This is a genomic window from Rhizobium sp. SYY.PMSO, from assembly GCF_046840415.1.
Classification (GTDB): Bacteria; Pseudomonadota; Alphaproteobacteria; order Rhizobiales; family Rhizobiaceae; genus Rhizobium.
The window spans coordinates 1-57,671 of sequence record NZ_CP177350.1 but is presented as its reverse complement, the minus strand read 5'-3'; the positions used below and the strand labels follow the sequence as shown (position 1 = coordinate 57,671).

Below are 57,671 nucleotides of genomic sequence, written 5' to 3'. Positions count from 1 at the left end.
TGCCGCCCGGATCGAGAAAGGCTCGATCCGCTTCGACGGCACGGATATTACCACGCTCTCGGATGCGGAAATGCAGGAACTGCGCGGCGGCGATATATCGATCATCTTCCAGGACCCGATGACCAGCCTCAATCCGGTGCTGACGATCGGCGAGCAATTGTCCGAAGCGATCATGCGGACCAACGAGAAGGCGGACCGTGCGGCCGTGCGCCGGAAAGCGGCGGCGCTCCTTGACATGGTCGGCATCGCCGGCGGCGAGGCGATGCTGCGCGCCTATCCGCACCAGATCAGCGGCGGGATGCGCCAAAGAGTGATGATCGCCATGGCGCTGGCGCTGAAGCCGCGCCTGCTGATTGCCGACGAGCCGACGACCGGCCTCGACGTTACCGTCGAGGCGCAGATCCTCGACCTGATGATGGGTCTCGTCAGCGACATGAAGACCTCGATGCTGCTGATCACCCACGATCTCGGCGTCGTCGCCGGCACGGCGTAGCGGGTCATCGTCATGTATTCCGGCATGATCGTCGAGACGGCCACGACGGACGATTTGTTCGCCGCCCCGTCCCATCCCTATACGATCGGCCTGTTGCGCGCCTCTCCGCGGATCGACGGAGAACAGGAAAACGCGCTCGTGCCGATCGACGGCGTGCCGCCGAACCAACTGCTGCCACTGCAGGGCTGTCCCTTCGCGCCACGCTGCCGCTGGCGGCGACCGATCTGTTGGCGCGAGGTGCCGACATCAGCCGCCTGGACGTCCGAGACGGGGACCATGCATGTCGCCGCCTGCCACAATCGTCCGACCCCGGCGGAAGCCGCAGCCGGCATGCCGCTCGAGCCTTCCTTTGCGGCCGCACTGCCCCCCGACGGCCTATCGTCGCCGGACATCGTCCTCTTCGAGCGCCGGGAGGTTACATGATGGCAGTGACGGCGAATTCCGCTGCACCTCTTCTCGACGTCAAGGGCCTGAAGGTCCATTACCCGCTCGTCAAGGGCATCGTGTTTTCGCGCCAGGTCGGCGTGCTGCGGGCCGTCGACGATGTCAGCTTCCAGCTGGCGAAGGGCTCGATCCTCGCGCTCGTCGGCGAATCGGGCTGCGGCAAGAGCACGACCGGCAAGGCCGTTCTCGACCTCGTCAGGCCGACGGCAGGCTCGGTGGAATTCGACGGCACGGAACTGTCGAAGATGAAGGGGGAGCCCCTGCGCCGCATGCGCCGGCGGATGCAGATGGTCTTTCAGGATCCCTATTCGAGCCTCAGTCCCCGCGTCAGCATCGGCGCGACCCTGATGGAATCGCTGACGGTTCACGATATCGGCGCGGCATCGGACCGCGGCGCGCGGGTCGGCGACCTGTTGCAACGCGTCGGTCTCCGCCTCGATGTCCGCGATCGCTATCCGCACGAGCTCTCCGGCGGCCAGCGGCAGCGGGTTGGCATCGCCCGGGCGCTCGCCGTTTCGCCGGATCTCATCGTCGCCGATGAACCGACCAGCGCGCTCGACGTGTCGATCCAGGCGCAGATTATCAACCTCATCCAGCGTCTGCAGGATGAAATGTCGTTGAGCTATCTGTTCATCAGTCACAACATTTCGATCGTGCGGCACATCAGCGATCGGATCGTCGTGATGTATCTCGGGCGCATCGTCGAAAGCGGGCCGACCCGCGAGGTGATCGACACTCCGGCCCATCCCTATACAAAGGCACTCGTCTCGGCCGTGCGCAATCCGGATCCGGCGACCGAGCGTCGCCGACAGCGGATCGTGCTGACGGGCGATGTGCCCTCGGCGGTGTCGCCGCCCAGCGGCTGCCGCTTCCACAATCGATGCTGGCTGCGCAAGGCAAAGGGCAACCCTGATATCTGCACCCAGATCGAACCCCAAACCCGTTCGCTCGCTGCTGAGCGTAGCGTTGCCTGTCACTTCGCGGAAGATTGCCAATGACCCAGACGACCAAACGCGTCATCCTCTTCGACATTCCCAAGACCGATGGCTATGCCGAGGCCGAGGCCGTATTGCGCGCCAAGGAGCTGATCCAGGGCGACGCGCTGGAAGGCGGCCGCGTGCCGCATCTGCCTGAAATCATCACCTCCATCGACGGCGAGCGACATATGGCCCGTCGTCGGCTGGTCGCAGCCCTGTTCCGCCCGGCCAGGCTCGCCTTCTACGAGCACGATATTCTCGTCAAGGAATTGCGCGCCCGTCTCGACGCAGCCATAGCGCTGAACCCGGACGGCCAGGCTGCGCGCGTGGAAAACCTGCCGCGCATCATCCGTGCGGCCATCGTCAAGGTCTCGGCATCGCTGATCGGCCTCGACTTGCCGACGGAAGAGGCCGTGGACGAACTCGTCCAGCATTCCACCAACATCGCCAATGGCCGCGACCAGGTCTGGGCCATGGAACCGAACGAGGCCGCCATCGCCCAGGCCCACCGAACATGGAAAGACTTTTGCGACAATTTCTATTTCCCCTCCCGGCAGCGTCGCATCGATCTGCTGGCGAAGGTGGCTGACGGAACGCTCGGCGACAAGGACCTGCCGGACGATCTCATCACGCTCATGCTGAAGGCGACGGATCAGGACGCCGCCCTTGACGATCTGATGGTCTACGAGGTCGGCCTGTTCCTGACGGCCTCGGTCAACACTACGGCGGCGGCAACGCCGAAAGCCGCCGAAGCGCTGGCGCGATGGATCGAGAATCACCCCGAGGACAGGAGCAAGCTCACCGACGAGGAATTCCTGCGGATCGCCGCCCAGGAAGCGCTGCGGCTCTATCCGACCGTACCCTTTCTGGTCAGGGAAGCGACGAGCGACATGGAGCTTCCCTCCGGCCGCAAGATGAAGGCCGGCGACCTCATTCGTGCCGACATCTCCGGCGCCAACCGCGATGCGAGCGCCTTCGGAGAAGAGCCGGACAGCTTCAATCCCTATCGGACGATCACTGCCCCGCGCCTCTATGGCCTAAGCTTCGGCGCCGGCCCGCATCTGTGCATGGGCCGGGAGATGACGACCGGCAGACCGGGCACGGATGGCGCGATCGGTCTGCTCGTGCATGTGCTGAAGGAACTCTATCGCCGCGGGATGGAGCTCGACCCCGACGACCCGCCGCGTCTCGTCGGCGGCACGTCGCAGCACAAATATCTCTCCTTCTGCGCGATCTTCAAGAACCCGAAAGGTGATCAACATGTCTGACGAGGCCGCCCATCTGGAACCCTGGCAGTGGCCCGAAGACCATTGGCGCAAGATCGTCGGCCAGGTACGTGCCGGACGGCCGCTGAAGCCGAAATCATGGCCGAACGGCGCGCGCTGTGCCGTGGCGCTCTCCTTCGATTCCGATCACGAGACCAACGAGCTGCGCGACGGCGGAAAATCGATCGGCCGGCTCGCCTGGGGCGAATTCGGCGCGCGGGTCGGCGTTCCGCGCATTCTCGAGATGTTGAGGCGCCATACGGTGCCGGCCACTTTCTTCGTTCCCGCCGTCTCGGCCATACTGCACCCGGAAGAGCAGGTGCGCGTCATTGCCGAGGGCCACGAGATCGGCATCCATGGCTGGATCCACGAACTGAATTCCGTTCTGCCCTATGAGGCGGAACGCGACCTGATGTTCCGCGCCGCCGACATGCTGGAAAAGATCACCGGGAAACGGGCTGTCGGCATGCGCACGCCGTCCTGGGATTTCAGCCCGAACACGCTGAAGATCCAGCAGGAACTCGGCCTGCTCTACGATTCCTCCCTGATGTCGGATGACGAATGCTATGAGCTGCTGATCTATGGAACGCCCTCGGGAATCATCGAGGTGCCGGTCGAATGGATCCGCGACGACGGCGCCTATCTCACCATGCACCGCATGGGATCGCTGCGCCCCTACATCACGCCCAAGGATGTCCTGGAGATCTTCATCCAGGAGTTCGACGCGGCATTCAACGAGGGCGGCATGTTCCAACTCACCTGCCATCCGCATATCATCGGCTATCGGTCGCGTATCTGGCTGCTGGAGGAGCTGATAAGGCACATCAAGGCGCGGGGCGATGTCTGGTTTGCCACACATGCGCAGGTGGCCGAATATGTTAAACAGTGATGGCGCTACCGGCAATCCAATCCGCAATGAGGTCTTCGAGGGTTTGCCGCTGTTACGAACTAACTGATGTTGAACTGCATTTCGCCAAAATTGGCCTTGAAGGGATTCAAACCGTCGGCACGCGCTTGGCATCCTTATCATCCTGCTCCTGCACGGTTTTCCCCCAGCCAGTCACATGTTCCTTGACCTGATCCCGCGACTGGCCGATCGCTACCGGCTCATCGCGCCCGATCTGCCCGGTTTCGGCCAGACCAAGGCGCCACCACGCGGGGAGTTCGACTATAGTTTCGATCGCCTTGCCGATGTGGTTGAAGGTTCACGGAAGCCCTCGCGCTCAATCGCTACGCTCTATACATCTTTGACTGTGGCGCTCCGGTCGGTTTGCGTCTAGCGACTCGTCAACCCAAGCGGGTGTCGGCAATCATCAGCCAGAACGGCAACGCCTATGTCGACGGCTTCAGCGATCAGTGGGGCCGTGGGAGGACTATTGGCGCGATGGGAGCGACGCCAACCGCGAAGCCTGCCGACCATCGCTGTCCCCGGACACTATCAGGAACTGGCAATATGGCACCGGAGCCGATCCAGAACTCCTTTCTCCGGATGGCTACGAGCTCGACATCGCCTATATGGCTCGGCCGGGCGCGGAGGAGATCCAGCTCGACCTGATCCGCGACTATCGCAACAACGTGGCGCTCTACCCGGATTTCCAGTCGTACTTCCGCGAGCATCGCCCGCCGTTCTGGCCACCTGGGGTCGTCATGATCTGGCGTCATTCCTCCCGGCGCTGAAGCTTAGAAGCGCGACCTCCCGGATGCGGAAGTGCACCTGCTCGACGCCGGACATTTCGCGCTGGAGACCCATGCCGACGAGATCGCGAGTCTTATCCGTGGCTTCCTCAGTTGCGTTCTGCCCAATGGGAAGTAATGCCGCCGATATGCTCTCGATGGCGGAGAGCTAAATGCCCTCATGGCGGCTCAGCGAGGCGGATGGATTGGGAGAGACTTGCAATGAAAGAACGTAAAAAAACAATTGTTTTACAGGGCGTCCGCTTGGACGAACGCATAATACCCGTCCCCGCCTCAATAAGCACCGAAGCGCATGCGATGTTGCATACCGCCGTACGCGATGGAACACCGCTCAACGCGCTTTTTCCAACACCATCACCACAAGATCATGAGGCATGGCGGCAGATGCAGATCGCTGCCGACAGGTATTATGCCGAAACTCTTCCGGAGGCGGTGAAGGAAACGAAAGGAAATCTCGAAACGCTACATTTCGGCACAACCACGGTCCATGTAGCGACACCGGAAAATATCAGACTTGGGGACTGCGTTTTTATCGATCTGCATGGCGGCGCGCTTGTTTTTGGCGGTGGCCATTCCTGTCGGGAAAGTGCGCGAATACACGCAGAGCGGAACGGCATGATCTGCTACGGTATCGACTATCGCATGCCACCAGATCACCCCTATCCCGCCACTCTCGATGACTGCATCGTGACCTACAGGCACCTGATCCAGCGCTATGGCGCAAACCGTGTCGTGTTTAGCGGTCGCTCGGCCGGCGGTAACTTGGCGATGGCTGCTATTATGAGGGCACGGGACGAGGGCCGGCGCCGTGCTCCTTTCCCCGGAAGTGGATCTCACTGAATCGGGTGACAGCTTTCAGACCAACCGGACGATCGACGTCACCCTACCGAATTCGCTGATGTCGAATAACCTGCTCTATGCAAACGGAGCGGATTTGTCTCATCCCTATCTGTCTCCACTTTTCGGGGAAATATCGGCCGATTTTCCCCGAAAAGTGGAACCCGCGATCTGTTCCTTTCCAATGCGGTGAGACTTCATCGCAAGCTGAGACGTGCGGGAGCTCCGGCAGAGCTGCATGTTTTCGAGGCAATGCCGCATGGCGGCTTTGGAGGCGCTCCGGAGGATCAGGAGCTCACGGAGGAAGTCGTTCGTTTTGTCACTGGCTGCCTGGCGTAGTCGTCACCCAGCTCTGCGTCGAAGGTCCCGAATGCATGTCAAACCGGGGCACGACAAGGAAACTGAGACGTATCGGTATTGGGGCATTACAGCTCGGTGCCAAGAGGTTCCACTGCACTCATTCAGGGACGCCTTCCCGCGTTGCAGGAGCGCCATCATGAGGATACTTCTCATTGAAGACGAAGCCGAGTTCGTCAAAGCCTTGCGTAGCGCGCTTGAACGCGACCGTTTCGTCGTTGATTGGGTAACGAGCCTGTCGCTCGCCAGTGAAGCATCGCGGTCGCGAGTGCACGAACTCGTTCTGCTCGATCGCACGCTGCCCGATGGCGATGGCGATGGCCTGGGCCTCATTCCGCAACTGCGGGTCGACACCCCAGGCGTCCCGATCATCGTGTGAAGCGCCCGCGGCGAACTGACCGACCGGTTGACCGGGCTTGATGACGGCGCCGACGACTATCTGGTCAAGCCTTCGATCTGGAGGAAATGCTTGTGCCGCCGGAACGCGATGACAATCGCCTCCTCTTCTTCACTGAGAATGGTTGGACGCGGCTCCTTCGGTCCGGTTTTGAGATCCTCGACCGTCGTCCGCTTGCGCCGCTTCAGAACCGTCTTCGGATTGATCCCGTAGCTCCGGCTCAACTCCGCGGCCGAAGCTTGCGATCGCTGTATTGCAGCTCGGACTGCGTGCGTGGTCGTGGCGCTCCCGTGACGAATTTGGCTCATAGTGCTTCCTTCCATTCGGTGGAAAAGATTGCACCATCAAATGCCGGGATCAAACACCTAGTCCTGCCGGGCTCGCTAGATTATCATCAGGACAACCGGGATATCATCGACGCGCCTTCCGTGAGGCTCGTGCCGCGCGGCTCGTAAGCGCGCTGGTCACCCAGGATCTGGAAGGCGATCGTCAAAAGCTTGCGCGCGATGGTAACACGCGCCTTGTTTACTCCTCTGAACTTCAGATGTTCGTATTGGGCTCGAAGCTGGATATGCTGGCAATGGCCGGGGTGACGGCTTCGACAAAGGCCCAGCGCAGCCACTTGTTGCCCCGCCTGATGATCTTGCCATGGAAGGTACGCTGCTGGCGCTGGATGATTGCCTCTATGCTCTTCAGCCGACAATCCCGCATCTGACGCGATCGTCATTGCATCGATGCCTGCAACGACATGGAATTTCGAGACTGCCGGACATCCCCAAGAACCGCAACGGACCAACCGCCCGGTTCCGCGGCCATCCGTTCGACCGGGCATGCTGGCGACACGGCATCGAGCATCGGCTGACCAAACCCAAGCATCCCTGGACAAATGGCCAGGTCGAACGGAGGAACCGGACGATCAAAGAGGCGACCGTCAAACGCTATCACTACGACAGCCACGATCAGCTCCGCCGGCATATCGCCGATTTCGTCGCGGCATACAATTTCGCCCGCCGACTCAAGACCCTTCGAGGCCTTACACCCTATGAATATATCTGCACCGTCTGGACAAAGGAGCCCGAAAGATTCAGGCTCGATCCAACCCATCACATGCCGGGACTTCTCTATTCGGCGGATTGAGGTCAAGCACTTTCAAGCTTCTCTTCTGCCAGGATGTCCGATGTCTTCGCGAGGCCATGCTTCTCTTCGGGATTGGCGCAGTGGCCCTCCCGGCATGGGATCAGTTGGAATGAAGGGGGCAACCTAAACAACGTCCTCATTTGTGTTGCCACAATGGATACGAGTCCCGGCACGCCCTCTCTTCATCCTCCGTCCCGCGAAGGACATTCATCCACCCGTGGCGGATCTTGTTATCGGTCGTTTCGCCCGCAACGGGCTTGTATCTTACATGACGGAGCAAGCCTCCTCCCGCATCCAGCGGAACTCACTGCCGTCAGACCATATTCTATGCATGACCACTGCCAACCTGCGGCCAAGGACAACGGTTGCTCTCTGTCGGCCCCGGCGTCTGGCGACATTCTTCGCCCAGGCCTTCAACCAGGACCACCTCTTCACTACGGTCAGCAAAACTTGCGCCGCTTCATAAAGCAATGTTCGCATCATCCGAGTACGCGTCGTCTTTCTCAACGCCATACTTGCGATAAAGCAAGCGCATCGCTTCGAAGGCGCTTCCACCACATGTTTCAAGCCTCGGACATTGAAGATTTCGCGATGGGCGATCTTTCAGAATAACATCAGATGCCGACAATCAGCCCCTTGGCTTTTAAAACAGCCTCCAGCTTGCTGACTTCGATGACAGATTTGCCTTGCTTATAGGCTTCGATATAGCCCGCCTCGGCATCGTCGCGAGCCTGCGATAGCTGCGCCACCTCCTGCGCCTCTTCCTGACGGACAATAACCAGCCCGTCTGCGTCACCGATGACGATATCGCCGGGATTGATGATTTCGCCGCCAACGATGACCGGATCGTTGACCGATGCGATCGTCTCCTTGACCGTACCTTTGATGCATACGCTGAGCGAGAAAACCGGAAATCCGAGCTCCCTCAGTTGCAGCGTGTCACGTACACCGCTGTCGGTCACCAGACCGCCGATGCCCTTGGCAAGGCAGGCATTGGCGAGCACATCGCCGAAGGAGCCGGCTTCCTCATATTCGCCCGCGGAGACGACGATGATGTCGCCCGGCTTGGCGTAGTTGATCGCAAGCTGCAGCATGATGTTGTCGCGCGGCGCGCATTTCACCGTAAAAGCCGGACCGCAAAGCTTCATGCGATAATCCACCGGCTTCAGGCGCGAGGAGAGTGCACCCCGGCGGCCCTGGGCCTCATGGATCGTTGCGGGCGAGAATCTGGCGAGCGCGTCGATGTCGACCTTGCTCGGGCGCTTGGCAATATCTTTGATGTGGGTCACGGAAACCTCCCATGATTAAGCCGACGGCGGGCACGCCCACCGCCTGCAATCGGTGACAATTTTCAGATGGATAACTGACCGGGCTCGGCAGCCCTTCGTCAGGGAATCGGATCGAACTTCAATTCGGTGATCGGGACGACCTTTTCGGTACGGGTCATTTTGTACTCGGTATTCGGACCAAGCCATTTCTCCCAGATCTTGTTGATCTCGCCGGCATCGTCGAGCTTATGGAGGATTTCGTTGATCTTTGCGGTGAGCGCCGGCTGATCCTTTTGCATGCCGATCCCGACCGGCTCCAGCAGCATGGGGTCGTCGATCATGCGCATCGGCTTGCCCTTCGTCTTGGATTCGTTGACAAGCAGCGTCGTCGTCATGGTGTTGGCCACGAGCCCGCGTGCTTTTCCTTGCTGGACGGCAAGATAGGCAGATCCGGTATCCTGGAAGGTCAGCGGATCGGACTTGTTGAGTTTGATTGCCAATTCCGAAGTCGAACCCTTGGTCGAAGCAAGACGCTTGCCTTCGAAATCGGCTTTGGTTTTGCCCGCGTCATCCGCCGGAACAATCAACATCTCCTTGGCAATATAATAGGGGTCGCTGAACTGGATCTGCTCTGCACGGCTGAGCGTATAAGCAAGGTTGGCAACCGTGATATCGACGCGGCCCAGCTTCACTTCAGGAACACGCGCCTCGACCGAGATCGGCTTGATCTCGGCCTTTACGCCAAGTTCGTTTGCGATCGCCTTGCACAGATCGACGTCGAAGCCAACCATTTCACGAGTTTTCGGATCGGGCGAGGCAAACGGCGGCACGTCTGCATAAGTCGCGCAGCGGAGCGTCTTTGCCGACATGATGGCATCGAGCTGATCCGCCTCGGCCGGCAAGGCGAAGGCGACACCGGAAAGCACCAATGTCACGGTGAAATATTTCCAATCCATAGCTGTTCTCCTTGTTATTGACTTGGGATGTTTAGTGGCGCAGATCCGAAAGAAAGCGCTGAGCTCTGGGATGACGGGGGCTCTTGAAAAACTCCTCTGGAGGCGCAGTTTCCAGGATCTCGCCGGCATCGATAAACCAAATCCGGTCAGCCACGTCGCGAGCAAAGCCCATTTCATGGGTGACGCAGAGCATGGTCATTCCTTCAGCCGCCAGATTCTTCATAACGCTGAGAACTTCGCCGACCATTTCCGGATCAAGCGCACTCGTAGGCTCATCGAAGAGCATGACGGGTGGCTCCATCGCCAGCGCGCGGGCAATGGCGACACGCTGCTGCTGGCCGCCTGAAAGCTGACCTGGATAGGCATTCGCCTTGTCGGCCAGACCGACGCGATCAAGCAATGCAAGCGCCTTCTCGCGCGCCACCTTTGCCGGTACACCCTTGACCCGGATTGGCGACATGGAAACGTTGTCGACCACCGATAAATGCGGAAACAGGTTGAAATTCTGAAAGACGAAGCCGATCCGGCTGCGTAGCCGGTTAAGTTCAGCGGCACCCATCGGGGCATGAATATTCTTTCCCTCGAAGTCTATCGAACCGCTATTGACCTCTTCCAGCCGATTGACCGTACGGATCAGGGTCGACTTGCCGGAACCTGAAGGACCACAAATGACGACCACTTCGCCGCGGCTGACGTCGGCATTGATGTTGTTCAATACCTGGTAATGACCGTAGCTCTTGCAGACCTCGCGAAGACGTATCTCCTGAGCGCCGTCCTGCGGCCCGGAAACTGGGATGCTCATAGCTGCTCCGTGAATGTTTTTAGGGGAACGACGTCGCTGCGCAAGCGGATCTTCCTTGGCCCGGCTCGCCGCCGTGCAATCCGCCTTTCGACACTGTTTGCGACATGGGTCAGGCTCCAGCAGAGCACATAGTAGGCAGCGGCGAGGATGAAGAAGACCTGGAAGGGCTGCGACAGGAGTTGGTTGTTGACCTGGCTTGCCGCGAAAGTCAGATCCGGCACATTGATGATATAGCCGAGCGTCGTGTCCTTGATCGTCGAGACGAAAGTGGAGATCATGCTCGGGATCATGTTGTAGAGCGCCTGCGGCAGGATTACGAAGCGCATTGCGCCGCTGTAACTATGGCCAAGCGCCCTTGCAGCGTCCATCTGCCCCTGGCCGAGCGAGACAATGCCGGCCCGCACAACCTCGCTCAGGAATGCACCCTCATAGATGACAAGCGTTACCAGCATGATCAGGAAGCTCGGGACATCCGCCCCCGTCCATAGCGGAACGATGAAATAGCACCACAGGATCAGCATCAGCAGGGGAACGCCACGCGTGATGTAGACGAGGCCGGTTGCGGGCCATCTGAGCACCGCCCATTTGGAAAGCCGGGCCATGGCAAGCAGAATGCTGACGGGGAATGCGAGCCCGATGGCAAGCGCCGAAAGGATCAGCGTATTGGCAAGCCCGCCCAACGGGCCATTGGGATACTGGCCGATCAGCAGCAGAAGCCAATAATCATGGATGATCTTGATGATATCCTGGATCACGCGCGCGCCCTCCGCACCGGATCACTGCGCAGGGCGATATACGCGCCGAGGGCCATGATGATCAGGGAGAAGAACAGATAGATGACCGTACCGATCAGATAGATCTCGAAAGTACGGAAACTGACATTGTCGATTTCCTTGACGGCATGCGTAAGTTCAGACGCACCTACGACGATCGCGAGACTGCTGTTCTTGAAAAGGGATACGCTGTGATTGATGAGCGGCGGCAGGGCATTGCGCACGCCCTGGGGCATGATGACGAAACGCATGGCCGAAATATAGCCATGCCCGAGTGCCTTGGCCGCTTCCATCTGCCCTGGGCTGACGGACCGCAGCCCGGAGCGCAAATCCTCACTGAAATAAGCGGCCTGGCACAGCCCCAGACCTATGATGGCGAAGATCGCCTCGGCATTGTGGTCGGCAAGCCAGTCGGTGACGCCTTGCGGCATCAGTGTATAGATCCCGAAATACCAGAACATCAGCTGCACCAGCGTCGGCACGTTGCGATGGTAGGAGACGTAGGCTTTCACGACCGGCTCGCCGATGCGAAGCGGCGAGACCCGCAGGGCAAAAAGCAGGATGGCCAGCGTCATCGCAAGGAGCCAGGAGCCGATATAGATGACGAAGGTCATCTCGATGCCCTGCAAGAGCATCGCGACGTAATCCGGATTCCTCAGGATGGCCGACAGATCGAACCCGCTCACCGCTTCGCACCTTCCGCGTCATAGGTGGTGGCGGATGTCTCGGGCTTTGCCGTCTGCAGGCCACCCATCACCTGCAATGTCGGGGTGATCTCCATATGACCGATATTGACTGCGACCGGCGCTGAAATCGCAAAGGCGATCGCATCCGCGATATCGGCCGCCTGCGGCAGCTCAAACCCGTCGATGAAGCGTTCGCGCACGCTCGGGTCATCACCATGGACGTGGTTGAAGATATCGGTCGCAACACGACCAGGGCAGATCTCGGTGACGCGGACCCGCTTGCCGAATGCATCGATGCGCAGCTGGTTCGACAGCATGGCGACGCCAGCCTTGACGGCATGATAAGTTGAATTGCCGCCGAAATTGTAGTTTCCGGCAATCGAGGAGATGTTGATGACGTGTCCGCGGTCGCGAGCAACCATCCCCGGCACGACCAGACGGCAGATGTGCAGCACGGCGCGAAGATTGACATCGATGAGGAGATCGATGTCTTCCTCATCCGCCTGAAGGAATTTCTTCGGCCGGTCGACGCCAGCGTTGTTGACCAGAATGTCGAACTGAACCCGGTTGGCAAGATCGGCCATTGCGGCGCGATCCGTCACATCGACGACGTGGGCGATGCATCCCGTGCGCTCGGCCAGTTCCCTCAGGGCACCGGCACTGCGGGCAATCGCATGCACCTCTATGCCCTCGCAGCAAAGCCGCTCCACCACTGCGGCGCCGATACCGGAGGAAGCGCCGGTGACCAGCGCGGTCTTGTAATCGGAGAATGGCATTCTGATCCCCTTTTTGTTGGTTTGGACATTAGCGGAGCTTCAACTCCTTGCCTAAGACCGATTACTTTTGGAGTAATAAGCAACTTTTATGGAGATGTGCCGGCCGCAAGCGGATTGGCCGTCGCTGCGGGCGATTGCATTTTTCTGCAAGAGCCGGCATGGCGTTCCGACATCGGCCTGCGTTGCAAAACAGATGCGCGTCTGCAAACATGCCCCGCCAAGACAGAACAGTAATCGATGCCATGGATATCAGACGCTTCAAATCCTTCATTGCCATCGTCGATAGCGGCAGCATTACGCGGGCCGCCGATATCCTGCATCTCGCCCAGCCGGCTCTGAGCCAGCAATTGGCGGCGCTCGAGGAACATTTCGGCCAGAAACTCCTGATCCGAAGCCAGCAGGGCGTCAGCATGACCGATGCCGGGCACGCGGTTTATCGGCACGCGCAGATCATTCTGCGTCAGATGGAACAGGCGCAAGCCGATGCCGCCGCCGCCGGCAATTCACTTGCCGGACGCGTCTCGGTCGGCCTCGTGCCCTTCAGCAGCGCCGCCACGCTTTCCGTCGATCTTCTGGCGGAGACACGGAAGAGACATCCTGGCATTCTGCTTCATCTGACGGAGAGCGTCGGTCAGACCTATAGCCAGATGATTATGACCGGCCGGCTGGAAATGGCTTTGATCCACGGCATAGGGCCGATCAAGGGCGTGCGCTTCGAGCCGATCCTCCGGGAAGAATTCTACCTCGTTGCCCATCGCAATTTCGCGATCGATTCAGACCAGAAACCCGTGCCCGTCAGCGCACTCGATGGGATGCCGATGCTGTTGCCGCCAGCTTATAATTTCGTGCGTCGGGCCGTGGATGCCGCCTTCACGCGCAGCCGCATCAATCTCAAGGTCGTGGCCGAAGTCGAAATCGTGCGAACGCTGGCGCGCGCCGTCGGCAGCGGACTAGGCGCGACCATCATGCCGAAGGCGATCGCCGACCGTATCGTGTCGGAATCGAGCGAGCCTTTGGTCTGCCGGCTGATCTCGCCGCGGATCGAGGAAACACTGTCGCTTTGCACCTCCGATCAGAATTCACTGTCGGAGCCGGCATTCGCCGTCAAGGACATCCTCGTCGAGCTGACCGAGCAGTTGAAAGTCTAAAGCTTAGAGGCAGGCGCCAACGGCCTGCGATCCGGAAACCGGGCCGCAGGCGCGCGGAATGACCGCTCAGCGCATATCGCGGCAGAACTGAGCAATACGGGCGCAGCCCTCGCCAAGCTTTTCCATACTTGTCGCATAAGAGATGCGGAAATAAGGGCTCATGCCGTAAGCAGAACCCTGCACCGTCGCGACATGGTGCTCATCGACCAGCGCCATGACGAAATCGACGTCCGTCTCGATCTTGCGTCCGCCCTTGGTGGTCTTGCCGATCAGGCCGGACATATTGGGATAGATGTAGAAGGCGCCTTCCGGCTTGTGGCAGCGCAGCCCCTCGACCTTCGACAGTTGATCGAGCACGAAGTCGCGTCTTTTCCTGTAGATCGCCGCCCGCTCCTTCAAAAGATCCTGGGGACCTTCCAGCGCCGCGATCGCCGCCGCCTGCGTGACGGTTGCAATGCCGCCGCTGTTCTGACCGTTGACGTTGCTGATCGCGGCAATTAATTCCCTCGATCCGCTGGCGCAATATCCCAGGCGCCAACCCGTCATGGCATAGGCCTTCGAGACACCGTTCATCGTCAGGACCCGGTCGTAGAGCCTGGGTTCGGCGTCGGCGATCGTGCAGAATTCGAACCCGTCATAGACGAGGTGCTCGTAGATATCGTCGGTGAGTATCCAGACATCCGGATGGCGCAGCATGACCTCGGCGATCGCGGCCATGTCCGCGCGCGAACAGGCTGCACCCGTCGGATTGTTCGGAAAATTCAGGAGAAGCCATTTGGTGCGCGGCGTGATCGCCGCCTCGAGGTCCTCCGGACGCAGCTTGAACCCGGCCTGCTCGAAGCAGGGGACAGCGACCGGGACGCCGCCGGCAAACTTGACGATGTCCGCGTAGCTTACCCAGGACGGCGTGGGAATGACGACCTCGTCGCCCGGATTGCAGGTGGCCAGCATCGCATTGAAGATCACCTGCTTGCCACCGCCGGAAACGACGATCTGGCTTGCATCGTAATCGAGATTGTTGTCGCGCTTGAATTTTCGGCTGATCGCGGCCTTCAGCATCGGTGTGCCATCCATCGGCGGATATTTGGTATCGCCGCTTAGTGCGGCGGCATGCGCTGCCTCGATCGCATGAGCGGGTGTCGGAAAATCCGGCTCGCCGGATGAGAGGCTGACGACCTTAATGCCCTTGGCAGCCAGCTCGCGGGCTCGTTGGGTCATGGCGGCGGAGGCGGAGATGGAAACATTCTTCAGGCGATCGGCTGTGGAAGGCATCGGTGTGATCTTTCGCTGAAAATAAAGAACTGAATGAAGGGATCAGACCGCAAGCTCGGCCGCAGGCGCCAGCATGGCGCCGGAAGCCTCGATTTCGCTGCGGATGATGCGGGCAAGCTCCAGCGAGCCGGGTGTGTCGCTATGCACGAGGATCGACCTGGCCGGCATCTGAAGTACGGAGCCGTCGATCGCCTCGATGGTTCGATCGATCAGGAAACGGCGCACCCGCGCCCGGACCGAAGTCTCATCCTTGACCAGCGCGCCCGGCAGGCCTCGGGCGACAAGCTTGCCGTGGGCATCATAGGCGCGGTCGGCCAGAAACAGCGCCATAGTCTTGAGTTTCGCGCGTTTCGCCGCCTTTTCGATTTCGCTGTCAGGGGTAACAAACACAACGAGGCGCGGATCGACAGTGGCAATGGCGTTCATCATCAGATCGGCAAGCGCTGGATCGCGATTGACCATATTGCCCATGGCCGCATGAAAGCTGAAGTGCCCGACAATCATGCCTTCGCTCCTGGCGATCGCGATCAATGCGCCGAGCTGGTAGAGCATCTGCTGGCGAAGCTCGTCCGGCTGGAACGGCATCTCACGCCGGCCGAAGCCAGAGCGATCCGGCAAACCTGGATGCGCGCCGATACCTACACCGTTTTCCTTGGCGAGACGAACCATGCGCGCCATGGTGTCTGGATCACCACCATGAAAGCCACAGGCAATATTAGCCGATGAGACGATCTTCATCATCGCTTCGTCATCGCACAGCCGGTAGGGACCGAAACCCTCCCCCATGTCGGAATTCAGATCGATCTTCACCGCTTCCTCCCCTCTATCTTTGATAATTGCCGTCAGGCCATTGCCTTCACAGCAAGCTTGACCATCTGCGACGTCCGTCTGACATCCTCGACATAGCGAGCAACAGCTTGTTCCACCGCACGCGCCTCGGCATGCGTCGAACGGGCGAAGCGCAACCGGCTTCCGATGCGGGCCTGGCCGAGCCGCCAAAGATCGCATTCGATGACACCGGCAATCTTGGGATAACCGCCCGCCGTATTCGCATCGCTCATCTGAATGATCGGCTCGCCGCCGGGCGGAACCTGAACAACGCCGGGCACCACGCCATGGGAACGCATTTCGACCGCCACCATCGGCCTTATGGGCTCACCGGACAGGCGATAACCGGTGCGATCGCTGCTTGACGATATGCGCCAGACCTGGCTCCAGAAGGCTTCGCCATCGGAGGCAAACAGCTCATGTTCACCGGCAACGATCGCACGGACGGATAGCACGCCATCGATCGCAGCTGGAAAGATATCACATAACGCCACGGCCGGTTCGACGACGGCAAGACCGTTTGCAGGCAAGGGAAGAGCATTGGATGGCGTGCCGAATTCAAATCGGTCGCCCTTGATGAGCGGCCGGCCGGCGTTGCCGCCAAATCCGCCGCGCAACGCGGTGCTCCGCGACCCCATCACGACCGGAACATCCAGTCCTCCGCCAAATACGATGTAGGCACGAGCCAATTTCTGTGGCTGCTGCAGTTTCAAGATCTGACCCGCCTCGGCGACGTGAGTACACCAGGAAAGCAGCTCCCGACCGTCCAGTGTAGGATTGCCGTCCGCACCCGTGACGGCAAAGGTGGCGCGGGCCTCGAACCGCAATTCGAACGGGAAGGTTTGAACCTCTATTGCAGCTGCATCATCGTCATTGCCAATAAGGATATTGCCGATCTTCACGGCAAGAGGATCCATTGCGCCGCCGGACGAAACTCCGATGTCGCGATAGCCGGGACGGCCGAGATCCTGAACCGTGTTGAATGGCCCGGTTTCGATGATCTCGATCATAGCTCGATCCTTTCCGGCAGAAAGCGCACGATATCGCCGGGCGCCATCAAGGCCGGCGTCGCGGAGGTTGGATCGAACATCTGCAGTTCCGCATAGCCAAGGGAATTCCATCCATTCGGACCTGTCAGCATCGCAACGCCTGTCTGCATTCCGCCGATCGTCACGCTGCCCTTCTCCATCCGCAACGACGGGACGGTCTTGCGGGGCATGTATATGCGCGGATCCAGCCCGTACAGGTAGCCAAAACCGGGCGCGCTTCCCAAGGCAAAGACACGGTAACTCGCCTCATGGTGGATGCGTACGACCTCTCGGTCACTCAAGCCGCAAAAGTCGCAGATGGCAGGAAGGTCAATCGCATAGGCGCCGCCGTAGTGAACGGGGATTTCGATGATCTTTCCTGCCAGATCGAGGCTCTCGGCGTTGTTCCATGCCTCAAGAAGCCGGCCCGTCACCAGTTCGGGATCCTCGGGGATTTCCTTGAGGATCGCCAGAAGATTGGTCATTCCGGGGATAACTTCCGCTATATCAGCCCAGCCCTTGATCGTTTGCGCCAGAGCCCAGATGCGCCGCTGCGCAGGCAGATCGAATTCGCCCGGTGCATCGAGCAGAAAAGATCGGGTGCCGATAGAGGAAATTCTGACCCGGCCATTGACGACGGGAACGATCTCTCGCCGCGACGTGACGGTGTTCGACCTGGCAATCATGACAGCGACTCGATTTCGAACAGAGGATCACCGAAGCCGACCAGGGTTTCGGACTCCGCCGATTGCCTGGCCAACAAACCGGACCTGCCGGCGGGTATGGGAAGCAGAACGGAACCGATGCGGATAAAACCGATCACATCCTGGCTTGAGACGGTGCGAGGCAGACGCTCGGCTTCGTCGTAATCCGAAAGATGCATAGGATAGAAGTGACCCGCCATCGGCGCTTTGATCACCACCACCGGTATCACCGGCTCGGGCCGCGCATTTCCTGTCAGGTTGATTTGGGCGCCAGCAGCCTTCGAGACGACGATGCGCAGATGGCCGCCCGGTCGCGAAATTTCCACGCCATCAACGCCTGCTGCCGTCAGCGCATCAGCCAGAGCCGCGATGATCGAGGGATCGTTAAGGTCGATCGCGCTCATGCCGCCCGCCTTTTTCGAAGCCATTGTTCCAGATAGTGGATATCCGTCTCGCCGCGGGCAAACCCTTCATCCTCGAACAACATGCGCAGTAACGGCAGATTGGTGGAAATCCCTTCTATCCGTGTGGCGGCAAGCGCCTCGCGCATTTTGGCCATGGCTTCTGCCCGGGTAGGTGCATGAACGATCAACTTGGCGATCAGCGAGTCATAGTAAGGCGAGACGCGATAGCCGGCATGAATATGGGTGTCGATCCGGATACTTGGCCCTTCCGGCAGTGCCAGATCGGAGATCGTGCCTGCCGAAGGCAGGAAGCTTTCATGGTCCTCAGCATTGATACGGCATTCGAAGGAATGGCCAACACATGCCACATCATCCTGACGCATTTCGAGAGGAAAGCCCTGAGCGACCATTATCTGTGCCTGAACGATATCGATCCCGCTGGTCATCTCGGTAACGGGATGTTCGACCTGCAGGCGCGTGTTCATTTCAATGAAATAAAAGGCACCGTTCTCATAGAGGAACTCGAAGGTTCCGACGCCGCGGTAGCCGATCTGCCGGCAGGCTTCCATGCAGGCAGAGGCGACAGGTTCGATCGTTTCCGAGAAAATCCCGGGCGCCGGGGCTTCTTCGACCACTTTTTGATGCCGACGCTGCATCGAGCAATCGCGATGCCCGAGCCAAATGCCATTGCCATTGTTATCGCAAAGCACCTGAATCTCGACGTGACGCGGATGCTGGAGGAATTTCTCCATGTAGAGCGCCGGGGAACCGAAAGCCTGACGAGCTTCCTCTCTTGTCAACGCAATAGCCTCGTGCAACTTGCCCGCATGGGGAACCACCCGCATTCCTCTGCCGCCTCCACCTCCTGCGGCCTTGATAATTACGGGATAGCCGATCTCCTCAGCGATCTGCTCGACCGAGGCCGGATCATCCGGAAGGGACGTGTCAGGACCTGGCACGCAAGGCACACCGGCAAGGATCATTGCCCGTTTTGCCGATATCTTGTCGCCCATAGCAGCGATCGAGGACGCTTCAGGTCCTATGAATGCGAGGCCGGCTCTCTCGACGGCTTCGGAAAAAACTGCGTTCTCGGACAGAAACCCGTAGCCGGGGTGGATCGCGCCAGCCCCGGTCAGATGCGCGGCAAGGAGGATCGCATTCTGGTTGAGATAACTGCCGGCTGCGTTCGCGGGACCGATGCACATAAAGGTATCGGCGGCCTTGCCATAAGGCGCCTGCCTATCAGCTTCGGAGCAGATTGCGACAGTCTTTAAACCAAGTTCGCGACAAGCCCGCTGAATTCGCGCGGCAACTTCGCCCCGATTGGCAATCAGGACCGTGTCGAAGCGTTGGCCTTTCAGGCCTGCCTTGCCAAAAGGTTCCGCCATTATGCGATCTCCGCGAGCACTTCGCCCGTCTCGACTTCACCGCCATCCACGTCAATGAGATGTTTGATGCAACCGGCCTGCGGGGCTGCGATCTTGTTGAAGACCTTCATCGCCTCGATGATGAAAAGCGTCTGCCCTGCCTCCACCATGTCGCCGATCTTAACGAAAGGCTCTTGCCCGGGTGCCGGCGCCCGGTGCAAGACGCCATAGATCGGCGCCTTCACGGTAATGGCAGTGATTTCCGATTTTGCGGACACACCGCAACCTTCTTGGGCATGAGCAGCTTTTACGCTGGCAGGCACCTGAGTTGAAGGTAACGAATCCGTCGAACCAGACGTTCGGAAGATCCGAACTGTAACATCCTTTTCCGTTACCGTAAGTTCGGTAACGTTGGATCGTCCAACAAAATCGATCAGCGTTTTTATCTTCGACAGATCCATGCGAAAACTCGGTATTTCGGAACACCTCTCGCAATCCAACCAGTCATGGCAGCGTTTGGCTGCTCCATTCCCTACACGATAGCTCTCACGATGGGGTCAGAAGAAGTTTTGATGACGATGGCGACTAGCCAACCCGCAAGGCCAGACTCGTCACGACCAATTTCGCGCGTCAGTCATGCCAGACACGCACATGCTCCGGCCTGAAGCCGATCCCGATCAGTCGTCCCGTCAGATGCGCAAGCAGTGGCCATCGCCCGATGGCACGCATGAAAGCCGGAGGAGCGGACCGCCCCGGCTTTGCAGCGTCGGCGCTCCGACGCTTGCGGCGCATCATCAGTTGGATTTTCTGCGTCGCTTTCGTCGGAAATGTCCGGCGCCGTTCGACGGCTTCCAGGTGCCGGTCGAGAACATCGCCCTGCAGCAATGGCTGCGCGAGGATATTCGCCGCAGCGACCGCATCCTGGATCGCCAGATTGACACCAACGCCGCCAATGGGCGACATCGCGTGGGCCGCGTCGCCGATGCAAAGAACGCCTGGCTTCCACCAGCGCTTCAGCCGATCGATGCGGATACTCAGGAGATGCACGTCGTCCCACGACCGAATCTCGGCCATGCGGTCAGACGGCAATGGCGACACAGCCGCGACCGCCTTTCTGAACTCGTCGAGCCCCTTTTCCCTCATATCGGCAAAGCTGTCCTTGCGCATGACGTAGCCGCATTGCCAATAACTGCCACGGTCGACCATCACAAAACCCTGCCGCGGCCCACCATGGCCCATGGTGTATGGCGGATCGTCCGAACGATGCGACAGTTTCATCCAAACCACTTCGCTCGGGTTGCCGAAACGCTCGACCTCGAGCCCGGCCTTTTCTCGCACGATCGAATTGCGACCATCGGCCCCGACGACGAGCTTGGCGCGAACCATAAACAAACCGCCGGGGCCCCTTGCCCGAAGGGTCACTCCGCTACGATCGACTGGGAGGAGATCGGTGACCTCGGTCTGCATCATCAGATGGAAGTTCGTCAGTTTCCCCGCCTCCCGCGCAAGGCAGTCGAGAAAGTCCCATTGCGGCATGAAAGCGATGAAGCGGCACCTCGTCGGCAGCCGCGAGAAGTCGGCGATCGTGATGTCGCAGCCACCGATTTCAGCGTGCAGACGCGGTGCCCGCGTGTGCGGTAGCTTCAGCAGATCCTCGAGCAGGCCGATTTCATGCACCACCTCCAGCGTCGAGGGATGAATGGTGTCGCCGCGGAAATCCCGCAGAAAGTCGCCGTGCTTCTCCAGCACAGTAACCTCCACTCCCGCATGCGCCAGCAGCAGGCCAAGCATCAATCCGGCTGGGCCGGCGCCGACGATAATGCAGCCGGTCTCGACGACCTGCTCCATCGTCTCCTCGGCCCCCGTCTTTCCGGCCACATCGTCGGTGACCTCCATGTTCATGCTCTCGGCGTCTCCAGTCTGACGAAGCATTCGCGGGATGAGTCGCAGCATTACACGCTCCCTCCGCCGGCTGATCGCCTCTTGATCGAAATCGGCCGCCAGCATGCCTTTGCGCAACGCTGACGGCTATTATCAATCCGACACTTTCTTATCTTGAGAAATAATGTCAAGATTTAGAGCGCAACGACTGGCCTCAAGGAGAGGCGGAATGCTCTCGAACTCGATAAATCCCGGAACGACCGATTGCCACAACCTCGATGCGGCCGTTCGGCTGCATTCTCATTGAAAGATCGAATGCGGCACGAGACCCTCTTCGACCCGATCTGCCAGGCTGCCCCCGACAAGACTTTCCGGATTGTCGGAGCATCCGTGCATTCCCGCCATTTCACCCCTCGCGCCGCGGTCGGCATCTGCGTCTCACTGCTCGCCCATGCCGTCGCTTGCGTTGCCGCGATGCTGGCGCAGCTACCGGTCGCCCCTCCTCCTCCCGAACCGCAGCCGATGGCGATCAGAGTGGAATTCGTTCCTGACCCGACGATCAAGAAGGAGGAACGTCAGGAGGTGCAGAAAGGCGACCCCCAATCACAGGCTGACCATGACGCCGAGCCTGAGGAGAACCATCAAAAGCCGGTCGAAACAGCCAAGGCCGACCCCTTCATCCCTCCTGACGACACCCGGAATCGGAAGAAAGTCCCGATCCCGGTGCGGCGGCCGAAGCTCGAACCGCGCAAGGCGCAAAAGAATGCGCCCGATAAGACGAAGGTCGCGATTGCCAAGGGTCTGGCCGACGATCCGCTACCCGATATAGACATGGGCGACACGCTCCAGGCGCCTGGCCGGATGGAGGCGACGATCGGCGAGGAAATCACGCGTGGTGTCGTCAAAGACATGAAGGCGCAGGAGCGCTGGCAGATGCTGCTCACCGCCCATCTCGAGCGCAGGAAGCGCTATCCCTTCTCGGCGCTATCGCGTCGGCAGGAAGGAAAGGTTTTTGTGCGCTTCTACGTGGAACCCGACGGTACGGTGGTCGATGCGGAAGTGGTACAGTCCTCGAATGTGCCGGCCCTTGATGAGGAAGTACTTAATCTCATGCATCGCGCCTCGCCCGTTCCAAAACCGCCCCCTGGCGTCGTACCCTTCGTCATCGTGCCCCTCAATTTTACGATGCGCCACTGAACCGCTCGCCATATGGCTTTCCTGCCGTGATCAATGCCGTTGGATATTCTCAACTTTGCTTTCTAAAAGTCTGACGAGTACAAGCCGAGCTGTGAGTAAGCAGGAATGCAAACCATACAAAATGTCGGTGCGCGACGGACTTCATGACCTAACCCGGCTGGGATTGAAGGTATTTAGGCGACGATTGATTGCCTCAACACGCATCTTCTTGTTGCCCCCGGTTTTCAATTTAAGCAATCGATATCTGCGATCTAAGGAATGAGATCGACTGATAAGATTAGTTGCCATTCTGCCACATCTACGAAGGAATCGAGGCGCGCCCGGTGGTGTCGCGAGAGATCAAGAAAGAGGGCCGCGCCAATTCTCTAATCTCCGGGGGAGTCAATAAAATCAGCAGGTAAACATGAGCGAAGATCACCAGATTTGTAGTCGCCTGTGAGGCGTGATCCGATTAATCTGGATTCATTCTAAATCACTGTCATTGCAGGAAAAATTCATTCGCTTTAACCAGAGGCTCATAGGCCTTTGCGCTCGAAATTCCTCATGTGAGCGCCAGGATGCAGGATTTACGCCACGATGCGAGTTGGAGCGGATAACAACATAAGGATTATCGGGCGGGATTGCCGAACGGTTTCGTGCTGCATTACCGGGAGTTACGTGTCATGAAGGAAGGCGAGTTCCGGCACGGCATTTATCTGACGCACCGCGCGGCATTGGTCGATTATGCAACGCCGATCCTTGGATCTCGCGAAGCTGCCGAAGACATCGTTCAGGATGCCTTCATCCGATTCGTCCCCGAGAAGCTGCGCGCGGTGAGCGGTGAGCAGGCGCTGGGCTATCTCTATCGGATCGTCCGCAATCTTGCTTTTGATGTTCTGAAGCATCGCAAGGTTGAGGCTCGCGAAGAAAAGCGCGATTTGCCATACTGGGTCGCCCCTCGCGCCGAGCAGACTCCCGAACAACATGCGCTGTTCTGCGACGCGATACGACATGTCTCGAAGGTGTTGGCAGAGATGCCGATCGAGGCGCGCATTGCCGTCGAAATGCACCGTTTTGGTGGCTACACACTCGATGAAGTGGCAGATCATCTTGGCATTTCGACCGCCACGGCGCACAGGTATGTCCGCCAGGCAATGCTGCGTATTGCCGAAACGATCGAACCCCATCCTCTCTAACACGATCTTCGTGTTATGAAAAAAATTCCCAAGCTAATCGTCTTTAGAGCAAGACAGGCGATTCGAGCTGTCCGGCTCACGGATGCCGCGGGACGAAAGCGATAGGAAGAACTTTTGACCGACGAAAACGACAAACCGGAATCGGTGCTGGAAGAGGCGATGGATTGGTTGCTGCGCCTCAATAGCAGTTCGTCGGCCGCCGGGCTCGCCGCCGAGTTCGAACTATGGCTCCGCCAGTCGGAGGAACATCGCAAGGCTTGGGACCGAGCGCGAAAGACCTGGCAGATCATGGGCGAAGTTCCGCCGGCCTATGAACATGTGTGGCAGACAGCGCCGGGATCACAAGAACGTGCGGAAAAAGCGCCTCAATTGGCGACAAGGATGTCCAATGCCAGTCGTCCGGCGCGACGTTGGGTTCAAGGTGTCGCTGCTGCTGCGGTGGTCGTTCTCTGTCTCGTTGGTGCCTGGAATTATCCGGCGATCCGACTACGGATGGAAGCAGACTACGTCACCGAAGTTGCCGAAAGCCGAACGATCAAGCTTAGCGACGGCACAACGATCGAGCTTGCGGCCGAAAGCGCGATCAAAGCTGATGTGTCGGGTGCAACGCGACGCGTGACTCTCCTTAGGGGCGAAGCCTATTTCGACGTCTATCACGATTCCAGCCGCCCCTTTGTGGTAGATGCAGGCGGCATCGATGTGCGCGTGCTGGGCACGGCCTTCAACGTGCAGCTTTCATCCGCATCTACAAGTGTCGAGCTGGCTCGCGGCGCTGTCGGCATCTCGCTTGAACAGGCCGGCCCAAGCGACGCCATGAAGCTGGCTCCGGGTGAAATGGTCATTGTAGATCGGAAGTCCGGAAAGATGCTGAAAAGCGCAATCGCGCTGGAGGACATTGCTTCCTGGCGCGACGGCCGCTTGTTTGTGAACGACGCGACGATCGGATCGGTTGTCGAACAGCTTCAGCGCTATAATCCGGCCTGGATCGCCATTCCTGACAGCTCTCTCGCAACGCAGAGGGTGACGGGTCTCTATGACCTGCGCAACCCGGATCGGGCATTGCGTGCGCTGGTGGAACCCTACGGCGGCAACGTCCGTGAAGTGTCCCGGTTTGCTCGCGTGATCTCACGCTTCTAACGATCTCCAAAAAATTGGCACGCGTCGCAAAAAAAGCGCGATCTGTGAAAAAAAATCGCGAGCTAGTCGTCTTTGGTCTGGAAACGCATTCCGTGGGGCAATGCGTGAGTTCGGAGATCAGGGCGAATGAATGCGTCGACAGGCCATGCAGCAAGCAGAGTAACACGTAACAGGAAAGGCGCTTTCATTATGCGCCTGCTGACGACCAGCGCTCTCATCGGGCTGAGCAGCTTGTCGCAAGCGAACGCCCAGACGAGCCCGTCGCAATCCGCATCGCAGACGAGTACTAGAGCCTTCCACATCCCCGCACAGTCGCTCTCCAGCGCGCTGAACGCCTTTGGCCGCCAGTCCGGCCTTCAGGTCACGCTCGCGGCCGCGACGTCGCGCGGCGTGACCTCCCATGCCGTGGATGGCCAGTTCACCCCGCAGCAGGCGCTCGCCCGCATGCTGGAGGGGACAGGGATTCCGTTCCGCATCAACGCCGACCGGACCGCTGTGATCGGACAGGCAGCGGCCACAGCGCCTACCGGCGGAGCATCCGTCCCCGGCGCAATCGCACTCGACACTATTGATGTGCAAGGCTCCGCCGATGGAACATCCGGATATGTCGCCACCCGCAGCAGCGCCGGCACCAAGACGGATACGCCATTGATAGAAACACCGCAGTCGGTCTCAGTCGTAACCCGCAAACAGATTGAAGATCAGGCAGCACAAAGCGTGCGCGAAGCACTCCGATACACGCCAGGCGTTGTCTCAGAGTATCGGGGCGCTGGCGGGACGCGATACGACACGATTATATATCGCGGCATGGGCGGCGGGGTGAATTATGATTACTCCTATCTCGACGGACTTCGTCTCCTAGGGGTCGACTACGCCGTTCCGCAAATCGACATCTACAATCTGGACCGCGTTGAAGTTCTTCGTGGCCCATCCTCTGTTCTCTACGGACAAGGTACACCGGGCGGCTTGGTTAATCTCGTCAGCAAACTTCCGACCGAGGAGTCGCTGCATGAGGTGCAATTGCAGGCGGGCAACAGAGGCCACGTACAAACAGGCTTCGATTTCGGAGGGCCTCTCGATCCCGATGGTACTCTACTTTATCGACTGACCGGTGCGGCTCATAGGACCGATAGTCAGGTCGACAATCAAAAAGAAGAGCGTATCTCGATAGCACCGGCCTTCACCTGGAAGCCTGACGCCGACACGTCCCTCACGATCCTCGGCAAATATCAAAACGATCCCGAAGGTGGCTATTTCGGCTTTCTGCCCGCGGTAGGCACGCTTCAGAGCCTTCCAAACGGTGGCCACATCTCTCGCAGCTTCTTTGATGGCTCACCGAACTTCGACGAATTCAAACGAACGGAAGCGTCGATCGGCTATCAGTTCCAACACCGTTTTGATGACATTTGGTCGGTGGAATCCAAACTGCGGTACATGCACACGGATCTGAACTACAAGAGTGTCTATACAACCGGAATAGACACGTCAGATCCCGACAATCCGCTCCTTAAGCGCGGTGTGCTGTGGAACAATAGCCATTTCGACGCCGTCTCCGCGGACAACCATGCACAGGCTGATTTCTCGACAGGACCTCTGACACACAAGTTCCTATTCGGTTTCGATTATCAGTGGCTCGGCGTAAATGAGGTTCAGGGCCAGGGGACAGCACCATCGCTTTCCATCTATAATCCGGATTATAGCGTTGCGATCCCGACGCCGGCTACGACGCTGAGCTCGAGGCAAAGAATCAACCAATTAGGTCTTTATGCCCAAGACCAGATCAAGATCGACAAGTTGACGCTGCTTGGCGGCATTCGCGAGGACTGGGCCCAAAACAACCAGCATAATCGCCTGACAAGTACGGAAACTGATCAAGGCGATCATGCTTTTACATGGCGCGTCGGCGCTGTTTATGAGTTCGATAGTGGCGTCGCCCCATATGTGAGTTACTCAACATCGTTTCAACCAGCGATCGGTACCGATGCCAGCGGAACAGCCTTTAAGCCGACCACGGGGCAGCAATATGAAGCGGGGATCAAATATCAGCCGCCAGGGCATGATTCCTTTATCACGGCCGCTGTCTATCAGCTTACGCAACAAAACGTACTCGTGACGGATCCTGACAACACGAGCTACAGTATCCAGACTGGCGAGATCCGTTCCCGTGGGGTCGAGCTCGAAGGGCATGCGAATATCACGGATAATCTCGAGCTGATCGCATCCTATGCCTACATGGACAACATCAACACCAGGAGCACGACCGCGCAGGGTTATCATCCGACCTATGTTCCTGATCAAACGGCGGGACTTTGGGCGAACTATACGTTCCATGATGGTGCGGCGGCTGGCCTGAGCATCGGCGGAGGCATCCGCTACAACGGACGCAGCTACGCCAATGCCGACAACTCGATCGAGGTACCCGACTTTACCTTGTTCGATGCTGCCGTTCGGTATGACTTTGGCGAAAAGAACCCGCGATTGAAGGGGCTAAGCCTCGCCGTCAATGCCACAAACCTGTTCGACAAGGAATATGTATCGGCCTGCGCGACAGCCACGAAATGCTTCTACGGTCTCGGGCGGACTGTATTCGGCACCTTGACCTATCGCTGGTGAAGCCCGTGCAGGGAAGGTTCTTTAGATATTGGCGGGCCATCGTCTCATTTCTGCTTGTAGGCTCATTCGTCGGGTCTCTGGCGACCGCCGCGGCCGCGCAGGAATCGATCACGGTGACCGATCTCGCCGGACGCACGGTTGAATTGCACCAGCCGCCGGAGCGATTGGTGTTGGCTGATGGCTTCGTCATCAACGCTTTGAACGTCCTGGAACCGGACCCGGTCAAGATAATGGCTGGCTGGTCGCAAACATTCAAAGCGATTGATCCGGCCAGCTATGCGCGATATCGCAGGAAATTTCCCGCGATCGACGCCGTGCCGACGATCGGGGAAATCGGTGCGGGAGGCGTCTCGCTCGAGCAGATCGTTGCGCTGCGCCCCGACCTCATCATCCTGCCGCTCGAGCTATCGGCCAGCGATAAGCTCGTGCAGCGGCTTGAGGCCTTCAAGATCCCTGTCATCTTCGTCGACTTCTTCAATGACCCGATGAATGACACCGTTCCCAGTCTCAGAATCCTTGGGGAGATATTGCAGCGGCAGGAGAAGGCCGAAGCCTTTATCGCCTTTTATGAAGACCACATGCGAAAGCTTCGGGAGAACGATCCGAATAGGCGAACCGCTCCCAAAGTGCTGCTTCAAGCTCATGCCGGGATCTGGAAATGCTGCTGGTCACCGGGCAAGGCAAGCCTCGGCGCTTATATCACCCTCGGCGGTGGTCTGAACATCGGAGCCGACCCGCTTCCCGCTCATGGCGGCTGGCTCAGCCGCGAATATGTGATTGCCGCAAACCCGGATGTCTATATTGCCACTGGCCGCCCAGAAAATGGCGCCAACGGCGGACTTGCGATTGGTCCCGGTGTTTCGACGATGGAAGCAAAGCGATCGTTGAGGACGCTCGCAAGCGCCGACGATCTGAGAACATCGAGCGCGGTCCGAGAAAACCAAGTGTACGGCCTGTGGAATTTCTTTCTCGACACGCCTGCAAATATCGTCGCGGCCGAGGTGATCGCCAAGTGGATCGATCCAGAGGGATTTCGCGATATCGATCCCGATGCGACATTGACGGCGTTGAATGGTTTTCTGGCCGTGCCGATGGAGGGAACCTACTGGACGAGCATGGAGAATACGCCCGTTGGCAAGTGAGATCATCCCAACCACGCAGCAGACTATTCAGCTGGATCATCTTTCCAACGAAGCGCTGGCCACCCTCGAAGGCCATCAGCGTCTCGCACGGCGAAAAATCCTTGTCCTTGTCTTTCTTGTCGTCGTGGCGATCGCCGCCTTCTGCATCGATATCGCCACCGGACCTGCAGGACTGTCGGCCGGCGCGGTCATGCATGAATTATTGCTTCCCAACGCCGGCGACTCGCCGCTGGGGATGATCATCTGGGAGGTGCGAATGCCCCAGGCCATCATGGCGCTGCTGGTCGGTATGTCGCTTTCGCTGGCGGGCGCCGAACTACAGACGGTGCTCGGCAATCCGCTGGCAAGCCCTTTCACCATCGGCGCCGCTTCGGCTGCCTCATTCGGAGCATCGATCGTTATCGTCTCAGGGTTAACTGTCTTTGGCATTGCGCAGGCATGGCTCATTCCAGCCAGTTCGTTCCTCTTCGCCTTTGGAGCGGCAATGCTCGTCTGGGCTGTGTCGCGATCGCAGCGTTCAGGCGCCGACCGGGTGGTACTGTTAGGAATTGGACTGACTTTCGCCTTCCAGGCGCTGACGGCCATTATCCAGTTCTTTGCATCTGCGACAGCACTGCAACAGATTGTCTTCTGGACAATGGGCAGCCTTGCTCAATCGAGCTGGGACCAGGTTACCGTTCTCGCTTTGGCTGTTCTGGTCGTACTGCCGTTTTCGTTTGCTTCCGCCTGGCGGCTGACCGCATTGGGGCTTGGTGAAGAAAGAGCGAGAAGTTTCGGGATAGATACGACAAATGCCAGGCTGGCATCGCTGCTTCGGGCCATTTTGCTGACAGCGACAGCGATGTGCTTTGTCGGCACGATCGGATTCGTTGGACTTGTCGGTCCTCATATCACGCGCCTGCTGATCGGCGAGGATTCAAGGTTCTTGTTGCCTGGCGCGCTGTTCACCGGCGCTGCCGTCATGTCACTGGCATCTATTGCCAGTAAGATGGTGATCCCCGGCGCACTTCTTCCGATCGGCGTGGTAACGGCCATAATCGGCTTGCCGATCTTCTTCCTCCTCGTCTTTCGTCGACAGGAGGTCTCGTGACGGACGGCTGCACTCTCACCATATCCAATTTTTCCGCCTGGTATCAGTCGCGCACGGTGGTCGATGGACTATCGCTTCCGTCGATCCAGGCAGGAAAGGTCGTCGCGCTTGTCGGACCAAACGGCGCGGGAAAGTCGACATTATTGCGGGCGCTTGCGGGTCTCATTCCAGCGGGAGGGTCTGCCAGGCTCGGCCCACTGGAGTTGATCGGGTGTTCGGCCGGCGAGCGCGCGAACCGCGTAGGCTTTATGCCACAGGGCTTTCCAGCCCATAGCTCTCTCACCGTCCTGGAGAGCGTGATCGTCGCTCTTCGTGCCGTGCCACGCAGCGCAGACCTTGATCACGACCGTAGGCTCGCAGGCCTTCGGGCGCTTTCCGTGCTTGACAGGATTGGAATTGCTCACCTCGGCCTCAGGCCGCTGGATCAGCTTTCCGGTGGTCAGCGGCAGTTGGCAAGTCTTGCGCAGGCGATCGTCCGGGACCCGTTATTGCTTTTGCTCGATGAGCCAACCAGTGCGCTTGATCTTCGGCATCAGGTCGAAGTCATGGAGCTGCTGTGGTCTTTGGCTGGCGAGGGCCGGATCGTTATCGTCGTTTTGCACGACCTCACGCTCGCCGCCCGGTGGGCGGACGACATCGTATTGCTTGATCACGGTAAGGTGCACGCATCCGGTTCACCTGATAGCGCGATAACATCGGGAACGCTCGCTTCCGTCTATGGTGTCAGGGCGCGAGTAGAAGCCGATCCGCTGGCCGGACTTCGCATCACTGTCGATGGCACGACTGACGCTTCGGATACCGGGGGGTCGCATCCGGCGTCGCGAACGGGAAGGAAATGGAGAAAATGAACACATTTGTTTCCAAGGCAGTGATCCCGATGCGGCGGCCGCAACATATGCTTTCGGTCGTATGCCAGCACTTCGCGGAGGAAGAAGTGGCTGTAACATGGACGGAAACACGTGGCGATGCCCGGTTTCCCTTTGGATGTGGACTGTTCGAGGCAGAGGCGACGTATCTTCTGGTCCAGGCGGAAGCAGAAGATATTCCTGGCTTGCTTCGCCTCAAGAACATTCTGGCCATGCATCTGGAAGAGCTGGCGCCGGAGGAGCCGCCGGAGATCGTCTGGACGGGCGACGGATGCGACGTGACAGAACTGCCCAATCTGCGGATCATGCGCGTGGCGCGTACGACGGCGCTGACACCGCAGATGCGGCGAATCACCCTATCGGGTGACGATCTCGCGCGCTTCGCCTCTGGAGGCCACCATGTGAAGGTCTTGGTGCCGCCGGAAGGGGCCGCCACGCCGGAATGGCCGATAGCCGGGCGCAATGGGCGGCCACAATGGCCATCTGAAGACCGACGTCCAATTATGCGAACTTACACTATCAGACGTATCGACGTTCCTGCGGGAGAGATGGATATCGACTTCGTCCTTCACGGCGATGACGGCATCGCGTCGCGATGGGCGGCGGCTGCCGGTGAAGGAGATATAGTCGGCATCATGGGCCCTGGCGGGATGTCGGTGCGCGAAGCAGACTGGTATTTGTTGGCGGGTGACATGACGGCGCTTCCGGTTATTTCTCGTCTGCTGGAAGAGCTGCCGGCTACCACGCGTGGCGTTGCCCTGATCGAGATCCCTGCTGCCTCGGAGGAGCAGAAGATCAAATCGGCCACAAAGATCGAACTCCGCTATCTGCATTCCGCTCATCCTGAATCTGGGGATACCACCGCGCTCGAAGAGGCCGTCAGAGCCATCGTCTTTCCCGACGATATGAAATCTTTTGTGTTCGTGGGAGCCGAAACTTCAGTCGCCCGACGGCTTCGCAGCTACCTGCGCCAGGAACGCAACCTCGACCGTTCGCAACATCTTTGCGCTGCCTACTGGCGGCTTGGGCGCCGAGAGGGCGAGGGTTCTGCGGAAGAATATGACTGAAAGAGGACGGCGGTGATGGTTCAAAGGTCGCAAGGCATCATGGCCGAGACATTACGTTTGCTTCGGCCATTCACGGCTCTGGGCCTCTTCGGCGCCTGCACCGGTGTGGTGAGCGGACTAGCGACGGCATGGCTTCTCGCCGTCATCAACGACGAACTTCACCGTCCAGCAGGCTTTGGCTGGCAGTCCGCATTCGGCTTTGCCGCCTTGTGTGCCATAAGCGTGGGTGGCACCGCGATTGCCGGCTCCATCAATAGCATCGTCGGACAAAAACTCATCGCCTCGCTGCGAAAGGATATATCGGCGCGTATCCTCCAGGCTCCGATCGCTACTCTCGAGGCAAGTCGTCCCGCCCGTCTGATGGCTGTATTAACCGCAGACGTCGACACCGTCAGCGTGTTCACATTCAACATGTCCGGCTATGCGATCGCCCTGGCAATCACGATCGGCGGCTTCGCTTATTTGTGGATCCTTTCCGCCGTTGTCTTCGTCCTAGCCGTCGGGGCCCTGCTGCTCGGCGTGGTAATCAACATCGTGGCAAAACGCGGATGGATTCGCGATTACGAAAACGTGCGTAACGCCCAGGATGAATTGCACAAGCAGTACCGGGCGATCACCGATGGAGCGAAGGAACTCAAGATCAGTCGCCCACGTCGTGTTCGTATATACGGCGTTCTACTGACCGGGGCAGCAGATCGTATTGCCACGTTCAAGAGCCGAGCAATGCGCCTGTTCTGGATCGCGGATGCCGCCGGTTCCGGGATCTTCTTCATCATCATCGGAATGCTTCTCGCCTGGAAAGGCCTATTCGCCATTAATGGCAGCGCCATCAGCGGCGCTGTCATCGTTCTGCTTTATCTCAAGGGGCCTGTGGCACAGCTTGCAGCCGCTTTGCCAGCCTTCGATCAAGCCCGAATCTCTTTTCAGCGGATCGCCGAGCTTTCCGTCAATCTTGCGGAGCACGAGCCAGACCTTATCATTGGGGCTCCCGCGCTTGACCAGCGACCACATAACTCGATCGGTTCGATCGAGCTGCGCGGCGTCACCTATGCCTTTTCCGCCAAGGGCGATATCGCGCCCTTCGTGCTGGGGCCCATCGACTTCACCATCCGCGCCGGCGAATTGCTGTTCATCGTCGGCGAGAACGGCTCGGGCAAGACGACGCTGATCAAGCTGCTGCTCGGTCTGTACATGCCGCAGCAAGGCCTGCTTCTGCACGACGGCATGGTGGTGAAGCCGGAGGACCGCGACCGCTATCGCCAGCTTTTCTCGACGATCTTCTCCGACTACTACCTGTTCGACGACCTCGTCTACGGCACCCTGCCGGAAGCGGCGGGACCGCATCTGCAGCGGCTGGGCATCGCCCATAAGGTGAAGCTCGACGGCGACCGCTTCACGACGACGGACCTTTCGACCGGCCAGCGCAAGCGGCTCGCTCTCGTCCAGGCCTGGCTGGAGCAGCGGCCGGTCATCGTCACCGACGAATGGGCCGCCGACCAGGATCCGGACTTCCGCCGCGTTTTCTACGAGGAGCTGCTTCCCGAGCTGAAAGCCATGGGCCGGACGCTGATCGTGATTTCCCATGACGACCGCTACTTCCATGTCGCCGACCGCATCGTGCGCATGGCCGACGGCCGCATCGTCGAGGACCATCGCGTGCAGCAGCCGGCGCTGATCGAGGGAGGGGCGTAATGACGACGGCAAAGAGGATATCGGTATGCTGAAACTCAACCGACAAACCCGGCTGGCAATCCTGATTCTCGCCGAATGCGCCCGCCACCCACAATCGCTGATCCAGACGGCGGATGCAGCCAAAGCCGCCAGGACCTCCCTCATGCGCGCCGCCGGTATCGTCCATATGCTGATGCGCGGTGGACTGTTGCAAACGAAGCAAGGCCGGCGCGGCGGGATCCGGCTGACACGTCCGGCAAACGCCATCAGCCTGGGCGATGTGGTGCGCGTCACCGAAACAAATCTGATTGGGACGACGCCGACCGCTTTCAGTTTACCCGATCCTATCGACGCCGCCTTCGCCGGCGCAACGTCGACCTTCGTCCATGCCCTCGACGGCATGACGATCGGCGATCTCGCCCGCCACGGTTCGGTCTGCCTGGCGCATGCCCGTCAACCCGGCACCGCTTTCACATGTCCCTATGCGGCGATCGCCGCGCAACAAAGTGCCGCCGCGCTGACGCTATAGCGCGGCCAAGAACAGAAAGAGTTGAACGATGCGTATCTCCGATCGGACCGATGTCACCTTGCCGCTGGCGCTCGATGACGTTCATAACCGTGCTCGGAAAGGTGTGGCGGGCGTGATCTTGGCTTTGGCTCTGCTCGCAACCTCGGCGGCTGCACAGGAGAACGGGCAGACGTCTCTACCTGCTCCCGCCCTGAGAGCCTCTACCGATTATTCGCAGGCGGTTCTGCCGGTCGCGCAGCCATTGGCAGCCATGCCAGTCGTGACCACGAATACCCCCACTGCCGTGCCTGTGCCGGCAAGCGAAGGTCATGGCAATGCCGAACCGGTCGCTTCCGAAGGTGCTGCCGCGAACGATAAGCCTGTCGCGGCGGAGGCGGCGCCGGCATCTGTATCCGGTGCTTCTGATCAGGCGGTCGCCACATCCGCAGCCGATGCCGCGGCTGGACGGCAAGGCCAGGCTGCCACCGCCGCTTCCCTTCCTCAGGACCTGTCGCCCTGGTCGATGTTCGTGAATGCCAGCATCATCGTGAAGGTGGTGATGTCGGGGCTGGCGCTGGCCTCTCTGGTGACGTGGACGATCTGGCTGGCGAAGGGGCTTGAGCTGGCTGGCGCCAGGCGCAGGGCGAGAAGTGCCTCCCGAAAGCTGGAGCGCGCCGACACGCTCTCCGCCGCCGCCCGCGAGATTCAAGGGGCATCGACAAGGCGCGGTCCGGTCGCCGATCTGGTGGAGGCGGCGCTACGCGAGACGACGCGCTCCTCCAATCTTTCCGGCGAAGGTGTGAAGGAGCGCGTGGCCATCGCCCTGTCGCGGATCGAGGCCCGCGCCGGTCGCTCCATGGCACGCGGCACTGGGCTCCTTGCCACCATCGGTTCGACCGCCCCCTTCGTCGGCCTGTTCGGCACCGTCTGGGGCATCATGAATTCGTTCATCGGCATCAGCCAGTCGCACACCACGAACCTCGCCGTGGTCGCGCCGGGCATTGCCGAGGCGCTGCTGGCGACCGCCATCGGTCTCGTCGCCGCCATCCCGGCCGTCATCATTTACAACGTCTTCGCCCGCGCCATCGCCGGCTATCGTGCCCTGCTGGCGGACGCCTCCGGCGAGGTGCTTCAGCATCTGTCGCGCGATCTGGAGCGACAGGTGCGCGAACAAGGTATCCGGAATGATTCCGGTGCAGCCACACCGGCGCAAGCCGGTCGCATCGCTTCCGGCATGGCGGGCTGACGACTATGGCTGTTTCCCTCAAAGAACCGCAGGACGGCGATCTCGGCGAGGTCTCCGACATCAACGTCACGCCCTTCATCGACGTCATCCTGGTGCTGCTGATCATATTCATGGTGGCCGCTCCGCTCTCGACCGTCGACGTCGCCGTCGATCTGCCGGTCTCCAATGCGAAGCAGCAGCCAAGGCCGGATAAGCCGATCTTCCTGACGGTCAGGAACGACTTGTCGCTGACGCTCGGCGACGATCCTCTTGCGAGGAATGCACTGCAGGCCACGCTCGATCAGCGTACCAGCAACGACCGCGAGCAGCGCATCTTCCTTCGCGCCGACCAGGCCGTCTCCTACGGCGAGTTGATGAAGGTCATGAACCTGCTGCGCGACGCCGGCTATCTGAAGATCGCCTTGGTGGGACTGGAGGATACCGGGCAGGTAGGCACGACTGATACCAGCGCCCCGACAACCGATGGCTCCGTCGCAGTACCGGGAACTGCCCGACCATGAGGGCCGGGAGCGAGCCGCGACAGCCGGGGAAGAGCGGATCCCGCGTGCTGCCTGTCCTGCGCTGGGGGCTGGCCGCGGCCGTCGTCTTGGCCGTCCATGGCGTCGGCGCCTGGGCCGCACTCGAATGGCATCCCGCAGACGCCATGCCGAACGGATCGCCGCCCGCCGTCATGATCGACCTCGCGCCCGTCGCCGTCGCGCCGGAAGCCCCGCCGCAGGACATCGCTCCCGGCCCGCAGATGGTCGAGGCGCAACCGGTCGAGTCACCCGACACCGTCGATCCGGTCGAGCCGGATACCACTCCGGTCCAGCCGATGGCGCAAGCTGAGGAAGTCAGCCCGGAACCGGTCGAGCCCGTACCGGAGCCCGAAGTCAAGGTTCCTGCGCTTCCGGAAAAAGACAATGCCGAGGCGGTGCTGGCGCAGATGCCGACACCGGCACACAAGCCTCAAGTCAAGCAAAAGTCCTCACCAAAAAAGCACGAGGCCGAGCGCAAGAAGCCGATCAATCCCGACAAGCCGCCGCAGAAGCAGACGAGCGCGCCGCCGACTGCAAAGGCGGACCGTGCCGATACGGCCGCGGCGCCTGCCTCCGGTGCATCCAACGCTCGTTCGGTGTCGCCGGCGACCTGGAAGGGCCTGGTGTCGGCTCGTCTCAATCGCTATAAACGCTATCCCTCCAGCGCCTCCGGCCATGGCACAGCCTCAGTGGCCTTCACGATGGACCGTTCTGGCCGGGTGCTGTCGGCACGTCTCATCGTTTCGTCCGGCGATCCCGCTCTCGATGCGGAGGCCGTCACGCTGCCGAAGCGGGCAAGCCCGCTTCCTGCTCCGCCTCCTGGAATGGCTGGCGGCAATTCCATCCCGCTGACAGTACCTGTCCGGTTTGACCGCTAGTAAACATCATGAACCCGATCCTGAAACTTGTACCAAGGACCTTTTCTCCGGAGCCGCCTGCAAGCCTGTCTTCGAGCTCCCCGCTGTTCGAACTCGATGGCGTCACCTTCACCATCCCTGAACGCATGCTGCTCATGACGAGCACCGACTGGATATGATCCACGGCTCATCGAACGAATGACGGGTTTCCAACACGGATATTGCCGATACCGCGTTGGATAGTTACGCCGACCTGATCAATACCGCCTTCGTTTCCAAATAGCCTTCGATCGCCTCCTCTCCGAGATCACGGCCGTAACCGGAAGCTTTGCGCCCACCCTCGGGCAATGACGGATAAGGTAGCGGATCGGTGTTGACTGCGACCCTGCCCGATTTGATGCGTGGAATGAGACGGTGAGCGGTCCGCAGGTCATTCGTCCATATGCAAGAAGAGAGGCCGAATGCGCTGTCATTCGCGAGGTGAATCGCCTCATCAAAGTCGTCGAAGGGAACGATGGGCAGCACCGGCCCAAAGACCTCTTCCCTGACGATGCTCATCTGCTGCGACGCATTAAATACGATCGTCGGTCGAACAAAATGCCCGGCACTATCTATATCTGGATCGTCCTCGAAATCCGCCCCTTCCGACCGCGCTTGCTTAAGAAAGCCCATGACCTTTGATTTCTGACGTGCATTGATCAGGGGGCCTATTTCAGTTTCAGCAGCAAGGCTCGGGCCGACCCTGAGTGACCGAGCGTACCGCGTTAGCCCATCGATTGCCTGATCGAGCCCCTTGCGCTCGACGTACAACCTGGAACCCGCCACGCAAACCTGCCCGGAATTCAGAAAGATCGAATTCGCGATCAAAGGAAGACACCAGTCGAAATCGGCATCTCCAAACAGGATCTGCGGAGACTTCCCTCCGAGTTCCAGGCTGACTTTCTTCAAGCCCGCTGCTGCCGTGCGCGCCAGCATTACGCCAGTTGCTGTGGAACCCGTGAAGGAGATCTTCGATACATCAGGATGGCGCACCAGTGCCTCTCCTGCCTGACGTCCCGTACCGGTCACAACATTGATCACGCCGTCTGGAATGCCGGCCTCTCGAGCAAGACCTGCGAGAGCGAGCACGGAGAGACAAGCATCCTCCGATGGTTTCAACACGATCGTACATCCTGCAGCCAGTGCCGGGGCAATCTTCCAGGCAGCCAGCATCAGGGGCGCGTTCCAAGGAACGATAGCTCCGACGACGCCCACTGGCTCTTTCCGCGTGAAGCCAAAGAATTCAGAATCAGGAATAGGTAAGCCTACATCGACCGTCCTGCCCGAGATTTTACTCGGCCATCCCGCCATATAGCGAATGCACCGGGCCGTTCCGTGGACATTGAGATGACGGGCAACGCTGAGAGGCATGCCGACATCCAAGGTTTCCAGCTCCACCAAAAGGTCAGCGTTCATCTCCACGAGATCCGCAAGTAACGCCAGGCATCGCTCCCGCTCGAACGGTCCGAAACGGCCCCAGGTCGTCTCGAATGCCAGCTTTGCGGCGGCCACGGCGGTGTCGACGTCACTAGCATCGCCCGCGACAAGCGAGGAGATTTCACGTCCGGACGTCGGATCGGTCAATCTGATGGTTCCTCGACCCTGTGGTCGTGTCCATTCCCCGCCGACCAGGATTCCCGGAGGTGTTTCCAGGTAGGTTCGAGTGCCTCGAGACAGTTGCGAGAGATCATTCGATAGATCAGACATCGTTGGCTCCGGATCTTAAGGATACAGACGCGCCATGCATCGGCGCCACGATCGACTATGCTGCATCCACATGCTCCCATTGCCGTTCTACGCCACGCGAAGTGCTGACAAGAAACAGCAGAAGCGCAGCCAATGCGCCGCCAATGCCGAAAGCTATTCCGGCGTTGTCATAGGAGTGCCAAAGGTCAAAGGCCCTGCCGAGAACCAGTGGGCCAAGCAGACCACCGAAATTGAAGATCCCAAAGCAGAGACCAAAGATCTTGCCGTAGTTTCGTTGCCCGTATCGCTTCCGGAGCATGTAAGCCATCACATCGCCCTCTCCACCCAAGGCAAGACCCAGGAGGACAGTGGCCGCGAACGCCGAGCCATCAAACGACGACACCATCAGCAACATCGCGCCGGCGGAGGCTGAGAGGAAAAAGAGAAAACCGATCAGGTAGCAGGAAATACGATCGAGCAAGACTCCGCCCAATGCGCGCCCGACGATGACGGAGATGCCCATGGCGGACAGTGCAGATGCGGTTTCCAGAGGCGTCATCCCCCGGTCGCCCATGATAGGGCCAAACTGCGAGGTGGTACCCCAGTACACTGCACCGATTACAGCAAAGGCGAAGACGATCACCCAATAATCCATGCGCCGCAAGCACGCCTGAAAGTTGACACCTGTCTCTTCCGCCGGGCGGCCGACTTGTTTTGCGGTGGTGGGCTGAACCTGGGGCTTGTCGCGCACCAGCAGGACCGTGTTAAGCACGCCAACGACGCCAACCAAGGCCGCGACGACGGCAAAACCACCACGCCAGCCGAGGTGGAGATTTGCGACGCCCGCTGCCATTGGCATCAACGTTCCGCCAATGCCGATCCCGAGTGATGCTATTGAGAGGGCAAGACCGAGGTTTCGATCGAACCATCTCGGCAGCACCGAAAGCACGGCGGGAGGATTGGAAGCGCTTCCGACACCACCGATCAGGAAGGCCAGCACGACGTAGAGCATGAAAGACGAAACCAGGCTGAAAGCCGCAAGCACGATGGGTAGCGCGATTGCGGCAAACAGCATGACATGCCTATTGCCAATACGATCGACCGCCACGCCTGCAAAGAGCGAGAAGAGGCCAACCGAGAACTGGGCTACGGAGAAGCCCGCTGAGACCTGCGTTCTGCTCCAGCCAAACTCTGTTATCATCGACTTCGAAAATACGCCGAGTGTGAAGAGATAGACCGGGGCAAACGATAGCGTCAGGGCGATCGCGCACCCGACCAAAACAGTCCATTTGTTGTTCATAATATCCTCCTCCCAAAGGACAGATTCATAGTTCGATGACGAGATCCGTTCCGCCGTATAGATCACTCTGCCTCACGAAGTTTTTCTGTTGTCCGAGGCTCTTCGAGCGAACGATCACCTCGTCACCGTCCTTCAGAAACACCGGTGGTTTGCGGGACTGACCGACGCCGCTGGGGGTTCCAGTCAGCAGGACGTCTCCTGCGCGCACCGTCATTCCGAGCGAAATCTCGGCGATCAGATCGGGAATGGAGAATGCCATCTGACGGGTGCTTGCTGATTGCATGACTTGTCCATTGAGCAGCAGCTCGATCGTCTCGTCCTGGGGATCGAACTCATCGGCGGTTACCAGGAATGGACCGAGCGGCATCGTTCCATCGATGCTTTTGCCTTTCATCCACTGGCCGCCATGACGACGCTGGAGATCTCGCTGAGACACGTCATTGGCGAGAAGGTAGCCAAAGACATGGTCGAGGGCTCGAGTGCGAGAGATTGATCGGCCGTTCTTGCCGAAGACGAGCGCGACTTCAACCTCGTAGTCCCATGTCGGCGAGATCTTCTCATCGATCGCTATCGGATCGTTCGGACCGCAGACCGTGTCCGGGCTCTTGGTGAAGAAGGTTGGAGCTTTTGGGCGCTCTTGTTGTGCCCGCATTTCCTTACCTTCTTCGAAATGATCCCAGTAGTTCCACCCCGTGCAGAGGACGTCGCGCCGAAACCGGGTAATCGGGGAAGAGAAGACTGCTTCGTGGAGCGGCATACGTTGCGCCTGCTTGCTCGCGAGTATCCCGGCGACGATCTCCATCGCCCCCTTTCCTCCCTCGATGATATCGCTGAGACCCCTGAACCTTTCGGACAGTACAACGAGTTCATCGCCAGCGGCGGCGACCGGCACCTGGCCGTTCGAAGTTGTAGCGACGGCGAATTTCATCGAACCATCCTTTCTCGTGGCCACTTCTCTTCTTGGGAGACTGCAGGAACCGCTGCACTGAGATCCCGCAACATTCGTGCAAGTTCGTCCTCGGTTGTTGCGATCCCGTAGACATATTTGTCGGGACGAACGATCACTGCGATTGAGCCGTTCGCATCCATCCAGGCTGCGAGCGTTCCGGTTAGGTCAACAAACTCGTCTGGCTCGCGAGGAACGACACCGGCAGGCACGACTTCATGTACCCCGAAGTGAGGAGAGCCATTTGGCAGCGTGATCACACTGCCCTTCTTCGCGATTACCGCGAATTCCTCGCCGATGATGTCATCAAGGAGGACGCAGTCGTGGACCGCAGTCTGCACCTCCGGCTGAGGGAAAAGCGTGCCGGCAGCGACTGCTGGCTGGCCGGATGCCGATCGAGCGATAATGCCTGCCGTAAGATCAGGGATCAGCCGCTGGCGGAGCGTGATTGCTTTACCCGAGTCCAGCTCATCTCCCAGAATCTGGTCACGAACTCGTGCCTTGTCCACGTCGAGCTCGCCGATTATCTCACCGAGGTTTTTCGCGGTCGCGACGAGCTGCCGGATGTGAGGTTTCCGCTCCTCTTCGTAGGTCGAAAGCAGGGCCTCGTCATAACGCCCACGAAGGACGCCACTGAGCTTCCAGTTCAGATTGATCGCATCGCGAAATCCGGAACACAGACCTTGAGCCATGAACGGCGGCATCTGATGAGCCGCGTCGCCGGCGAGGAAGATTCGACCGACCTGCCAGTCATGCGCGACCAGCGCATGAAACCGATAGGTCGCCACCCGCCAGAGATCGATCGCATCCGGGTCGACGTAGGCTGACAGCCTCTTTCGGACATGCTCGTTATCGGCGAAATCGTCCGGGGTTTCGCCCGGCATTAGCTTTATTTCCCAGCGACGCAGCGTCTTCGGGCCAACAACGTAAGTCGCCGGTCCGGTGGGCAGGCAATACTGCGTCGTCCGTCGAGGCAGAGCGGTCGGCTTCGTCTGCCATGCATCGATGACGGTCCACCATTCATCGAAGTCGAGGCTCTCTTGCGTTAGGCCGAGCTGCTTTCTAATCGGGCTCGCGCCGCCATCGCACCCGATCACATATCGCGCCCTGACGATATCGCGCTTGCCGTCCTGCTCGAGCAACACGTCGACGCCGCACGCGTCCTGCATGGCCTCCACGAAAGTCGTGCTCAAGCGCACCGAGACGTTGGCGAAGCGCTCGGCGCCTTTCCGAAGAACCGGCTCGAACTCCGGCTGGATGAACATGAGGTTCGGCGACCAATACAGGGGGTATGGCTTCACTGGCGGCTCGAACGCCTTGATCAGGCGGTCGTTCATTCCGATGAAATCGGTACCAGGGTGAGAAATTGTCCTTGGCTCGATCTCATTCGCCAACCCGACCGCCTGCAGTGCCCGCATCACCTCGTGATCGATGTTGATCGCTCTCGGCTTGTCATAGATGTCGGCCATCCGATCGACTGCGAGCACCGAGATTCCATCCTGGCCCAGCATGTTGGCGAGAAGTGCTCCAACAGGCCCGTAACCGATAATCGCGACGTCATAGGTCAGTTTTTCCACGGGGTCTCCTCACCTTCGTAATTCAGGCTGTCTAAGCAGCAAATTCCAGGACCGCCTTGATCGACTTGCCCGTTTCGCTGTCGTGGATCGCATCATTGATCCGCTCGAACGGGTACCGGGTGATAATTTTGTCGATGGGAAATGAACCATTGGCGATCGCTCTGGCCATCTTGGGAAGAAAGGACTTGGGATCGCTATCCCCGAGGATGATGCCGCGGAAGGTCCGTCCACCAGTCATCATCCATTCGACATCAAGCGTCACCTCGGTGCCCGCCGGTATGCCGCCGACGAAACCACAGGTTCCACGACGGGCGAGCACTTGTGTAGCCTGCTTCAGAAGAGCCATGTTGGCAGTCGTCTCGAACGTAAGGTCAACGCCGCCCGGAACAATCCGGCGGACGGTCGCCACCAGCGGCTCACTTCGTGTGTCGATCGTCGCGGTCGCACCAAGTTCCCTGGCGAGAGCGAGGCGCTCCGGGTTTCGATCGATCGCAATGATCTCCGATGCACCGATCATCTTTGCAGCCATGAGAGCGGAAAGCCCAACTGAACCAGTGCCAAAAACTGCGATCGACTGGCCAAATTTCATATCGAGCGAATTGATCACCCCACCCGCCCCCGTCTGCACTGCGCAGCCAAGCGGGCATAGCAGGTCGAGTGGAACGTCTTTCGGCACAGAGACGACGTGGCGCTCGTTGCAAACCGTATGGGTCGCGAACGAGGACTGAGCCTGGAAGAAGGAGATCGGCTTGCCGTCCTGTGAAAGCGGGGTCGATCCGTCGCCCTTTGTACCATGGAAATTGAAGTTGTCGAAATGCGTGCAATAGCTCGGATGGTGATCGTCGCAGGCAACGCAATGGCCACAGAAGCCAAAGCTCAGCACGACATGGTCGCCCGGCTTGACCGTCGTTACGCTGCGTCCGACGCGCTCGACCACTCCGCCGCCTTCGTGCCCGAACACTGCGGGATGCGGAATCGGATAAATCTTGTGATCGCGCATCGCCATATCGGTGTGACAAATGCCCGTCGCCACCAAACGCACCAGCACTTCGTCATCCTGCGGCTCCGCAAGCTGGATGCGCTCCAATTGCATCGGCACCGCGATCGCACGCGACACTGCAGCCAATATTTCCATAATCCGACTCCTCCCGGATCAAGCCGCCATCTCATTTACGGCGACCATATAGATCGATCATTTTTGTTGCAACAGTAAATAATCGATCATTATTGCATTGCCTTCGGTTTTATGTCTTCTTGTCGATCGACACGACAAAAGAATGTCGACGTAAGGAGAAGGCGAGAATATGAACCTGGGGATAGATGGCCGCAGCGCCATAATTTGTGGATCAAGCCGCGGCCTTGGTCGCGCTTGTGCCACAGCACTGGCCGCCGAGGGGGTCCGGGTATTGATTACTGGCAGGACCGCAGCAGATGTCGAAGCGACAGTGGGCGACATCAATCGTCTCGACAACGCAAGAGCCCAAGGCGTCTGTTGTGATGTGACGACGACTGAAGGACGCAAAGCGTTGATCGAGGCGATGCCAAACGCTGACATTCTCATCAATAATAGCGCGGGACCCACCCCACGCGCCTTCCTTGACGTGGAGGAAGCGGACTGGGCAGCGGGCGTCGAACGCAATATGACCGCGCCACTTCTCCTGATGGGTGCATTGCTTCCGGGTATGAAGGAACGGCGTTTCGGACGCATCATCAATATCACGTCAGCGATGGTGACGACGCCAAGGCCGCATATGAGCCTTTCGGCCGCGCCGCGAGCAGGCTTGACTGCGGCAATGAAGGCGGTATCTCTCGACGTCGCTCGATACAACGTGACGATCAACAACCTGCTTCCGGAACGCATCGATACCGAGCGTCAGGTTTTCATGGCCCATGCGGCCGCCAAGCGCGAAAACATAACCTTTGATGAGGCTCGCGCCAACCAGGTTGAAAGCATTGCGGCGCGGCGTCTCGGCCGTCCGGAGGAGTTCGGCGCGGCCTGCGCGTTCCTCTGCAGTGATTTGGCTGGATACATCTCGGGGCAGAACCTGCACCTGGATGGCGGATCGTATCCAGCCCTCGTTTAAAGGAAGTATGATCATGTCATTGCCCCAGATCAACTTGAGCCCACCCTTCAACATCACAAGAACGAGCCATGTTTGCCTGGAGGTATGCGACCTCGCTGCGAGCCGGCTGTTTTACGAACAGGTGATCGGCCTTGTGGTCACGGCCGAGGAAGACAACGTCCTTTACCTGAGGGGCGTCGAGGAAGCCTGCCACCACAGTCTCGTACTTCGACAGGTCAGTGGCGAGACACGATGCACGCGAATCGGAATGCGCGTGCTGACGGAAGAGGATTTGGACAAGGCCCACGCCTATTTCTCAAAACAGGGATGTGAAGTGCAATGGGTCGATGTCGCACATCAGGGCCGGACGCTCGATATGATCGACACGTCCGGGATCCCCCTGCAGCTCTGCGCACGTATGCCGGTGGAACCGCGTCAGATTACGTCGTTTCACAATCACCGCGGTGGCGTGGCGCTACGGCTCGACCACTACCAGATCCTCGTTCCGGACCTTCGCAAAGCACTCAACGCCTACATGGATCTGGGGTTCTGGTTGACGGAGTATGTCGGGCCTGACGATGAAAATGTTCGGGCTGTTTTCCTGCAGCGAAAGGGCAATCCGCACGACATCGTCTTCTTCAATGGCGACGGTCCACGACTTCACCACTTCGCGTTCATGACGACCGAAACACAAAATCTGCTGCGCGCCTGCGATGTCGCTGGAGAACTCGGCTTCGGCCGCGGAGTCGAGCGTGGACCTGGGCGACATGGCCCAGGTCACGCCTTGTTCGTCTATTTCCGTGATCCCGACGGTCACCGTGTCGAACTTTTCAACACACACTACCAGGTTCTCGATCTTGAGAATGAACCGGTCCGCTGGGATCCCAATGATCCGGCCGTCGCCTTCCCATGGGGAATGCCCGCGCGCAAACGCTGGTTCGAGGAGGCAACGCTGTTTCGAGACGGTGCGGTCAAGGAAACGCCGAACAGGCCGAACCCCATGACTCTGGAGCGCTATCTTGAAGAATGATTTGATGTTGGACCGGAAGGGAATCGGTCGATAGTAGATAATCAATCAATGATCGATTATCCTCCCATCCGAATGTGAAATCAGAACAAAAGGCGATGAGCATATGAAAGTCGTAGCCACTTCGGTGACCGAGGAAGACTCTGAAGGCAAAGTTAAAGAGACTCTTGCCTCCTCGATTTACGACACGCTTCGGCAGGATATCCTCACCCTTGCTCTTCCGGCTGACGCCAAGCTCAACATTCGATTGTTGTCGGATAGATTTGGCGTCGGTCTCAGCCCCGTGCGCGAGGCGCTTAGCCGCCTTTCGATGGAAAGTCTCGTAACGCAGACCGATCATCGCGGTTTCAAGGTCGCCGCCCTCTCGGTCGCCGACCTTCACGATCTCTTCCACGCACGTATTTCGATTGACAGCATGGCGCTCCGCCAGTCGATAGAGGCACAGGACATAGCCTGGGAGGAACAGTTGCTTCTCGCCTACCATCGTCTGTCGCGAACGCCTCGGGCGGCAAGCGAAGACAATCGGCTTCGAAGCCATGAATGGGAGGAAGTGCACAGACGCTTTCATGTCGCGCTTGTGGCTGGCTGCGGTTCGCGATGGCTGGTCAACATCAGTGGACAGTTGTTCGAAGCTGGAGAGCGATATAGGCACGTCGCCCGCCTGGCAGGCAAATCGCGCGTGAAGGAAGACGAGCACAAGGCAATCACTGATGCTGCTCTGGCGCATGATGTCGATCTTGCGACAAGCCTGCTGGCAGCTCACTACCGGAAAACCGCTGAACTGGCCGAGTTGTCCCTGACCGGCAAATCATAGCCCGCTTCAGCCCAGCCAAATCGAGTTATGGAATGGTTCACGATGTCTGTATCATCGGCGGCGGCATCGTTGGTCTTGCCACGGCAATGGCCGTGCTGGAAAAGCGCCCCGGCGCAAGCGTGGTGCTTCTTGAGAAAGAAGCAGCTCTTGCAATTCATCAAACCGGCCACAATAGCGGTGTCATACATGCCGGCATCTACTACGCGCCAGGGAGCCTCAAAGCTCGATTGTGCCGGCAAGGCGCCGAGGCGATCAAATCCTTCTGCAGTGAGACCGGCGTTCCTTTTGAAGAGTGCGGAAAGCTCGTCGTCGCAACGAACGAACTCGAGCACCAGCGCCTGAAGGGTCTTGCAGACCGCGCCAAGGCCAACGGTATTCGTATCGACTGGCTTGATCGGGAAGCATTGCTTGAGCGGGAGCCGATGGTCGACGGTGTTGCCGCAATTCTTGTGCACGCCACGGGCATTGTTGACTACAAGGCCATTTGCAAGGCGATGGGCGACCGTCTTGCGCAACAAGGAGTTCAAGTGGAACTCGGTATTGAGGTCTCCGGGATTCGAGAAACTGCCGATGCCGTTGAGATCACTGCCGGTGACCGGCACTGGCAAACACGGCAACTGATCGCGTGCGCGGGGCTTCAATCTGATCGCCTCGCACGGCTGGCGGGACTGAAAATCAATCATCAGATCATTCCGTTCCGCGGTGAATACTTCAAGCTTCCGGCGTCTCGAAACGGACTGGTGCAACACCTGATCTATCCCGTTCCCGACCCTGCCCTTCCATTCCTTGGGATCCATGTGACGAAGATGATTGACGGCAGCCTGACCGTCGGACCGAACGCAGTCCTTGGGATGGCACGCGAAGGATATAGGAAGTTCAGCGTGAACCTGCGTGACGTGACCGAATACGCTTCCTTCCCCGGTCTCTGGCGTCTTCTCTGGAACAACGCTGGATCCGCCGTGGCTGAACTTCGCGACTCGCTTTCCAAGAAGGCCTATCTCGATGCGTGCCGCAAATATTGCCCGTCACTTACCCTTGATGACCTCCACCCGACGGAGGCAGGCATTCGCGCCCAGGCCGTTATGCGTGATGGCCGCCTCGAGCACGATTTTCTGTTCCTGAAGACCGACAGAATGCTCCACGTCTGCAACGCACCATCGCCGGCTGCCACCTCCTCGATCCCGATTGGCCGAGACATCGTCGAGCGGTGCTTTCCAAGCCATTGGCAAGGAGGCAAATCGTGACTACGACAAGATTCATCGATGTCAAGAACGACGCGTCAGGGCGATCCCATTTAAAAGCGATCGAGGCCGTCGAACTTGTGCCAGGCCAGGACCTGGAGATCTGGCAGAGCTTCTCTATGCCCGCCAACGTTCCATTCTATCCGGCAGCAGGCGCCACGTTGTTTCGTTACTTCGTCTTGCCGGCGCCGGAAGACCACCTGCCGCCGGATGTCTGGACTGCCATAGCCAATCGGTTCTTCGCACAGAACAAGATCGAGCATTGCCGCATCGATAGCTCGCGCCATCCGCTGATGCATGCGACGCCGAGCGAAGACTGCGTCATGCTCCTTTCGGGCCGGGCGCAGCTCATTCTCGACGACGGACCGGCAATCGATCTTGTTCCGCTCGACGTGATCAGGCAACGCCAAACAAACCACAGTTGGGTCAACCTTGGTCCCGGCCCCGCCGTGTTTATCTCGTTGATGCACGGCGTCGATAAGCGCTGAACCATCGCGAAAGACAGCCATTCCAGCCGTCGGCGGCAGTTCGACGAATCGCAGCCGCCATCTGGTCGAATATCCAGTGACTGGTGCTTCTCTTTCTCTATCGCGTGCCGTCTTCTCAATGAGCGAAAGAGCATTGGATCATCGATCCAATCATCCGGTCGTCGCAGCAGGCATGTGACCGCCTGATGGAATTGGTCGGTGAAATACGCAACGGGTGCCGAACGCCCGAACAGAACGGAATTGGCGGCGCCTGCTGACGCCGCCAATTGACTCTAGTTACCGCTATCACCGATTACTTTTGAACCGTCACCTGCTTGCTGCCTCTGGCAAATACCAGCGCGGCAACAGCCAGAACGACCGCCGTGACCGCGGCGGCGAAGTAGATGAACCTCGGTGCTTCCGTCCCACCGATCGTCGTCACGAGTGACTGGAAGAATGGTGAGAGGATCACGCCCCCGCCGATGCCGGCCGTTACCACACCGAAAGCTGCATCGCGTTGGCTGGGCAGGATACGGTCCGAAGTCATTGCCAGAATGTGCGGCGTCAGAATGGCATTGCCCAACCCGACGATGAAGGCGCCGATCGACACGCCGACAACCGTGTCAACGCGCGAGAGCATGTAGTAACCAATAGCGTAGAGCAGGAAGGATGCCGGGATGGTGCGTGTTTTCAGCAGCTTGAGCAGTTCTGGATAGAAAGGACTAATCAGGAAGCAGGCCAAGCCTGGGAATGAGATAACGATGCCGATCATCCATGGTTCACCGACGTGCTCGGAGATCATGAAGATCGCAACCGTCGTTGTGATGATCGCCTGGATGGCGAAATTCACGCTCATGAATCCGAAGAGAACGAAGACCGATGTGGGCAGATTCTTGACCCCTCGCTTGCCGGTATCCTTCTGCGGAAGCGACGAAGGAAGTCCGATCACAGCGAAGAGTGCGATGACGAAGATGATGCCGAATGTGTAGAACGGATACTGCCAACCGTAGGCAAGCAGCGAGCCGCTGACGAGACTGGCGATCACATTCGCGACCATCGAAATCGATGAGGTCATGCCGAGCAATCTGCGTTGCGGCTCGCCTTCGAAGCGCTCGGTGATAATAGCGTTCGGAATGGGCGACACCAGACCAACGCCAACACCCGTCAGCAAACGCATAAGCAGTATGTGATTGATATCGTTGAGCCATGCCGGAAGCATGCCGGTAATGCCGTAGATCAGAAGTCCCGCAATCAGGATCACTTTACGATCGATAAATCGTGTAAGCACGCCGGAAATTGCACTGAAAATGATTGCCGTAATGAATGGCATGGTCATCACAAGCTTGACCTGAAGGTCAGTGGCTGCGGGGAAAGCTTGGACAATGCTTCCCAGAGCCGGTCCGATTGCGGACGCCTCAAATGTCCAGACCAGCGGGATCAAGAGAACGACGAAGATGTTGAAGCGCGAGAGTGTTTCCGCTCGCGTTGAATGTATGTCTATAGCCATGCGGCTCCTCCCACGGTTCAATCGCGGCCCCTCCGCCGCGGCAGCTCGATGAGGTTTGGGACATGCCGAAACCCTTCGATCGGTTATATCGCAAATATTTTGTATAGATCGATTATTTATACGTCAAATACTTTTGATCGATTATCTATAGGTACGGCAAATGACCATCGTAGACACTCGCGAGAGCAAGATGCCCCTTGAGGAGAACGAGCGGCTCGGTTCGTTAGGATGGCGATCCCGCAATAACAAATAGTTCGGGTGATAAATGCTCTCGAAGAGAACCAAGCTGATAACTTCTTGATAGCTACGCGCGAGTCTTCAAAAGACAATGATCTGAGAGAGCACCATTAGCGTTGGAGTTCGATGGTTGGCATATAATGGGGGCACCTCGCCGGTTAGGCGAGGCGGATGCTGCCAAATGAGATCGCGGAATACTACGCGATCGTGGGGATCAGCTCTCCGATCGACTCTTTCACATCGCCGTAGAACATTCGGGTGTTTTCCTTGAAGGCCTACTCGGCCCGAAGCTGATGAGGTGGAACGGCCCTTCTCAAACGGGATCAAGTGCCTAACGTGGTCGTGTTGATAAGCCACAAGGAAGAAGGACCACTTCATGAAGAAGATTACCAAAATTGGACTCGATATAGCCATAAAAGATTGAAATCCCTGCCATCGTCACGCGCATAAATGGCCTGCTGATTGCAGAAGCAGACGCATCCAGTTCCCTAGAAGCGTATTCAATCCCAGCTTTGAAAGGACTGTATTGGTAGCCCGAGGGCATGTCGTTCTGGAAGCTCATGACAATGACCCGCGTGTCGGTGACCAGCGGTGGGGTATGGGTAACTTCACCCGCCGGCGAAACAAGCGAATTTGGGAATATTGAACGGCTTGTCATTAAATAATGCCGAGCTGAGGCGAGATTATAACAATGAAGGATTGGAACAATGGGCGCCCTCCCCACGGCACTACTGCCTACCGTTGGAAGGTCCGCCCTGGAAAGCCGCTCACCGGCATCGCCTGAGATTTGAAGCCCTGTAAAATCCTGGGATACAATTGCAGAAGCGAGCAACTCATCCGCATGGAGCGCATCTTGGTTCGCCCGAACCAAGATGCTTGGGAAAGCTACGCGGACAAGGACCTTACTTTGGTAATAGTCTGGCTCGACGGTCGAACCGGCCTGTATTCCAGCCCCACCGATCCACTATAGCCGTTCTCGAACAGCCAATTCAGTCGATCGCTCAGGTCAATCGTCCCTGATCCGGGCTCGTTGCGGCCCGGGCTATCAGCGATATGGACATGGAACACCTTGGCCATGTCAGGCCCGATTACCTCGGTATTCTCATCCATGACAGCCGAATGATAGATGTCGTAAACAATACCGATCTCCGGCCGGCCAGTCGCATTGGCGATGTCCAAAGCCTCTCGCGTCGAGGACAGGAAGTAACCGACGTGATCGATCCGCGTATTCAGTGGCTCGACACCGAGCCGCACCCCCGTTCCTGCGAGAACCTCACCAGCCTTTATCAATGTCTCGGTCAGTGCAGCACGTTGCTCGCTTCTTGCGATACCAACCAAATCATCTCCCGCCTGGGCAATCAGCGTACGCGCCTCAAGCCGTCTTGCCATCGCGGCGGACTCCCTCAGGCCCTTTAGTCTTCGAGCTTTTCTCGGCCAATGGTATTCGATGTCTATCGCGGGGCCATGCTTCTCTTCGGGATTGGCGCAGTGGCCCTCCCGGCATGGGATCAGTTGGAATGAAGGGGGCAACCTAAACAACGTCCTCATTTGTGTTGCCACAATGGATACGAGTCCCGGCACGCCCTCTCTTCATCCTCCGTCCCGCGAAGGACATTCATCCACCCGTGGCGGATCTTGTTATCGGTCGTTTCGCCCGCAACGGGCTTGTATCTTACATGACGGAGCAAGCCTCCTCCCGCATCCAGCGGAACTCACTGCCGTCAGACCATATTCTATGCATGACCACTGCCAACCTGCGGCCAAGGACAACGGTTGCTCTCTGTCGGCCCCGGCGTCTGGCGACATTCTTCGCCCAGGCCTTCAACCAGGACCACTTCTTCACGACGGTCAGCAAAACTTGCGCCGCTTCATAAAGCAATGTTCGCATCATCGGATCGCCACACAGAGAGACGCGGCCCACTCGACTGTCCTCACCGGATTGATGCAGGCGTGGAGTTAGCCCGAGAAAGGGACCCACGGCTTTCGAACTTCGGAAGCGGGCCGGAACGTCTATCGTGGCAGCGAAAGCCAGAGCGACAACAGGCCCAACACCCGGAACTGTCATCAGCCTTCTGCAAACAGCGTCATTCTTCGCAATAGACAACAGCCGTTCATGAAGCACGGTGAACTGCTTGCGAAGGTTCTGTCGTGCTACAAGAAGGGCATCCACTATGTCGCACAGTCCCGGCATGTCGCCGACGAGAACCCGGATGCGTTCCTCGAACTTGCCGGTGCCAACAATGCCAACCTTCAAGCCGAAGTTGCGCAACAGGCCACGGATATCGTTCTCGATAGCAATGGCCTTCTCCTGAAGCAGTTTACGTGCGGTCAGCAGGACGCGTCGCTTTTGGCTTGCCAACGTTTTGACATGGACCGGCCGAAAGAGATTGACACGCATCATCTGTGCGATGCCGCGAGCGTCGTTTCGGTCGGTCTTGTTAACCTGTGCTTTCAGGAACGCCTTCGCATGTCGTGTCTCGATGCAGATCGCCGGCAACCCAGCTTCCGCGAGGCCACTGAACAACTATTGCGACAACGGCCCCGCCTCAAGCCCAACCCGTGCGAAATTCCAGGAAGCGTCCGTTTCATCTACTATGCAAATGGAGGTCTCTTTGACAGAAACATCCAGTCCGGCAAAATGCTTCATGCTGCGCTTCCTTTCTGATGCTTGTGGCTGCTTCATACAGACCACGTCTATCATCAGCTTGAAGCGCAGCACCTCAACTTATCACCGCTAGAGGGGACGCCAGCCGAATATCCCATCTAAACAACTAGGGGCCGAAGTTCGCCATATTTGCGCCGCGATCGGTAAGGAATGCTGACGAAACAGGTCGAAAAAATCCAATGACAGGCGAAGAATTTTCCATCGCCGCCGAGAAACCTCACCTCCGTTAGGTCTACGTTCAGCAAAGCAGCGCACAACTATGATTTCTGGATCCGGCGCATGGCGGCCAAGCTTGTGGGGCAGGCAGGCCGTCGATGCCGCTCTTGCCGGCAGCGGCGCATTCGGATCTGAAATGTTTGACAGGAGATTCAATTCCGTGCGGTCGAAATATGCCCTCCGAAGCGTCGTCAAGATGCTCAGCCTTTGCTCTCTCGCCATCGTCCTTCCGGTAACATCGCAAGCTTTAGCCGCAGGGCGCCAGCCGGATATTCCAACCTGGCTGGCAGCCTATGTAGGCCAGGGCGAAGGCCAGATTGCCCAACCGATCCTGCAAAGAGCACGCGCTCTCTACATGCGTAAGGTAAGTGAGGGCAAAGTCAGAAATCCCTGCTATTTCGCGATGGACGCGACACGCCCCAACAATCCGGCCGACGGCAAATCGGCCGGTCGCTTCTATATCGTTTGTGAAGCGACGCAGACGTTCCGTGTCGTCTCGTCGGGCCACGGCAGCGGCCGTGATCTTAAAGGCGTTGTCGATTTCGGCAACGGGCGGATGTGCGCCAGAAACTTCGGCAATGCGATGGATTCGAACCTGACCATGGGCGGCTCCTACATGACGGAGGAAACCAAAACGAGCTTCAAGGGCTACTACCGGATCTCCCAGGCCAAGGACGCCGCCTTCCTTCGCACCTTCGTCCAGTTCGATGGCGAAGGCGAGACCGCGAATGCCCGCGCCCGGGCAATTGGCGGGCATGCCGCGGCCAAGGTCGCCGGCATATGCATGAAGAGGGATCCGCAGAGCCCCTATGCCAATCGGGAAGGATATGTACCGCTCGGAAAGCTGGTGGAGTATGCCGGAGGTCGCAGCGACGGCTGCACGAGCTGGTCTGCATCGGACGCGAACCAGATCATTTCCCTGGTGAAGGATAATCCGACAACCCTTTACATCTATCCGGAGTCGTCGGATATAAAGGCCGTCGCGAAGGCCGTGGCAGCCGGCCGCTCCCCTGCACAGTCGGGATTATACTGGAACGAGTCCTGCCTGAAGGAAATCGGTACGCCGAAGTTCTGGCCGAAGGAAACTCTCGAGCCGGTCATCGTTCAATACAAAAAGGACCATCCGGCACCGCCTGCGCGGCCGATACCGATCTGCGACCCGCAATAATATCCATCCGGGAAGCTGACAAGGACGTCCGGCCAGCGGCAATTCCGAACAGGATTGTCGCTGCCGTTAAATCCTTATCGCGTGCGTCTGCTTCATTCTTCGAGAGTGATCGCCGGAAGGTATGCAACGATGCGAACCGGGCTCGGAATCGAAAACATATGGACATTTGCCGGCAAAAACGGCATAAAACTGTAGTGTTCCTGCTTGGCGATTTCGCCTCCCATGGTTGGTCTGGTCATTTCGACCGTATTTTCTACCGCCGCTAGCAGATTGATTTCATTGAATTAAAATCGCACACAGAAGCTATTCCTTACTTTATTGCCGCTGGATCTACATGGCGTGAAATCTCGCGCATGACGAAAAAGTATGTTGGCATGCGCTAATGGTCTCAAAAGCCTTATGGATTGGGCGTCCGATCGTGTTTTACGCACAGGATAGAGCCGGTCTTCCACTAGGCTGTCGTCGGGCTACGCTGCTTTGCCGGCAGTGGGGGCCGTATGTGCCCGTAGAAGGCTCATGAGCATGGGGCCGATGGCGAATTCTCCTTTCTGCGTTCGGCGCGCCAGATGGCGGAGATAACCACCGGCAGAGTTGATATGGGGAGCCCTTTGAAGGATACAGGCGATTACGGTAGCTGTGTTTTCCGCTCCCATGACGGCGTGTGCCTCCTGATAGGCGCCTGGACTGATATCGAGCATTGACCTGACGACAAGCGAAGCGGAGAGTAGATCTCGCCAGCTTTGGATCGCACCTGTCGGTCCATAGGCGCTGATGTCCGGGCATGCGCGCAGCACGAGATCCAGGGGGAAGGATTTTACGCCTGTGTGCATCCCAGCGATAGCATCCGGATGACGGTGCTGAGGTACAGGCGACGTGGAACCAAAGTCTTCTGCGGCCTTTGCAGCCTCCACTCGATTTGGAGCTGCCGATGGAACGTCCATGTTCACGAATATCGGCACAGGCGATTTTGCTTTGGCTTCAGATTCAATTTGGGATTCGGAGTCTGAATTCTGTATGTGCCGCTCATTCTGATAGGGATTGCCGCTTATTTCTGTGGCTTTCATGTGTGTTTCCAATCGCTTGATAATTTCACCATGAAGGCGGCCGAGCTTGTTGAGGAGAGCTTCCAGTTCCGCTGCGGTGGGGGAGCGCGGAAGTCCATCGATGAGTGCGCGGAAACCCGTGTGGACGGTGTCCCAGGAGCCTTCGACCGCCTCTGCAACCGCAGTAGCGATCAACTTGGCGATGTCGCGCCGGTGAAGGCTGATGCGCTCGCGCAGATCCTGCATGTGAAGTCGCTCGGCCACGACCTGGGCGGCCAGACGCTCTATTTCTTCCCAGCGCGCAAGCAGTGGCGCCAATGAGAAGCCATAGGCCTCATTGAGGTCCCCTGCCCTGTTCCGGCGGGCATAGCGTTTGCCATTGGGGCTATCCCGGCGCACAAGAAGACCGGCGGCGATCAGCGCGGCTAGGTGGCGGCGGATCGTCTGCTCGGCCATGCCATGAGCTCGCAGAGACAATTGCTCGTTCGAGGGAAACACGATCAGGTTGACTTCATCCGAGAGTTCGCTCTTCGGATAGAAGCTCAACAGTGCATTAAGAACGGCGAGTGCCCGGTCCGTTACCCCTAGGAGAGGTTTGGCTTCGCAGAGTGCGCGATAAATTTTCCATTTGTCGACGGACCTGACCGGCTTGCCATGCTCCGCTCTTCTTTGAGCTGTCAACATGGCAAGCGTCATCGGCCGCCGCCCAAAAGGCGTCGTCACATATTCGGCTTCCATTTTCTTTCACCTACGTTGTGGCAAAAGAAATTTGCTCACCAAAACGATGCCAAAGACTCTTGACTGTGATTCGGGGAAGTGCGATTCTCGATTTGCTTAAGATCAGAGAAGGGCTTCCACGACTGCGTCGTTTGGGGGCCTTTTTCTTTTGCGGGCTACGTTTCCTTTCCTTGCTGAAACTCGTCGAAGAGAGATTGTAGTCTCTCCTGTACGAACTGATCGAAACCGGGCGCCGCTTTGCTGTCGAAAACGAAGGTGGCGCGTGCCGGTGTTCGCTTAAGTGTCACCGGAAGACCGGCTATGGATGATTGCGGAGCGGCTGCTTTGGCAGAGGCGGGCTTGCCCGTCGCCAGAACCAACGCTCGTTGAAAGCGCTCGTCGCTCGTCATTTTCCGATAGTGGTCCGCGGACAACTCCGCCACTATCGGCTCGGAGGCAACGCTATCGAGGCGTTCTCCGAGCTCGAGCCAGCGCCGGCGGCCGATTTCCGGCGCCGGGCCTATGACGCTGATGAGGGCGAGCGGCACTTGCCTGGTGACGATCAGCATCTTGGAAAGCGCTGCCTTGTCCACGCCAAGCGCCGCCATGATGACATCGCGGCCGAAGCCACGCTGCTCCAGGCGCAATGCAAACAAAGCACGCTCGATATAGGATAGATTGGTGCGGGCACTGTTTTCCTGGCCTTGGCTGACCACCAGCTGATCGTCGGTAAGCTGACGCACGACGGCGCGCACCTTGATGCCAAGCTCTCTTGCCGCTGCCAGGCGGCGGTGGCCATAGGCAACCTGAAACCGCTCCCTGGACTCCGGATGGGGGCGCACAAGAATCGGGACCTGCTGGCCGTGCTCGCGTATCTGCTCGATGAGCTGGCCGAGCTCGATGGGATCTATTTCGAGGCGATCGCTGACGAAAGATCCGTCGATAAGATCGGGGTCGATGTCGACGACCGTTTGGCCTTCCGCCAGCTGCCGTTCGAGATCGCTGGCCCGCTCGATCTTCTCCGTGATGTTTCCAAGCGTTCTGGTAATGCCGCCCACGGGGCCGGAGTTTCGTGCCTGCGGCAGGAAGCCGGCGATCGGGCGGCTGTCTTTTGCGACGGGCGTATCTGCACGCTCGTTATTCGGCGCCGAGATTTCGAGGAGATTTTTGCGCGCCATCTAGTTATTTCCTTCCCCAAGTCAGGCGGACATGCGTCTCGATCTCGCTGTTGACGAGATTGAGCGAATCCAGAGCGCGGTCATAGGTGCCTCTGGTGAACTGGGCACGATCGACCTCGTAAAGGGTTTGCTTGGTAACGCCGGCATCGGCAACAGCTGTGGACTTGACCATGGCGTTGCGAAGCATGCGATTGCCGAAAATCGCTCGCATGAAGCCGGTCATCTGGCTTTGCGGCCCGTCGTTGGGCTCGAAGCGGGTTACGAGATAACGCATCCAGTCGTAACTGGTGCGACCCCCTGCCCTTTCGACCACGGACATGAGTTCGCTGGTCATGGTCAGAAACTGCGACATCGACATGACGTCGAGCATTTGCGGATGAACGGTGATGAGGATCGATGTCGCGGCGCAAAGCGCGGACATCGTCAGAAAACCGAGCTGTGGCGGGCAATCGATGACCACCACGTCGTAAAAACTTTCGATTTCGGTGAGAACTTCGCCGATGCGGGCAAAGAACATCGTCTCGGCACGGCCGGCCGCCATTGCGCGCGGCGTCTCGTGCTCGAATTCCATGAGCTCGAGATTTCCGGGGATCAAATGCAGGTTCGGCGTATAGGTCGAGCGAACGATGTCGGTTATCGGGCGTGGCTGTTCATAGCGAATGGCGCCATAGAGCGTTTCATTCTCCCCGACATCGAGTTCGGGCTGATGGCCGAACAAGGCGGATAAGGATGCCTGCGGATCGAGATCGACGGCAAGCACGCGGTAGCCTCTCAGCGCCAGATACTGCGCGAGATGAGCCGCCGTGGTCGTCTTGCCCGAACCGCCCTTGAAATTCATGACCGAGATGATCTGCAGCTTTTCGGCCCCGCGGCGCCGGGGCACGTATTTGGGGGTTCCGTTCCGTTCGTCCAAAACCCTGCGGATGCGATCCATGTCCTCCGCCGCATATAGCCGCCGCCCGTTTGGCAGCGGGTCCGGTCCATGGCCTTCGGCTGCGATCTGGCGAAGATAGCCCTCTCCGATGCCGATGAAGGCAGCGGCCTCGGCGGGCGAAAACATCCGCATTGTTTTGCGGGATTGAGGCGGGAAGATCTTTGCCTGATGCTGCTGGAGCTGATAAGACAACTCCTGCGCGTCTGTTGCCAGAAGCGTTGGCAGGTGCTCTTGATCTTCTTGTAGCGCGAGGCTCGGCTGCAT

General features: G+C 58.8%; 51 protein-coding genes and 8 pseudogenes (1 of these 59 running past the window's edge). 29 read left to right on the top strand and 30 right to left on the bottom strand.

Annotated features, from left to right (window positions below):
• From ACJJVH_RS18490 to ACJJVH_RS18455, 8 genes and pseudogenes are all read left to right on the top strand, one after another.
• A protein-coding gene (locus ACJJVH_RS18490) for an ABC transporter ATP-binding protein (protein ID WP_412065660.1) crosses the window boundary here: on the top strand, positions 1-493 show its 3' portion. It extends 179 nt beyond the left edge of the window; the window shows 493 of its 672 coding nt (coding positions 180-672); its start codon lies off the left edge, out of view; the stop codon is at positions 491-493.
• A 12-nt stretch (positions 494-505) separates the two neighbouring features.
• A complete protein-coding gene (locus ACJJVH_RS18485) occupies positions 506-916 on the top strand; it encodes an oligopeptide/dipeptide ABC transporter ATP-binding protein (RefSeq protein ID WP_412065659.1) in 411 nt (136 codons plus the stop codon).
• Positions 913-1,935: an ABC transporter ATP-binding protein gene (locus ACJJVH_RS18480; RefSeq protein WP_412065658.1), complete on the top strand. Its 1,023-nt coding sequence runs from the start codon at positions 913-915 to the stop codon at positions 1,933-1,935. The genes ACJJVH_RS18485 and ACJJVH_RS18480 overlap by 4 nt, the downstream gene beginning before the upstream one ends.
• Positions 1,932-3,182, top strand: a complete 1,251-nt coding sequence (locus ACJJVH_RS18475; protein WP_412065657.1) for a cytochrome P450 — start codon at positions 1,932-1,934, stop codon at positions 3,180-3,182. The genes ACJJVH_RS18480 and ACJJVH_RS18475 overlap by 4 nt, the downstream gene beginning before the upstream one ends.
• Positions 3,175-4,068 carry a polysaccharide deacetylase family protein gene (locus ACJJVH_RS18470; RefSeq protein WP_412065656.1) on the top strand — a complete coding sequence of 298 codons (894 nt, stop codon included), beginning with the start codon at positions 3,175-3,177 and terminating at the stop codon, positions 4,066-4,068. The genes ACJJVH_RS18475 and ACJJVH_RS18470 overlap by 8 nt, the downstream gene beginning before the upstream one ends.
• Positions 4,069-4,204: 136 nt before the next feature.
• Positions 4,205-4,992 (top strand): annotated as a pseudogene (locus tag ACJJVH_RS18465) (alpha/beta fold hydrolase); the annotation flags it as partial.
• Between the two features lie 83 nt (positions 4,993-5,075).
• A pseudogene (locus ACJJVH_RS18460) lies at positions 5,076-6,050 on the top strand (alpha/beta hydrolase).
• A gap of 157 nt (positions 6,051-6,207) precedes the next feature.
• Complete coding sequence (locus ACJJVH_RS18455; RefSeq protein WP_412065655.1) at positions 6,208-6,447, top strand: response regulator; 240 nt, start codon at positions 6,208-6,210, stop codon at positions 6,445-6,447.
• Between the two features lie 92 nt (positions 6,448-6,539).
• Here the strand turns inward: ACJJVH_RS18455 and ACJJVH_RS18450 are convergent.
• Both ACJJVH_RS18450 and ACJJVH_RS18445 read right to left on the bottom strand, forming a co-directional pair.
• Positions 6,540-6,773, bottom strand: a pseudogene (locus ACJJVH_RS18450) (IS481 family transposase); the annotation flags it as partial.
• An 86-nt stretch (positions 6,774-6,859) separates the two neighbouring features.
• Positions 6,860-7,125 (bottom strand): annotated as a pseudogene (locus tag ACJJVH_RS18445) (IS110 family transposase); the annotation flags it as partial.
• Between ACJJVH_RS18445 and ACJJVH_RS18440 the strand changes: the two are divergent.
• Positions 7,123-7,602 (top strand): annotated as a pseudogene (locus tag ACJJVH_RS18440) (integrase core domain-containing protein); the annotation flags it as partial. The pseudogenes ACJJVH_RS18445 and ACJJVH_RS18440 sit on opposite strands and share 3 nt — an antisense overlap.
• 264 nt (positions 7,603-7,866) lie before the next feature.
• On the opposite strand, the pseudogene ACJJVH_RS18435 reads toward ACJJVH_RS18440, so the two are convergent.
• From ACJJVH_RS18435 to ACJJVH_RS18405, 7 genes and pseudogenes are all read right to left on the bottom strand, one after another.
• Positions 7,867-8,088 (bottom strand): annotated as a pseudogene (locus ACJJVH_RS18435) (IS110 family transposase); the annotation flags it as partial.
• A 128-nt stretch (positions 8,089-8,216) separates the two neighbouring features.
• A complete protein-coding gene (locus ACJJVH_RS18430; protein WP_112799093.1) occupies positions 8,217-8,891 on the bottom strand; it encodes a 4-carboxy-4-hydroxy-2-oxoadipate aldolase/oxaloacetate decarboxylase in 675 nt (224 codons plus the stop codon).
• 98 nt (positions 8,892-8,989) lie between these two features.
• Positions 8,990-9,826, bottom strand: a complete 837-nt coding sequence (locus tag ACJJVH_RS18425) for an ABC transporter substrate-binding protein (protein ID WP_412065654.1) — start codon at positions 9,824-9,826, stop codon at positions 8,990-8,992.
• Between the two features lie 31 nt (positions 9,827-9,857).
• Positions 9,858-10,628: an amino acid ABC transporter ATP-binding protein gene (locus ACJJVH_RS18420; protein ID WP_112799089.1), complete on the bottom strand. Its 771-nt coding sequence runs from the start codon at positions 10,626-10,628 to the stop codon at positions 9,858-9,860.
• Positions 10,625-11,383: an amino acid ABC transporter permease gene (locus tag ACJJVH_RS18415; protein ID WP_112799087.1), complete on the bottom strand. Its 759-nt coding sequence runs from the start codon at positions 11,381-11,383 to the stop codon at positions 10,625-10,627. Before ACJJVH_RS18415 ends, ACJJVH_RS18420 begins: the two co-directional genes overlap by 4 nt.
• Positions 11,380-12,087 carry an amino acid ABC transporter permease gene (locus ACJJVH_RS18410; RefSeq protein ID WP_113384221.1) on the bottom strand — a complete coding sequence of 236 codons (708 nt, stop codon included), beginning with the start codon at positions 12,085-12,087 and terminating at the stop codon, positions 11,380-11,382. The genes ACJJVH_RS18415 and ACJJVH_RS18410 overlap by 4 nt, the downstream gene beginning before the upstream one ends.
• Positions 12,084-12,863, bottom strand: a complete 780-nt coding sequence (locus tag ACJJVH_RS18405) for an SDR family oxidoreductase (protein WP_412065653.1) — start codon at positions 12,861-12,863, stop codon at positions 12,084-12,086. The genes ACJJVH_RS18410 and ACJJVH_RS18405 overlap by 4 nt, the downstream gene beginning before the upstream one ends.
• 242 nt (positions 12,864-13,105) lie before the next feature.
• On the opposite strand from ACJJVH_RS18405, the gene nac reads away from it, so the two are divergent.
• Positions 13,106-14,011: a nitrogen assimilation transcriptional regulator NAC gene (nac, locus tag ACJJVH_RS18400; protein WP_412065652.1), complete on the top strand. Its 906-nt coding sequence runs from the start codon at positions 13,106-13,108 to the stop codon at positions 14,009-14,011.
• A 66-nt stretch (positions 14,012-14,077) separates the two neighbouring features.
• Here the strand turns inward: nac and ACJJVH_RS18395 are convergent, their stop codons facing one another.
• From ACJJVH_RS18395 to ACJJVH_RS18360, 8 genes are all read right to left on the bottom strand, one after another.
• Positions 14,078-15,283: a pyridoxal phosphate-dependent aminotransferase gene (locus ACJJVH_RS18395; protein WP_412065651.1), complete on the bottom strand. Its 1,206-nt coding sequence runs from the start codon at positions 15,281-15,283 to the stop codon at positions 14,078-14,080.
• A gap of 42 nt (positions 15,284-15,325) precedes the next feature.
• Positions 15,326-16,093, bottom strand: coding sequence for a 5-oxoprolinase subunit PxpA (locus ACJJVH_RS18390; RefSeq protein WP_113357170.1), 768 nt, complete (start codon positions 16,091-16,093; stop codon positions 15,326-15,328).
• Positions 16,094-16,125: 32 nt separating this feature from the next.
• Positions 16,126-17,121 (bottom strand): biotin-dependent carboxyltransferase family protein, encoded by a 996-nt coding sequence (locus ACJJVH_RS18385; RefSeq protein WP_412065650.1) that lies wholly within the window; start codon positions 17,119-17,121, stop codon positions 16,126-16,128.
• Positions 17,118-17,825, bottom strand: a complete 708-nt coding sequence (pxpB, locus tag ACJJVH_RS18380) for a 5-oxoprolinase subunit PxpB (protein ID WP_113357172.1) — start codon at positions 17,823-17,825, stop codon at positions 17,118-17,120. The genes ACJJVH_RS18385 and pxpB overlap by 4 nt, the downstream gene beginning before the upstream one ends.
• The gene (locus ACJJVH_RS18375) at positions 17,822-18,247 is read right to left on the bottom strand and encodes an acetyl-CoA carboxylase (protein WP_412065649.1); all 426 of its coding nucleotides are present in this window, start codon (positions 18,245-18,247) and stop codon (positions 17,822-17,824) included. Before ACJJVH_RS18375 ends, pxpB begins: the two co-directional genes overlap by 4 nt.
• Positions 18,244-19,635: an acetyl-CoA carboxylase biotin carboxylase subunit gene (locus ACJJVH_RS18370; protein WP_412065648.1), complete on the bottom strand. Its 1,392-nt coding sequence runs from the start codon at positions 19,633-19,635 to the stop codon at positions 18,244-18,246. The genes ACJJVH_RS18375 and ACJJVH_RS18370 overlap by 4 nt, the downstream gene beginning before the upstream one ends.
• The gene (locus ACJJVH_RS18365) at positions 19,635-20,075 is read right to left on the bottom strand and encodes a biotin/lipoyl-containing protein (protein WP_112799070.1); all 441 of its coding nucleotides are present in this window, start codon (positions 20,073-20,075) and stop codon (positions 19,635-19,637) included. The genes ACJJVH_RS18370 and ACJJVH_RS18365 overlap by 1 nt, the downstream gene beginning before the upstream one ends.
• A gap of 169 nt (positions 20,076-20,244) precedes the next feature.
• On the bottom strand, positions 20,245-21,510 hold the full coding sequence (locus ACJJVH_RS18360; RefSeq protein ID WP_412066228.1) for an FAD-dependent oxidoreductase: 1,266 nt from the start codon (positions 21,508-21,510) through the stop codon (positions 20,245-20,247).
• Between the two features lie 300 nt (positions 21,511-21,810).
• On the opposite strand from ACJJVH_RS18360, the gene ACJJVH_RS18355 reads away from it, so the two are divergent.
• The 13 genes from ACJJVH_RS18355 to ACJJVH_RS18295 all read left to right on the top strand — a co-directional run bounded on the left by ACJJVH_RS18355 (position 21,811) and on the right by ACJJVH_RS18295 (position 36,603).
• Positions 21,811-22,692, top strand: a complete 882-nt coding sequence (locus ACJJVH_RS18355; protein ID WP_412065647.1) for an energy transducer TonB — start codon at positions 21,811-21,813, stop codon at positions 22,690-22,692.
• Positions 22,693-23,354: 662 nt separating this feature from the next.
• Positions 23,355-23,867: an RNA polymerase sigma factor gene (locus ACJJVH_RS18350; RefSeq protein WP_412065646.1), complete on the top strand. Its 513-nt coding sequence runs from the start codon at positions 23,355-23,357 to the stop codon at positions 23,865-23,867.
• Between the two features lie 114 nt (positions 23,868-23,981).
• Positions 23,982-25,004, top strand: a complete 1,023-nt coding sequence (locus ACJJVH_RS18345; RefSeq protein ID WP_412065645.1) for a FecR family protein — start codon at positions 23,982-23,984, stop codon at positions 25,002-25,004.
• 126 nt (positions 25,005-25,130) lie between these two features.
• Positions 25,131-27,617: a TonB-dependent siderophore receptor gene (locus ACJJVH_RS18340; RefSeq protein ID WP_412065644.1), complete on the top strand. Its 2,487-nt coding sequence runs from the start codon at positions 25,131-25,133 to the stop codon at positions 27,615-27,617.
• Positions 27,618-27,730: 113 nt separating this feature from the next.
• Complete coding sequence (locus tag ACJJVH_RS18335; protein WP_412065643.1) at positions 27,731-28,759, top strand: ABC transporter substrate-binding protein; 1,029 nt, start codon at positions 27,731-27,733, stop codon at positions 28,757-28,759.
• A complete protein-coding gene (locus ACJJVH_RS18330; protein ID WP_412065642.1) occupies positions 28,749-29,849 on the top strand; it encodes a FecCD family ABC transporter permease in 1,101 nt (366 codons plus the stop codon). Before ACJJVH_RS18335 ends, ACJJVH_RS18330 begins: the two co-directional genes overlap by 11 nt.
• Complete coding sequence (locus ACJJVH_RS18325) at positions 29,846-30,697, top strand: ABC transporter ATP-binding protein (protein ID WP_412065641.1); 852 nt, start codon at positions 29,846-29,848, stop codon at positions 30,695-30,697. Before ACJJVH_RS18330 ends, ACJJVH_RS18325 begins: the two co-directional genes overlap by 4 nt.
• Complete coding sequence (locus ACJJVH_RS18320) at positions 30,694-31,782, top strand: DUF2218 domain-containing protein (RefSeq protein ID WP_412065640.1); 1,089 nt, start codon at positions 30,694-30,696, stop codon at positions 31,780-31,782. The genes ACJJVH_RS18325 and ACJJVH_RS18320 overlap by 4 nt, the downstream gene beginning before the upstream one ends.
• A 15-nt stretch (positions 31,783-31,797) precedes the next feature.
• Positions 31,798-33,474 (top strand): cyclic peptide export ABC transporter, encoded by a 1,677-nt coding sequence (locus ACJJVH_RS18315; RefSeq protein WP_412065639.1) that lies wholly within the window; start codon positions 31,798-31,800, stop codon positions 33,472-33,474.
• Between the two features lie 25 nt (positions 33,475-33,499).
• On the top strand, positions 33,500-33,982 hold the full coding sequence (locus ACJJVH_RS18310; RefSeq protein ID WP_412065638.1) for an RrF2 family transcriptional regulator: 483 nt from the start codon (positions 33,500-33,502) through the stop codon (positions 33,980-33,982).
• Between the two features lie 28 nt (positions 33,983-34,010).
• Positions 34,011-35,207 carry a tonB-system energizer ExbB gene (exbB, locus tag ACJJVH_RS18305; RefSeq protein ID WP_412065637.1) on the top strand — a complete coding sequence of 399 codons (1,197 nt, stop codon included), beginning with the start codon at positions 34,011-34,013 and terminating at the stop codon, positions 35,205-35,207.
• A gap of 5 nt (positions 35,208-35,212) precedes the next feature.
• On the top strand, positions 35,213-35,707 hold the full coding sequence (gene exbD, locus ACJJVH_RS18300; RefSeq protein WP_412065636.1) for a TonB system transport protein ExbD: 495 nt from the start codon (positions 35,213-35,215) through the stop codon (positions 35,705-35,707).
• A gap of 44 nt (positions 35,708-35,751) precedes the next feature.
• Positions 35,752-36,603, top strand: a complete 852-nt coding sequence (locus tag ACJJVH_RS18295) for a TonB family protein (protein WP_412065635.1) — start codon at positions 35,752-35,754, stop codon at positions 36,601-36,603.
• 222 nt (positions 36,604-36,825) lie between these two features.
• On the opposite strand, the gene ACJJVH_RS18290 is transcribed toward ACJJVH_RS18295, so the two are convergent.
• From ACJJVH_RS18290 to ACJJVH_RS18270, 5 genes are all read right to left on the bottom strand, one after another.
• Positions 36,826-38,205: an aldehyde dehydrogenase family protein gene (locus ACJJVH_RS18290; protein WP_412065634.1), complete on the bottom strand. Its 1,380-nt coding sequence runs from the start codon at positions 38,203-38,205 to the stop codon at positions 36,826-36,828.
• A 178-nt stretch (positions 38,206-38,383) separates the two neighbouring features.
• Positions 38,384-39,607, bottom strand: a complete 1,224-nt coding sequence (locus ACJJVH_RS18285; protein ID WP_412065633.1) for an MFS transporter — start codon at positions 39,605-39,607, stop codon at positions 38,384-38,386.
• 25 nt (positions 39,608-39,632) lie between these two features.
• Positions 39,633-40,535: a fumarylacetoacetate hydrolase family protein gene (locus tag ACJJVH_RS18280; protein WP_412065632.1), complete on the bottom strand. Its 903-nt coding sequence runs from the start codon at positions 40,533-40,535 to the stop codon at positions 39,633-39,635.
• Positions 40,532-42,130: a bifunctional 3-(3-hydroxy-phenyl)propionate/3-hydroxycinnamic acid hydroxylase gene (locus ACJJVH_RS18275; protein WP_412065631.1), complete on the bottom strand. Its 1,599-nt coding sequence runs from the start codon at positions 42,128-42,130 to the stop codon at positions 40,532-40,534. The genes ACJJVH_RS18280 and ACJJVH_RS18275 overlap by 4 nt, the downstream gene beginning before the upstream one ends.
• A 31-nt stretch (positions 42,131-42,161) precedes the next feature.
• Positions 42,162-43,265 (bottom strand): NAD(P)-dependent alcohol dehydrogenase, encoded by a 1,104-nt coding sequence (locus ACJJVH_RS18270; protein WP_412065630.1) that lies wholly within the window; start codon positions 43,263-43,265, stop codon positions 42,162-42,164.
• A gap of 169 nt (positions 43,266-43,434) precedes the next feature.
• Here ACJJVH_RS18270 and ACJJVH_RS18265 point away from each other — a divergent pair, with 169 nt between their 5' ends.
• From ACJJVH_RS18265 to ACJJVH_RS18245, 5 genes are all read left to right on the top strand, one after another.
• Positions 43,435-44,214 carry an SDR family oxidoreductase gene (locus tag ACJJVH_RS18265; RefSeq protein WP_412065629.1) on the top strand — a complete coding sequence of 260 codons (780 nt, stop codon included), beginning with the start codon at positions 43,435-43,437 and terminating at the stop codon, positions 44,212-44,214.
• Between the two features lie 13 nt (positions 44,215-44,227).
• Entirely contained in the window at positions 44,228-45,223 is a 996-nt protein-coding gene (locus ACJJVH_RS18260; RefSeq protein WP_412065628.1) for a VOC family protein, read from the top strand.
• Between the two features lie 103 nt (positions 45,224-45,326).
• Complete coding sequence (locus tag ACJJVH_RS18255; protein ID WP_412065627.1) at positions 45,327-46,034, top strand: GntR family transcriptional regulator; 708 nt, start codon at positions 45,327-45,329, stop codon at positions 46,032-46,034.
• Positions 46,035-46,066: 32 nt separating this feature from the next.
• Positions 46,067-47,278, top strand: a complete 1,212-nt coding sequence (gene lhgO / locus ACJJVH_RS18250; protein WP_412065626.1) for an L-2-hydroxyglutarate oxidase — start codon at positions 46,067-46,069, stop codon at positions 47,276-47,278.
• On the top strand, positions 47,275-47,763 hold the full coding sequence (locus ACJJVH_RS18245) for a hypothetical protein (RefSeq protein ID WP_412065625.1): 489 nt from the start codon (positions 47,275-47,277) through the stop codon (positions 47,761-47,763). Before lhgO ends, ACJJVH_RS18245 begins: the two co-directional genes overlap by 4 nt.
• Before the next feature lie 292 nt (positions 47,764-48,055).
• Here the strand turns inward: ACJJVH_RS18245 and ACJJVH_RS18240 are convergent, their stop codons facing one another.
• The 4 genes and pseudogenes from ACJJVH_RS18240 to ACJJVH_RS18225 all read right to left on the bottom strand — a co-directional run bounded on the left by ACJJVH_RS18240 (position 48,056) and on the right by ACJJVH_RS18225 (position 52,133).
• Positions 48,056-49,249 (bottom strand): MFS transporter, encoded by a 1,194-nt coding sequence (locus tag ACJJVH_RS18240; protein ID WP_412065624.1) that lies wholly within the window; start codon positions 49,247-49,249, stop codon positions 48,056-48,058.
• Between the two features lie 568 nt (positions 49,250-49,817).
• On the bottom strand, positions 49,818-50,144 hold the full coding sequence (locus ACJJVH_RS18235; protein ID WP_412065623.1) for a hypothetical protein: 327 nt from the start codon (positions 50,142-50,144) through the stop codon (positions 49,818-49,820).
• 227 nt (positions 50,145-50,371) lie between these two features.
• A pseudogene (locus ACJJVH_RS18230) lies at positions 50,372-50,902 on the bottom strand (TIM barrel protein); the annotation flags it as partial.
• A 256-nt stretch (positions 50,903-51,158) separates the two neighbouring features.
• A pseudogene (locus ACJJVH_RS18225) lies at positions 51,159-52,133 on the bottom strand (IS110 family transposase).
• Positions 52,134-52,527: 394 nt separating this feature from the next.
• On the opposite strand from ACJJVH_RS18225, the gene ACJJVH_RS18220 reads away from it, so the two are divergent.
• Positions 52,528-53,535, top strand: coding sequence for a hypothetical protein (locus ACJJVH_RS18220; RefSeq protein ID WP_113393405.1), 1,008 nt, complete (start codon positions 52,528-52,530; stop codon positions 53,533-53,535).
• Between the two features lie 92 nt (positions 53,536-53,627).
• Here the strand turns inward: ACJJVH_RS18220 and ACJJVH_RS18215 are convergent, their stop codons facing one another.
• From ACJJVH_RS18215 to repA, 4 genes are all read right to left on the bottom strand, one after another.
• Complete coding sequence (locus ACJJVH_RS18215; RefSeq protein ID WP_412065622.1) at positions 53,628-53,774, bottom strand: hypothetical protein; 147 nt, start codon at positions 53,772-53,774, stop codon at positions 53,628-53,630.
• A 228-nt stretch (positions 53,775-54,002) separates the two neighbouring features.
• Positions 54,003-55,316, bottom strand: coding sequence for a plasmid replication protein RepC (gene repC, locus ACJJVH_RS18210; RefSeq protein WP_412065621.1), 1,314 nt, complete (start codon positions 55,314-55,316; stop codon positions 54,003-54,005).
• A 155-nt stretch (positions 55,317-55,471) separates the two neighbouring features.
• Positions 55,472-56,473: a plasmid partitioning protein RepB gene (gene repB, locus ACJJVH_RS18205; RefSeq protein WP_412065620.1), complete on the bottom strand. Its 1,002-nt coding sequence runs from the start codon at positions 56,471-56,473 to the stop codon at positions 55,472-55,474.
• Positions 56,474-56,477: 4 nt separating this feature from the next.
• Complete coding sequence (gene repA / locus ACJJVH_RS18200) at positions 56,478-57,671, bottom strand: plasmid partitioning protein RepA (protein ID WP_412065619.1); 1,194 nt, start codon at positions 57,669-57,671, stop codon at positions 56,478-56,480.

Excerpts from the sequence above, each read along its gene's own strand:
- ACJJVH_RS18485 (WP_412065659.1), top strand. The coding sequence starts at position 506 with ATGTATTCCGGCATGATCGTCGAGACGGCCACGACGGACGATTTGTTC.
- ACJJVH_RS18480 (WP_412065658.1), top strand. The coding sequence starts at position 913 with ATGATGGCAGTGACGGCGAATTCCGCTGCACCTCTTCTCGACGTCAAG.
- ACJJVH_RS18475 (WP_412065657.1), top strand. The coding sequence starts at position 1,932 with ATGACCCAGACGACCAAACGCGTCATCCTCTTCGACATTCCCAAGACC.
- ACJJVH_RS18470 (WP_412065656.1), top strand. The coding sequence starts at position 3,175 with ATGTCTGACGAGGCCGCCCATCTGGAACCCTGGCAGTGGCCCGAAGAC.
- ACJJVH_RS18455 (WP_412065655.1), top strand. The coding sequence starts at position 6,208 with ATGAGGATACTTCTCATTGAAGACGAAGCCGAGTTCGTCAAAGCCTTG.
- ACJJVH_RS18425 (WP_412065654.1), bottom strand. The coding sequence starts at position 9,826 with ATGGATTGGAAATATTTCACCGTGACATTGGTGCTTTCCGGTGTCGCC.
- ACJJVH_RS18420 (WP_112799089.1), bottom strand. The coding sequence starts at position 10,628 with ATGAGCATCCCAGTTTCCGGGCCGCAGGACGGCGCTCAGGAGATACGT.
- ACJJVH_RS18405 (WP_412065653.1), bottom strand. The coding sequence starts at position 12,863 with ATGCCATTCTCCGATTACAAGACCGCGCTGGTCACCGGCGCTTCCTCC.
- nac (WP_412065652.1), top strand. The coding sequence starts at position 13,106 with ATGGATATCAGACGCTTCAAATCCTTCATTGCCATCGTCGATAGCGGC.
- ACJJVH_RS18395 (WP_412065651.1), bottom strand. The coding sequence starts at position 15,283 with ATGCCTTCCACAGCCGATCGCCTGAAGAATGTTTCCATCTCCGCCTCC.
- ACJJVH_RS18385 (WP_412065650.1), bottom strand. The coding sequence starts at position 17,121 with ATGATCGAGATCATCGAAACCGGGCCATTCAACACGGTTCAGGATCTC.
- pxpB (WP_113357172.1), bottom strand. The coding sequence starts at position 17,825 with ATGATTGCCAGGTCGAACACCGTCACGTCGCGGCGAGAGATCGTTCCC.
- ACJJVH_RS18375 (WP_412065649.1), bottom strand. The coding sequence starts at position 18,247 with ATGAGCGCGATCGACCTTAACGATCCCTCGATCATCGCGGCTCTGGCT.
- ACJJVH_RS18370 (WP_412065648.1), bottom strand. The coding sequence starts at position 19,635 with ATGGCGGAACCTTTTGGCAAGGCAGGCCTGAAAGGCCAACGCTTCGAC.
- ACJJVH_RS18365 (WP_112799070.1), bottom strand. The coding sequence starts at position 20,075 with ATGGATCTGTCGAAGATAAAAACGCTGATCGATTTTGTTGGACGATCC.
- ACJJVH_RS18360 (WP_412066228.1), bottom strand. The coding sequence starts at position 21,510 with ATGGAGGTCACCGACGATGTGGCCGGAAAGACGGGGGCCGAGGAGACG.
- ACJJVH_RS18355 (WP_412065647.1), top strand. The coding sequence starts at position 21,811 with ATGCGGCACGAGACCCTCTTCGACCCGATCTGCCAGGCTGCCCCCGAC.
- ACJJVH_RS18350 (WP_412065646.1), top strand. The coding sequence starts at position 23,355 with ATGAAGGAAGGCGAGTTCCGGCACGGCATTTATCTGACGCACCGCGCG.
- ACJJVH_RS18340 (WP_412065644.1), top strand. The coding sequence starts at position 25,131 with ATGAATGCGTCGACAGGCCATGCAGCAAGCAGAGTAACACGTAACAGG.
- ACJJVH_RS18320 (WP_412065640.1), top strand. The coding sequence starts at position 30,694 with ATGAACACATTTGTTTCCAAGGCAGTGATCCCGATGCGGCGGCCGCAA.
- ACJJVH_RS18315 (WP_412065639.1), top strand. The coding sequence starts at position 31,798 with ATGGTTCAAAGGTCGCAAGGCATCATGGCCGAGACATTACGTTTGCTT.
- ACJJVH_RS18310 (WP_412065638.1), top strand. The coding sequence starts at position 33,500 with ATGCTGAAACTCAACCGACAAACCCGGCTGGCAATCCTGATTCTCGCC.
- exbB (WP_412065637.1), top strand. The coding sequence starts at position 34,011 with ATGCGTATCTCCGATCGGACCGATGTCACCTTGCCGCTGGCGCTCGAT.
- exbD (WP_412065636.1), top strand. The coding sequence starts at position 35,213 with ATGGCTGTTTCCCTCAAAGAACCGCAGGACGGCGATCTCGGCGAGGTC.
- ACJJVH_RS18285 (WP_412065633.1), bottom strand. The coding sequence starts at position 39,607 with ATGAACAACAAATGGACTGTTTTGGTCGGGTGCGCGATCGCCCTGACG.
- ACJJVH_RS18280 (WP_412065632.1), bottom strand. The coding sequence starts at position 40,535 with ATGAAATTCGCCGTCGCTACAACTTCGAACGGCCAGGTGCCGGTCGCC.
- ACJJVH_RS18270 (WP_412065630.1), bottom strand. The coding sequence starts at position 43,265 with ATGGAAATATTGGCTGCAGTGTCGCGTGCGATCGCGGTGCCGATGCAA.
- ACJJVH_RS18265 (WP_412065629.1), top strand. The coding sequence starts at position 43,435 with ATGAACCTGGGGATAGATGGCCGCAGCGCCATAATTTGTGGATCAAGC.
- ACJJVH_RS18260 (WP_412065628.1), top strand. The coding sequence starts at position 44,228 with ATGTCATTGCCCCAGATCAACTTGAGCCCACCCTTCAACATCACAAGA.
- ACJJVH_RS18255 (WP_412065627.1), top strand. The coding sequence starts at position 45,327 with ATGAAAGTCGTAGCCACTTCGGTGACCGAGGAAGACTCTGAAGGCAAA.
- lhgO (WP_412065626.1), top strand. The coding sequence starts at position 46,067 with ATGGTTCACGATGTCTGTATCATCGGCGGCGGCATCGTTGGTCTTGCC.
- ACJJVH_RS18240 (WP_412065624.1), bottom strand. The coding sequence starts at position 49,249 with ATGGCTATAGACATACATTCAACGCGAGCGGAAACACTCTCGCGCTTC.
- ACJJVH_RS18235 (WP_412065623.1), bottom strand. The coding sequence starts at position 50,144 with ATGACAAGCCGTTCAATATTCCCAAATTCGCTTGTTTCGCCGGCGGGT.
- ACJJVH_RS18215 (WP_412065622.1), bottom strand. The coding sequence starts at position 53,774 with ATGACCAGACCAACCATGGGAGGCGAAATCGCCAAGCAGGAACACTAC.
- repC (WP_412065621.1), bottom strand. The coding sequence starts at position 55,316 with ATGGAAGCCGAATATGTGACGACGCCTTTTGGGCGGCGGCCGATGACG.
- repB (WP_412065620.1), bottom strand. The coding sequence starts at position 56,473 with ATGGCGCGCAAAAATCTCCTCGAAATCTCGGCGCCGAATAACGAGCGT.
- repA (WP_412065619.1), bottom strand. The coding sequence starts at position 57,671 with ATGCAGCCGAGCCTCGCGCTACAAGAAGATCAAGAGCACCTGCCAACG.